56 protein-coding genes (2 of these 56 only partly in view) are annotated in these 55,111 nt (G+C 68.8%); 27 read left to right on the forward strand and 29 right to left on the reverse strand.

The window, feature by feature from the left end; genetic code table 11:
• The 3 genes in view from AC07UK_RS29205 to AC07UK_RS29215 are tightly spaced (at most 58 nt apart) and all read right to left on the reverse strand, a layout consistent with a single transcriptional unit that may run on beyond the window.
• Positions 1-773: the 5' portion of an alpha/beta fold hydrolase gene (locus AC07UK_RS29205; protein WP_436220590.1), read on the reverse strand. It extends 70 nt beyond the left edge of the window; only the first 773 of its 843 coding nucleotides appear in the window; it begins with the start codon at positions 771-773; its stop codon lies beyond the left edge, outside the window.
• A gap of 51 nt (positions 774-824) precedes the next feature.
• Positions 825-1,820, reverse strand: a complete 996-nt coding sequence (locus tag AC07UK_RS29210) for a DUF3108 domain-containing protein (RefSeq protein WP_436220589.1) — start codon at positions 1,818-1,820, stop codon at positions 825-827.
• A 58-nt stretch (positions 1,821-1,878) separates the two neighbouring features.
• Positions 1,879-2,712 carry an IclR family transcriptional regulator gene (locus AC07UK_RS29215; RefSeq protein ID WP_153956614.1) on the reverse strand — a complete coding sequence of 278 codons (834 nt, stop codon included), beginning with the start codon at positions 2,710-2,712 and terminating at the stop codon, positions 1,879-1,881.
• A gap of 179 nt (positions 2,713-2,891) precedes the next feature.
• Between AC07UK_RS29215 and AC07UK_RS29220 the strand changes: the two genes are divergently transcribed.
• The 7 genes from AC07UK_RS29220 (at position 2,892) to rfaE2 (ending at position 10,219) form a co-directional block, all read left to right on the forward strand.
• Positions 2,892-3,890, forward strand: coding sequence for a Bug family tripartite tricarboxylate transporter substrate binding protein (locus AC07UK_RS29220; protein ID WP_494686949.1), 999 nt, complete (start codon positions 2,892-2,894; stop codon positions 3,888-3,890).
• Positions 3,891-3,972: 82 nt separating this feature from the next.
• On the forward strand, positions 3,973-4,953 hold the full coding sequence (locus AC07UK_RS29225) for a fumarylacetoacetate hydrolase family protein (RefSeq protein WP_494686948.1): 981 nt from the start codon (positions 3,973-3,975) through the stop codon (positions 4,951-4,953).
• A 121-nt stretch (positions 4,954-5,074) separates the two neighbouring features.
• Positions 5,075-5,908, forward strand: a complete 834-nt coding sequence (locus AC07UK_RS29230; protein WP_013955229.1) for an enoyl-CoA hydratase/isomerase family protein — start codon at positions 5,075-5,077, stop codon at positions 5,906-5,908.
• Between the two features lie 74 nt (positions 5,909-5,982).
• Entirely contained in the window at positions 5,983-6,780 is a 798-nt protein-coding gene (gene phaM, locus AC07UK_RS29235) for a polyhydroxybutyrate granule multifunctional regulator PhaM (RefSeq protein WP_436220586.1), read from the forward strand.
• Between the two features lie 37 nt (positions 6,781-6,817).
• Positions 6,818-8,083 (forward strand): patatin-like phospholipase family protein, encoded by a 1,266-nt coding sequence (locus tag AC07UK_RS29240; protein WP_436220585.1) that lies wholly within the window; start codon positions 6,818-6,820, stop codon positions 8,081-8,083.
• A gap of 200 nt (positions 8,084-8,283) precedes the next feature.
• Positions 8,284-9,147, forward strand: a complete 864-nt coding sequence (locus tag AC07UK_RS29245; RefSeq protein WP_013955226.1) for a ferritin family protein — start codon at positions 8,284-8,286, stop codon at positions 9,145-9,147.
• 577 nt (positions 9,148-9,724) lie between these two features.
• Positions 9,725-10,219 (forward strand): D-glycero-beta-D-manno-heptose 1-phosphate adenylyltransferase, encoded by a 495-nt coding sequence (gene rfaE2 / locus AC07UK_RS29250; protein ID WP_436220584.1) that lies wholly within the window; start codon positions 9,725-9,727, stop codon positions 10,217-10,219.
• A 15-nt stretch (positions 10,220-10,234) separates the two neighbouring features.
• On the opposite strand, the gene AC07UK_RS29255 is transcribed toward rfaE2, so the two are convergent.
• The 3 genes from AC07UK_RS29255 to AC07UK_RS29265 are packed head-to-tail and all read right to left on the reverse strand — an operon-like array spanning position 10,235 to position 12,711.
• Positions 10,235-10,948, reverse strand: a complete 714-nt coding sequence (locus AC07UK_RS29255; RefSeq protein WP_436220583.1) for an SPOR domain-containing protein — start codon at positions 10,946-10,948, stop codon at positions 10,235-10,237.
• Positions 10,949-10,990: 42 nt separating this feature from the next.
• Complete coding sequence (locus tag AC07UK_RS29260) at positions 10,991-11,833, reverse strand: type III pantothenate kinase (RefSeq protein ID WP_436220582.1); 843 nt, start codon at positions 11,831-11,833, stop codon at positions 10,991-10,993.
• Positions 11,830-12,711 carry a biotin--[acetyl-CoA-carboxylase] ligase gene (locus tag AC07UK_RS29265; protein ID WP_153955000.1) on the reverse strand — a complete coding sequence of 294 codons (882 nt, stop codon included), beginning with the start codon at positions 12,709-12,711 and terminating at the stop codon, positions 11,830-11,832. Before AC07UK_RS29265 ends, AC07UK_RS29260 begins: the two co-directional genes overlap by 4 nt.
• A 172-nt stretch (positions 12,712-12,883) precedes the next feature.
• On the opposite strand from AC07UK_RS29265, the gene AC07UK_RS29270 reads away from it, so the two are divergent.
• The 5 genes from AC07UK_RS29270 (at position 12,884) to AC07UK_RS29290 (ending at position 17,797) form a co-directional block, all read left to right on the forward strand.
• Positions 12,884-14,020, forward strand: coding sequence for an MlaE family ABC transporter permease (locus tag AC07UK_RS29270; RefSeq protein WP_436220581.1), 1,137 nt, complete (start codon positions 12,884-12,886; stop codon positions 14,018-14,020).
• Positions 14,017-14,889: an ABC transporter ATP-binding protein gene (locus AC07UK_RS29275; protein WP_436220580.1), complete on the forward strand. Its 873-nt coding sequence runs from the start codon at positions 14,017-14,019 to the stop codon at positions 14,887-14,889. Before AC07UK_RS29270 ends, AC07UK_RS29275 begins: the two co-directional genes overlap by 4 nt.
• Complete coding sequence (locus AC07UK_RS29280; RefSeq protein ID WP_436220579.1) at positions 14,886-15,827, forward strand: MlaD family protein; 942 nt, start codon at positions 14,886-14,888, stop codon at positions 15,825-15,827. The genes AC07UK_RS29275 and AC07UK_RS29280 overlap by 4 nt, the downstream gene beginning before the upstream one ends.
• A gap of 70 nt (positions 15,828-15,897) precedes the next feature.
• Positions 15,898-16,527, forward strand: a complete 630-nt coding sequence (locus AC07UK_RS29285; protein WP_436220578.1) for an ABC-type transport auxiliary lipoprotein family protein — start codon at positions 15,898-15,900, stop codon at positions 16,525-16,527.
• 19 nt (positions 16,528-16,546) lie between these two features.
• Entirely contained in the window at positions 16,547-17,797 is a 1,251-nt protein-coding gene (locus AC07UK_RS29290; protein WP_436220577.1) for a VanZ family protein, read from the forward strand.
• Between the two features lie 12 nt (positions 17,798-17,809).
• Here AC07UK_RS29290 and pcp read toward each other — a convergent pair whose 3' ends face one another.
• The 6 genes from pcp to pxpB all read right to left on the reverse strand — a co-directional run bounded on the left by pcp (position 17,810) and on the right by pxpB (position 22,725).
• A complete protein-coding gene (pcp, locus tag AC07UK_RS29295; protein WP_436220576.1) occupies positions 17,810-18,460 on the reverse strand; it encodes a pyroglutamyl-peptidase I in 651 nt (216 codons plus the stop codon).
• A 15-nt stretch (positions 18,461-18,475) separates the two neighbouring features.
• Positions 18,476-19,426 (reverse strand): DUF979 domain-containing protein, encoded by a 951-nt coding sequence (locus AC07UK_RS29300; protein ID WP_013955215.1) that lies wholly within the window; start codon positions 19,424-19,426, stop codon positions 18,476-18,478.
• 10 nt (positions 19,427-19,436) lie between these two features.
• Positions 19,437-20,165, reverse strand: a complete 729-nt coding sequence (locus AC07UK_RS29305) for a DUF969 domain-containing protein (protein WP_436220575.1) — start codon at positions 20,163-20,165, stop codon at positions 19,437-19,439.
• A 100-nt stretch (positions 20,166-20,265) separates the two neighbouring features.
• Positions 20,266-21,006 carry a 5-oxoprolinase subunit PxpA gene (pxpA, locus tag AC07UK_RS29310; protein ID WP_436220574.1) on the reverse strand — a complete coding sequence of 247 codons (741 nt, stop codon included), beginning with the start codon at positions 21,004-21,006 and terminating at the stop codon, positions 20,266-20,268.
• Between the two features lie 55 nt (positions 21,007-21,061).
• Positions 21,062-22,081 (reverse strand): 5-oxoprolinase subunit C family protein, encoded by a 1,020-nt coding sequence (locus AC07UK_RS29315; RefSeq protein WP_494686947.1) that lies wholly within the window; start codon positions 22,079-22,081, stop codon positions 21,062-21,064.
• Complete coding sequence (gene pxpB / locus AC07UK_RS29320; RefSeq protein ID WP_114133774.1) at positions 22,078-22,725, reverse strand: 5-oxoprolinase subunit PxpB; 648 nt, start codon at positions 22,723-22,725, stop codon at positions 22,078-22,080. The genes AC07UK_RS29315 and pxpB overlap by 4 nt, the downstream gene beginning before the upstream one ends.
• 215 nt (positions 22,726-22,940) lie before the next feature.
• Between pxpB and AC07UK_RS29325 the strand changes: the two genes are divergently transcribed.
• A complete protein-coding gene (locus tag AC07UK_RS29325; protein WP_436220572.1) occupies positions 22,941-23,216 on the forward strand; it encodes a ribbon-helix-helix domain-containing protein in 276 nt (91 codons plus the stop codon).
• A 92-nt stretch (positions 23,217-23,308) separates the two neighbouring features.
• Here AC07UK_RS29325 and lipA read toward each other — a convergent pair whose 3' ends face one another.
• The 3 genes from lipA to AC07UK_RS29340 form a co-directional block, all read right to left on the reverse strand.
• Entirely contained in the window at positions 23,309-24,304 is a 996-nt protein-coding gene (lipA, locus tag AC07UK_RS29330; protein WP_316152273.1) for a lipoyl synthase, read from the reverse strand.
• Between the two features lie 40 nt (positions 24,305-24,344).
• Complete coding sequence (gene lipB, locus AC07UK_RS29335; protein WP_436220571.1) at positions 24,345-25,100, reverse strand: lipoyl(octanoyl) transferase LipB; 756 nt, start codon at positions 25,098-25,100, stop codon at positions 24,345-24,347.
• Between the two features lie 171 nt (positions 25,101-25,271).
• On the reverse strand, positions 25,272-25,640 hold the full coding sequence (locus AC07UK_RS29340; protein WP_013955208.1) for a DUF2917 domain-containing protein: 369 nt from the start codon (positions 25,638-25,640) through the stop codon (positions 25,272-25,274).
• A 248-nt stretch (positions 25,641-25,888) separates the two neighbouring features.
• On the opposite strand from AC07UK_RS29340, the gene AC07UK_RS29345 reads away from it, so the two are divergent.
• On the forward strand, positions 25,889-26,845 hold the full coding sequence (locus AC07UK_RS29345; protein WP_013955207.1) for a transcriptional regulator GcvA: 957 nt from the start codon (positions 25,889-25,891) through the stop codon (positions 26,843-26,845).
• A 1-nt stretch (position 26,846) separates the two neighbouring features.
• On the opposite strand, the gene AC07UK_RS29350 is transcribed toward AC07UK_RS29345, so the two are convergent.
• From AC07UK_RS29350 to AC07UK_RS29380, 7 genes are all read right to left on the reverse strand, one after another.
• Positions 26,847-27,926, reverse strand: coding sequence for a tyrosine recombinase XerC (locus AC07UK_RS29350; protein ID WP_494686946.1), 1,080 nt, complete (start codon positions 27,924-27,926; stop codon positions 26,847-26,849).
• A 25-nt stretch (positions 27,927-27,951) separates the two neighbouring features.
• Positions 27,952-28,638, reverse strand: coding sequence for a DUF484 family protein (locus tag AC07UK_RS29355; protein ID WP_436220569.1), 687 nt, complete (start codon positions 28,636-28,638; stop codon positions 27,952-27,954).
• Positions 28,639-28,726: 88 nt separating this feature from the next.
• On the reverse strand, positions 28,727-29,869 hold the full coding sequence (rodA, locus tag AC07UK_RS29360; protein ID WP_013955205.1) for a rod shape-determining protein RodA: 1,143 nt from the start codon (positions 29,867-29,869) through the stop codon (positions 28,727-28,729).
• A gap of 11 nt (positions 29,870-29,880) precedes the next feature.
• Positions 29,881-32,184, reverse strand: coding sequence for a penicillin-binding protein 2 (mrdA, locus tag AC07UK_RS29365; RefSeq protein WP_436220568.1), 2,304 nt, complete (start codon positions 32,182-32,184; stop codon positions 29,881-29,883).
• 53 nt (positions 32,185-32,237) lie between these two features.
• Positions 32,238-32,750, reverse strand: coding sequence for a rod shape-determining protein MreD (gene mreD, locus AC07UK_RS29370; protein WP_114136035.1), 513 nt, complete (start codon positions 32,748-32,750; stop codon positions 32,238-32,240).
• Entirely contained in the window at positions 32,747-33,712 is a 966-nt protein-coding gene (mreC, locus tag AC07UK_RS29375) for a rod shape-determining protein MreC (protein ID WP_494686945.1), read from the reverse strand. Before mreC ends, mreD begins: the two co-directional genes overlap by 4 nt.
• 196 nt (positions 33,713-33,908) lie before the next feature.
• The gene (locus tag AC07UK_RS29380; RefSeq protein ID WP_008648066.1) at positions 33,909-34,952 is read right to left on the reverse strand and encodes a rod shape-determining protein; all 1,044 of its coding nucleotides are present in this window, start codon (positions 34,950-34,952) and stop codon (positions 33,909-33,911) included.
• Between the two features lie 602 nt (positions 34,953-35,554).
• Between AC07UK_RS29380 and gatC the strand changes: the two genes are divergently transcribed.
• The 6 genes from gatC to tam all read left to right on the forward strand — a co-directional run bounded on the left by gatC (position 35,555) and on the right by tam (position 41,436).
• Entirely contained in the window at positions 35,555-35,854 is a 300-nt protein-coding gene (gatC, locus tag AC07UK_RS29385; RefSeq protein ID WP_035819367.1) for an Asp-tRNA(Asn)/Glu-tRNA(Gln) amidotransferase subunit GatC, read from the forward strand.
• 91 nt (positions 35,855-35,945) lie between these two features.
• Entirely contained in the window at positions 35,946-37,451 is a 1,506-nt protein-coding gene (gene gatA / locus AC07UK_RS29390) for an Asp-tRNA(Asn)/Glu-tRNA(Gln) amidotransferase subunit GatA (protein ID WP_436220567.1), read from the forward strand.
• Positions 37,448-37,933, forward strand: coding sequence for a hypothetical protein (locus AC07UK_RS29395; RefSeq protein WP_494686944.1), 486 nt, complete (start codon positions 37,448-37,450; stop codon positions 37,931-37,933). The genes gatA and AC07UK_RS29395 overlap by 4 nt, the downstream gene beginning before the upstream one ends.
• 17 nt (positions 37,934-37,950) lie before the next feature.
• Positions 37,951-39,033, forward strand: coding sequence for a dienelactone hydrolase family protein (locus tag AC07UK_RS29400; RefSeq protein WP_436220565.1), 1,083 nt, complete (start codon positions 37,951-37,953; stop codon positions 39,031-39,033).
• 90 nt (positions 39,034-39,123) lie between these two features.
• On the forward strand, positions 39,124-40,581 hold the full coding sequence (gene gatB / locus AC07UK_RS29405; protein ID WP_494686943.1) for an Asp-tRNA(Asn)/Glu-tRNA(Gln) amidotransferase subunit GatB: 1,458 nt from the start codon (positions 39,124-39,126) through the stop codon (positions 40,579-40,581).
• An 84-nt stretch (positions 40,582-40,665) separates the two neighbouring features.
• The gene (tam, locus tag AC07UK_RS29410) at positions 40,666-41,436 is read left to right on the forward strand and encodes a trans-aconitate 2-methyltransferase (protein WP_494686942.1); all 771 of its coding nucleotides are present in this window, start codon (positions 40,666-40,668) and stop codon (positions 41,434-41,436) included.
• 4 nt (positions 41,437-41,440) lie between these two features.
• On the opposite strand, the gene AC07UK_RS29415 is transcribed toward tam, so the two are convergent.
• Together AC07UK_RS29415 and AC07UK_RS29420 are read right to left on the reverse strand one after the other, a co-directional pair.
• Positions 41,441-41,827 (reverse strand): VOC family protein, encoded by a 387-nt coding sequence (locus AC07UK_RS29415; RefSeq protein WP_494686941.1) that lies wholly within the window; start codon positions 41,825-41,827, stop codon positions 41,441-41,443.
• Between the two features lie 31 nt (positions 41,828-41,858).
• Positions 41,859-42,296, reverse strand: coding sequence for a PaaI family thioesterase (locus AC07UK_RS29420; protein WP_114136042.1), 438 nt, complete (start codon positions 42,294-42,296; stop codon positions 41,859-41,861).
• A 174-nt stretch (positions 42,297-42,470) separates the two neighbouring features.
• Here AC07UK_RS29420 and AC07UK_RS29425 point away from each other — a divergent pair, with 174 nt between their 5' ends.
• Together AC07UK_RS29425 and mnmE are read left to right on the forward strand one after the other, a co-directional pair.
• Positions 42,471-43,292, forward strand: a complete 822-nt coding sequence (locus tag AC07UK_RS29425) for a CHAD domain-containing protein (RefSeq protein ID WP_494686940.1) — start codon at positions 42,471-42,473, stop codon at positions 43,290-43,292.
• 72 nt (positions 43,293-43,364) lie between these two features.
• Positions 43,365-44,792, forward strand: a complete 1,428-nt coding sequence (mnmE, locus tag AC07UK_RS29430; protein ID WP_436220561.1) for a tRNA uridine-5-carboxymethylaminomethyl(34) synthesis GTPase MnmE — start codon at positions 43,365-43,367, stop codon at positions 44,790-44,792.
• A 42-nt stretch (positions 44,793-44,834) separates the two neighbouring features.
• On the opposite strand, the gene AC07UK_RS29435 is transcribed toward mnmE, so the two are convergent.
• The 5 genes from AC07UK_RS29435 to AC07UK_RS29455 all read right to left on the reverse strand — a co-directional run bounded on the left by AC07UK_RS29435 (position 44,835) and on the right by AC07UK_RS29455 (position 51,338).
• Complete coding sequence (locus AC07UK_RS29435) at positions 44,835-45,830, reverse strand: Bug family tripartite tricarboxylate transporter substrate binding protein (protein ID WP_436220560.1); 996 nt, start codon at positions 45,828-45,830, stop codon at positions 44,835-44,837.
• Between the two features lie 33 nt (positions 45,831-45,863).
• The gene (locus tag AC07UK_RS29440; RefSeq protein WP_494686939.1) at positions 45,864-48,218 is read right to left on the reverse strand and encodes an acyl-CoA dehydrogenase family protein; all 2,355 of its coding nucleotides are present in this window, start codon (positions 48,216-48,218) and stop codon (positions 45,864-45,866) included.
• 55 nt (positions 48,219-48,273) lie between these two features.
• Entirely contained in the window at positions 48,274-49,047 is a 774-nt protein-coding gene (locus AC07UK_RS29445) for an enoyl-CoA hydratase/isomerase family protein (protein ID WP_436223027.1), read from the reverse strand.
• Positions 49,048-49,115: 68 nt separating this feature from the next.
• Complete coding sequence (locus AC07UK_RS29450) at positions 49,116-50,318, reverse strand: CaiB/BaiF CoA transferase family protein (RefSeq protein WP_436220558.1); 1,203 nt, start codon at positions 50,316-50,318, stop codon at positions 49,116-49,118.
• 45 nt (positions 50,319-50,363) lie between these two features.
• Complete coding sequence (locus AC07UK_RS29455; protein WP_436220557.1) at positions 50,364-51,338, reverse strand: Bug family tripartite tricarboxylate transporter substrate binding protein; 975 nt, start codon at positions 51,336-51,338, stop codon at positions 50,364-50,366.
• Positions 51,339-51,518: 180 nt separating this feature from the next.
• Between AC07UK_RS29455 and AC07UK_RS29460 the strand changes: the two genes are divergently transcribed.
• The 5 genes from AC07UK_RS29460 to AC07UK_RS29480 all read left to right on the forward strand — a co-directional run.
• Positions 51,519-52,478: a LysR family transcriptional regulator gene (locus tag AC07UK_RS29460; RefSeq protein ID WP_436220556.1), complete on the forward strand. Its 960-nt coding sequence runs from the start codon at positions 51,519-51,521 to the stop codon at positions 52,476-52,478.
• Positions 52,479-52,577: 99 nt separating this feature from the next.
• A complete protein-coding gene (locus AC07UK_RS29465) occupies positions 52,578-53,822 on the forward strand; it encodes a glycosyltransferase (RefSeq protein ID WP_494686938.1) in 1,245 nt (414 codons plus the stop codon).
• 41 nt (positions 53,823-53,863) lie between these two features.
• Positions 53,864-54,433 (forward strand): OB-fold putative lipoprotein, encoded by a 570-nt coding sequence (locus AC07UK_RS29470; RefSeq protein ID WP_436220554.1) that lies wholly within the window; start codon positions 53,864-53,866, stop codon positions 54,431-54,433.
• 31 nt (positions 54,434-54,464) lie between these two features.
• Complete coding sequence (locus AC07UK_RS29475) at positions 54,465-54,668, forward strand: hypothetical protein (protein WP_010811461.1); 204 nt, start codon at positions 54,465-54,467, stop codon at positions 54,666-54,668.
• 151 nt (positions 54,669-54,819) lie between these two features.
• Positions 54,820-55,111: the 5' portion of an Sbal_3080 family lipoprotein gene (locus tag AC07UK_RS29480; protein ID WP_013955188.1), read on the forward strand. Its footprint extends 251 nt past the window's final position; the window shows 292 of its 543 coding nt (coding positions 1-292); its start codon is at positions 54,820-54,822; the stop codon falls past the right edge of the window.

Here is a 55,111-nt window from a genome sequence, read left to right on the forward strand (position 1 = left end):
TCGGGCTGCTCCACGTGCACCAGGTGCGCCGCTTGCGGCACTACCTCGAGCCTGGCTCCGGGGATGGCCGCGGCGATGCTCTGTGCCATCGCCACGGTTGCGCCCTGGTCCTGCTCGCCCGCTACTACCAGCGTAGGACAATGAATGCGGGAAAGCGCGCCGGCGAGGTCAAAAGCCATGATCGCCTCGGCCACACCCACATATCCACGTACCGGCGTGCCCACCAGCCTGTCGCGAATGCGCGACACCTGGTCGCGATGCGCCTCATGGAAGGCCGGCGTCAGCCAGCGCCCGAGGGTGGCATCGGCCATGCCGGCCATGCCATGGGCCTCGGCCTGGCCGATACGGTTGTGCCACATCGGGTGCGCCTCCATCGGGGTCTGGCTGTTGGTGGCCACCAGCGCCAGCGACAACAGCCGTTCGGGATGGCGCAGCCCCATGGTCTGCCCGATCATGCCGCCCACGGAAATCCCGCAGAAATGCGCCTGGGGGATCTGCAGCGCGTCCATCACCGCGACCACGTCGTCGGCCAGCCGCGTCATGGTGTAGGGCCCGAGCGGGGCGTCGCTGGCGCCGTGGCCGCGCATGTCAGGGCGCACCACGCGATAGCGGCCCGCCAGGTGCTGCGCGGTGGCGTCCCACAGCGTGTGGTCGGCAGCCAGGGCGTGGGCCAGGATCACCCAGGGCCCGTCCGCCCCGTCCACGCGCACGTGCAGGTCTGCGCCTTCGGCGTGGATGCGGTGGGTTTCGACTGGTGGCGTGGCAACGGTCATGGCTGGGCTCCTTTCGGTTGGATGATGCGTCGGGAGGCGCGCGCCGCGGCCCTACTGCCCTTCCTTGCCGCGGTACACCAGGTCGATCTGGGTGCCGTCGGGCTCGGTCTGGCGCAGACGCACCGGCATCCAGCCCAGCGACTGCGCCAGCCACAGCTCGACGCGGCGCCGGTCATTGGCACGGCGCTGCAGCCGCACAAAGTGCTTTGCGCGTATCACGCCGCGGCCGGTGTCGATCTCGTCCTCTCCAACATACTGCACTTGCATGGGTTCCACATCCCGCGTGTCGGCCACAAGGAACGTTTCCGTCACTCCCGGGGTGACATATCGCTGGGGATTGCCGCGCACCAGCCCCACCAGCTGCAGGAATACGCTGAAGCGGTCCTGCGCGCCGGGCGGGAACTGGGCCTGCGTGCCCGAGGCCAGCACTGCGGTGCCGGCCGCGGCATCGAAACGCGAGGACTCGGTCTTGTTACGGCGGCGTTCTTCGTAGCGTTCCGGCAACAGCCCCTGCACGGCCATCGTGCCGCCGCTCTGGAAGGCAAAGCGGAACCACAACACGCGGGTTTCGACCGCCAGCCGGTAGCGGCTGCCGTCCTGCTCCCAGCGGATCAGGCCGTCGGGGTTCTGCACGCCGTTGACGAAGCTGGCGTAGTGCATCGTCGCCGACGGCGGCGGGTCGTAGCGCACGCCATCGACGCCGCCCTGCGGGCCGCCGGATGGCGCGGCGGCAGGGGTGGCAGGCTTGGCCGCGCTGCCTTCGCCGCCGCTGCCCGAAGCCATTTCGGTCGCGCCCTGCGGGCTGGTGGCGAGCGCGGGAGCGGGGGCTTCCTGCGGCTCGGCTTCCGGGGCCGGCTCGGCCGGCCTGGGCTGCGGGCGCGGGCGCGGCACCGGCCGCGGCGCGGGCGGGGCTGGCGGCCTGGGCGGCGGCAGCAGCACCGCTTCCAGCGTGGGCGTGCTGCTGACATCCATCGGGATCAGCGGCCCCGGCATGCGCACAAAGCCCACCACGGCCAGCACGTGGACCAGCAGCACCAGGGCGATCACGATGATCCAGCGCCGCCGGCGCCAGACGCGGGGATCCGCGCCGGGCCGGGCGTGGAGACTAGGATTGGCCGGTTTCTCCGGCCGGGGTGGCTGCACCAAGGTAGCCAAGTTCCGATGAGAGCTGTTGGGCGATGTCACGGATGCGACGATCCATCGTACCGCCCCATTCTGCATCGAATATGCTTTGCGCGCCCAGTACGATCAGCCCCATGGCCAGGTGGCCGTTGGCGTTGAACACCGGCATCGAGAACGCATTGATGCCCGGCAGCACGCCGCCGAGCGTGCGCGCGGCGCCATGCGCGCGCACCTCGGCGCAGATCGCGTCGTAGTCGGCCAGTGAGCGCGGCATGTCGGGCACGCCGTCATTGCCGCGCGCGCCCAGCTCGCGCTCGATCAGCGGCAGGGTCTGCTTGCGCGGCAGGTAGGCGCCGTAGAGCCGCCCGGTGGCGGAGTTCAGCATCGGCATCACGTCGCCCAGGCGCAGGCTGACGGTGACGGGATGGCTGGATTCCTCCCAGTGCACCACGGTGGGACCGTGGTTGCCCCACACGGCAATGCCGGCGGTCAGGTCCAGTTCATCGCGCAGCTGCGACAGGATCGGGCGCGCCTTCTTGACCGGATCGAGACGGTTCAGCCCGGCCAGGCCCAGCTGCAGCGCGAACGGGCCCAGGTCATAGCGCCCGCTGACGGGGTCCTGCGCCACGGCGCCCAGCCGCATGAAGCTGACCAGGTAGCGATGGGCCTTGGCCGGGTTCATGCCAGCGGCGGCGGCCAGGTCGCGCAGCATCATCGCGCGCGGCGACACCGCCAGCGCCTGCAGCAGCCTGAAGCCCACCTCGATGGACTGGATGCCGGAACGCAGCTTGGTGTCTTCTTCTTCGATCTCTGACATGCGGCGGATGGTTGGCTATCCCCGGGGGCGGGGGAAATTCGTAGGTAAATTTACTATAGCGAAATCGATTTACCAATTTTTAAGCCATCGGTAGACTTTCCTCGCAACAGACTTGGCCGGCGGCGTGCCCCTCGTGCAAGCCCGCCCGAACCGGGCCCTTTTTAACACGGAGACAACCGATGCGCCCCCTTGGCTACTTTCGCCCCGCCCTCGCCGCATTGACGGCCGCTACCCTGTTTGCCGCCCTGTTTACCGCCAGCGCCCCCGCGCGCGCCGACGACTGGCCGTCGCAGCCGATCCGCTGGGTCGTGCCCTATCCCGCCGGCGGCGGCACCGACGTGGTGGCGCGCACCGTGGCCCAGGCCATCACCCCGGGGCTGGGCAAGCAGATCGTGATCGACAACCGCCCCGGTGCGGCCACCATCGTCGGCGCCGATGCGGTGGCGCATGCCAAGCCCGACGGCTACACCGTGCTGACCGCCGACACCGCCACGCTGGCCGCCAATCCGTCGCTGTACAAGAAGCTGCCGTACAACCCGGACAAGGACTTTGTCTACATCGGCCAGCTTGCGCGCTTCCCGCTGGTGCTGGTGGCCAATCCCAACTTCCCGGCGCGCACGCTCAAGGAAGTGGTCGAGTACGCGCAGAAGAACCCCGGCAAGGTCAATTTCGCCTCGCCGGGCGCGGGCAGCCCGCACCACCTGGCGATGGAACTGTTCATGGACCAGACCCGGGTCAAGATGACGCACGTGCCCTACAAGGGCGCGGCGCCGGCGGTGCAGGACCTGCTCGCGGGCCAGGTCGACCTGATGTTCCTGGACCTGGCCTCGGGCCAGCAGAATGTGCAGGCCGGCAAGCTGCGCGCGCTCGGCGTGGCCACGCCCAAGCGCCTTGCCGTGCTGCCCAGCGTGCCGACCGTGGCCGAGGGCGGCGTGGCCGGCTTCGAGGCTTACGCCTGGCAAGGCATGGTGGCGCCGGCCGGTACGCCCAAGGCCGTGGTCACGCGCCTGAACGCCGAGCTGGTCAAGGCGCTGAAGACGCCCGAGGTGCAGAAGAAGCTGGAAGGCGTGGGCGTGGAGGCGGTCTACAGCACGCCCGAGGAATTCGCCAGCTACGCGCGCGCCGAGGGCGAGCGCTGGGGCAAGCTGATCAAGGCCAAGGGCATCACCGTCGACTGACTGGCGCGCGGGCGGGCCACGGTAGACTAGTGGCCATTGCGCCTGCCCCGCGGGCGTCTCCGATCCCTACCGTACTGCATCCATGAAACTCGCAACCCTGAAGGACGGTTCGCGCGACGGCCAGCTGGTGGTCGTGTCGCGCGACCTGAAGACTGCCCACTACGCCACCGACATCGCCGGCAAGCTGCAGACCGTGCTGGACGACTGGCCGTTCTACGCGCCGCAGCTGCAGGACCTGTACGACGCGCTCAACGCCGGCCGCGCGCGCCACCCCTTCCCGTTCGCCCCCAAGGACTGCATGGCGCCGCTGCCGCGCGCCTACCAGTGGGCTGACGGCTCGGCCTATGTCAACCACGTCGAGCTGGTGCGCAAGGCGCGCGGTGCCGAGATGCCGCCCGAGTTCTGGACCGACCCGCTGATGTACCAGGGCGGCTCGGACGATTTCGTCGGTCCGCAGGACGATATCGTCTGCGCCAGTGAGGCGTTTGGCATCGACTTCGAGGCCGAGGTGGCCGTGATCACCGGCGACGTGAGGATGGGCGCCACGCCCGAGCAGGCCGGCGACGCCATCCGCCTGGTGATGCTGGCCAACGATCTCTCGCTGCGCAACCTGATCCCGGCCGAGCTGGGCAAGGGCTTCGGCTTCTTCCAGAGCAAGCCGGCCACGGCGTTCTCGCCGGTGGCGGTGACGCCCGACGAACTCGGCGAGGCCTGGCGCGAGCGCAAGGTGCACCTGCCGATGACCGTGCACTGGAACAGCAAGAAGGTGGGCCAGCCCGACTGCGGCACCGACATGGTGTTCGACTTCGGCCAGCTGATCGCCCATATCTGCAAGACCCGCAACGTGCGCGCCGGCAGCATCGTGGGCTCGGGCACGATCTCCAATGTCGACCGCAAGAAGGGCTACTGCTGCATCGCCGAGAAGCGCATGCTGGAAACCATCGATGAGGGCAAGCCCGTGACCGAGTTCATGAAGTTCGGCGACGCGGTCAAGATCGAGATGTTCGACGCGCAGGGCCATTCGGTCTTCGGCGCGATCGACCAGCTGGTGGCAGCGGCCTGACGTACGTTGGGGCCGCGGGGTGCGGCGGCGAGCCGGATATGCATATAATTAACCGACCGATCGGTTGGCAAATCAACGATGCATGCGGCGCGCCGCTAACCCCGTACCTCCCAGGCCCCCAATGACTACCCCCACCGCTGACTCCACCCCCCTCTCCCCCCGTTACGAGCGCTATCGCGCACTGACGCTGCGCCGCCACGGCCCCATCCTCGAAATCATCATGGGCGCGGCCCAGTCGGCCAACCAGAAGCTGGCCACGGCCGACGCCAACATGCACCGCGAGCTGGCCGAGATCTGGCGCGACGTCTCAGCCGACCCCGAGGTGCGCGTGGCGCTGATCCGCGGCGAGGGCAAGGGCTTCTCGGCCGGCGGCGACCTGGCCCTGGTCGAGGACATGGCCAACGATTTCGAGACCCGCACCCGCGTCTGGCATGAGGCGCGCGACCTGGTCTACAACGTCATCAACTGCGACAAGCCGGTGGTCTCCGCCATGCACGGCCCCGCCGTCGGCGCCGGGCTGGTGGCCGGCCTGCTGGCCGATATCTCGATCGCGGCCAGGACCGCGCGCATCGTCGACGGCCATACCCGGCTGGGCGTGGCCGCGGGCGACCATGCCGCCATCGTGTGGCCGCTGCTGTGCGGAATGGCCAAGGCCAAGTACTATCTGATGCTGTGCGAGTCGGTCAGCGGCGAGGAAGCCGAGCGGATCGGCCTGGTCTCGCTGGCGGTGGAAGAGGACGAACTGGTGGCGCGCGCGTTCGAGGTGGCCAACCGGCTGGCGGCCGGGTCGCAGACCGCGATCCGCTGGACCAAGTATGCCCTCAACAACTGGCTGCGCATGGCCGGCCCCGCCTTCGATACCTCGCTGGCGCTTGAATTCATGGGCTTTGCCGGCCCCGACGTGCACGAAGGCGTGGCGAGCCTGCGCCAAAAGCGGCCGCCACAGTTCAGGTAAAGACGACGCAGCCGCCGGCCCGACGGGCCCTCCTGGCCAATCCCGGGGCTGCGCCGCACACGGAGCGCTCGACCATGTTCGGACAGATTCCCGATTTCACCAACAGCTTTGACTTCATGCGCCGGCTGTGGGGCAGCGGCAGCGGCATGCCCGCCGGCCTGATGCCCGGCCTGCAGGCGATGACGCCGCCGATGGACCTCGACGACCTCGACAAGCGCATTGCCGACCTGAAGGCCGTGGAGAGCTGGCTGCAGTTGAACACCAACCTGCTGCGCACCACCATCCAGGGCCTGGAAGTGCAGCGCGCCACGCTGGTGGCGCTGCAGACCTTCGGCAACGCGCTATCGCCCGACGCCATGCAGTCCGCGATGGAAAACGTCGCACGCGCGGCCAACACGCCCAGCGCCACGGCGCCGGAGCGCGCCGCCGGCGCGGATGCCGGCAGCGGTGCGCAACCGGAGCCGCCTGCCGCCGAGCAGCCGCAGGCTGCGGCAAGCGACACCGATTCCGCCTTGCCCCCCAACGCCGCGCTGTGGTGGGACCTGCTGCAACAGCAGTTCAACCAGATCGCCAGCAGCGCCGCCGCGGCCAGCATCGCCCCGTTCGGCATGGGCGGCTTCGGTGCCGCGGCCGGCCCCGAAGCCGCAGCGCAAGCGGCTGGTGCAAAGCCGAAGACGGCCGCGCCCGGCAAGGGCGCCTCCGCCGGCACGGGCAAGCCTGCCGCCAGGAAGGCACCGGCAAAGAAGGCACCGGCCAAGAAGGCAGCCAAGGCAAAGCCGGCCAAGGACGCGGGCAACGGCGATGACAATGGCAAGAACGGAGGCAACAACGGCGGCGGCGGCCACGGCCCCAACGGCAGCAGCGCAGCCTGACAGCCAAAAACTCCCGACAATTCGCCACGCCAACGCAATGCACCGCGAGTCCTTCCCGGCCCCCCACCCCGCGCTGCAATCCGGACCCAACCCCGCCGCCACCGCGCTGATCATGATGGGCGGCGGCGCGCGCGCCGCCTACCAGGCGGGCGTGCTGAGCGGGCTGGCACGCATTGCCGCGCGGCACGGCAAGGGCCATGGCGCGATGCCCTTCGGCATCATCGCCGGAACCTCGGCAGGCGCGGTCAACGGCGCCGGGCTGGCGATCCAGGCGGGGGACTTCCAGGCCGCCACACAGAGCCTGGCGGCGCTGTGGCACAGCATCCATGCCGACGACGTCTACCGCACCGACGTGCTGCGCGTGGGAATTTCGGGCGCGCGCTGGCTGTCGACGCTGGCGCTGGGCTGGGCCACGCAGCGGCGCGCGCCCCGCGCCCTGTTCGACAACACCCCGCTGGGCAGCATGCTGGGCGAGCTGTTCGAGCCCGAGCGCGTGCAGGCCAGCCTGGACAGCGGTGCGCTGCAGGCCTTCGCGGTCACCGCGCTGTCCTACAGCACCGGGCGCCACGTGACCTTCTACCAGTCGCACCACCGCATCCATCCGTGGCACCGCAGCCAGCGTATTGCGATCCCGGCGCAGATCACGGTGGACCACCTGCTGGCATCCGCGTCGATCCCGTTCCTGTTCCCGGCGATGCCGCTGGAGCTGGACGGCCACCATGAGTGGTTCGGCGACGGCACCATGCGGCAGATGTCGCCGCTGTCGCCGGCGATCCACCTGGGCGCGTCGCGCGTGCTGGCGATCGGCGCGGCCTCGCGCCAGCGCTCGGGCTGGTACGACACCGTGCCGGCCGGCGGCTACCCGTCGCTGGCGCAGGTGGGCGGGCAGGCGCTGGCCAGCATCTTCCTGGACGGGCTCAACGCCGACCTGGAGCGGCTGCTGCATATCAACCGCTTGCTGGCGCGCATGCCGGAGCTGGCCGGCGACCGCGAGGGCTGGCGCCCGGTGCAGGTGATGACGATCGCCCCCAGCGAGCCGATCGAAGCCATTGCCGCCGAGCACCAGAAGCAGCTGCCGCGCACGGTGCGCGCCCTGCTGGCGCCACTGGGCGGCACCGAGGCGCGCGGCGCCGCCTTTGCCAGCTACCTGCTGTTCGAACCCGCCTTCACCCAGGCCCTGATGGCGCTGGGCGAGCGCGACGCCGAGGCCCAGGCGGACGAGCTCGCGGCGTTCCTGTTCGGCATCGTCCCGGGCACGCCACCGGCCGCGCTGCCGGCGGGCGAGCGCGCGCTTTCGCCCTGAGCACCCGCCAGCACATGGCGTGCGGCCAGGCGCCGCGGCTGGCACATTGACGTGTCAGTGTTGCGCTGATCGCCCGCAATATGCAGCCGGCTGCGCCAAACCACGTCAAAAAGCGTTGCATTTGCCCCGATCCCGACTAAAAAAGGAGAAGAGAATAATTCGCATCTGGTAGAATCTGCCCGTAATTTCAAAGGCTTACCATGCTCTACCCCGAACTGTTCAAATCGTTGGAAGCCGTCCGCTGGCACATGGACAAGGACATCCCCTGGGATACCTTTGACGCCAGCATGCTGACGGACGACCAGGCCAAGACCATTCGCATGAACGCGATCACGGAATGGTCCGCCCTGCCCGCGACCGAGATGTTCCTGCGTGACAACCGCCACGATTCTGATTTTTCGGCGTTCATGAGCATCTGGTTCTTTGAGGAACAGAAGCACTCGCTGGTGCTGATGGAGTACCTGCGCCGCTTCCGCCCGGACCTGGTGCCGACCGAGGAAGAACTGCACGCGGTGCGCTTCGAGTTCGACCCGGCCCCGCCGCTGGAAACCCTGATGCTGCATTTCTGCGGCGAGATCCGCCTGAACCACTGGTACCGCCGCGCCGCCGAATGGCACACGGAACCGGTGATCAAGCATATCTACCGCACCCTGTCGCAGGATGAAGCCCGCCATGGCGGCGCCTACCTGCGCTACATGAAGAAGTACCTGGCGCAGTTCGGCGACAGCGCGCGCGCCGCCTTTGCCAAGATCGGCGTGCTGATGGCCTCGGCCCGCCGCACCGAGAAGCCGCTGCACCCGACCAACCTGCACGTCAACAAGGCGCTGTTCCCCAACGACACGGTGCAGTCGCGCCTGCCGGACCCGGACTGGCTCGAGCACTGGCTGGACGAGCAGATCCGCTTTGACGAAGGCTGGGAGAAGAAGGTCATCGAACGGATCCTGCACAACATGTCGCTGCTGTTCGAACGCACCTTCGAAACGGTGCAGGACCTGAACCGTTACCGCAAGGAACTGAACGCCAGCCTGCAAGGCACGGGCGGGGCCCAGCCGGCGCAAGCCTGAGCGGCCAGTCCGACAGCACGAAAAAAAGCCCCGCCGAAGCGGGGCTTTTTTTGCCCTTCTATTGCCTGGACGCATTCCCGACAAATGCGACCCGCCGCGGCGCACCGGGCCTGATCCGGTTGTGGCGGGTATTCTGCATGGCTGTCTTCCTTATCCTGGAAAATCAAGCGCCTGGATGATAAACGAGCCGGCTGCGATGCAGGTAGTAGCCGGTTACTACATCATTTCATTCCCGTCCCATGTACTGCAACGCTGTCACGCAGCGGCGGCAAACCCATGCCTGGCGCCCGTTCGTCGAATAAACTTATATCCGAAAATAAAATATTCAAAGCACGCGACGATTATCCTGACACTCAATGCGCTGTAAATCCAGCATTACGAATTCATTTAATTCGTGGTGTCATGCCTCGCAATTCCCGGCGTGGCAGCAGGCCAGGCCGGTTGCCGATCCGGCAGGCTGTGCGTGACGGGGTAACCAGGGCCCACCGCCGGCGGAGATCACAAGAAGAGGTACCATCTCGGGCAAGCACGCCGGCTCCGACCAGGGGCTGGCCTCCACTTTCCGATGCCGACCCCCATGTCCGTACCCGCTTTCGAATCCAAGCTGACCCTGCCTGACACCCCCGCCGCGCTGGCCGCGCGCATCGCCACCTTGCCGCGCCCGCTGGTGTTCACCAATGGCGTCTTCGACATCCTGCACCGCGGCCATGCCACCTACCTGGCACAGGCGCGCGCACTGGGCGCGAGCCTGGTGGTCGGCGTCAACAGCGATGCTTCCGTGAAGATGCTGGGCAAGGGCGACGACCGCCCGCTGAACCATGAATTGGACCGCATGGCGCTGCTGGCCGCGCTGGAGTCGGTCGACCTGGTCGCGATGTTCCGCGAACAGACCCCGGTGGAGCTGATCCGCCTGGTACGCCCCGACATCTACGTCAAGGGCGGCGACTACGACATCGACACGCTGGAAGAAACCCGGCTGGTGCGCAGCTGGGGCGGCCAGGCCTACGCCATCCCCTTCCTGCACGACCGCTCGACCACCAAGCTGCTGACCAGGGTACGCCAGGGCAGCTAAGGCTGATCAGGTTGCTCAGGAGCAGGCCAGCACGTCCTCGGCGCCGTAGCGCTGGCGCATGGCCTCGAGCCGGGCGCGCGCCGCGTCGTCGGCATCGCGCACGCGCAGCCACTGCCGCGTGAGTGGCCGCGCGGCCTCGGTCAACATGGCGGTGCGCACGCCGTGGCCGCGCAGGGAATCGAGATATTGCTCGGCATGCTCGCGCTCGCGGAAGAGGCCCAGCGACACCGTATAGGTCGTGGCCTCGGGCGTGCCGGCGGTCACCAGCGAGTACTCCGTCACGTTGCGCCGGCGCAGTTCGGCCAGCTTGCGCTCGGCATGCTCGCGCGTGGGCTGCGCGGGCAGATGGACCCACCAGCGCACCTGTTCCTGCCGCGCGAACGCTTCCACGCGCAGCGCGGCGGCGGCCAGGTCTTCAGTGGCGCGGCGCGCCGCCTGGGCGCTGAAGCCACCGATCTCGATGCAGGCAGCCAGCGTGGCCGACGGCAGCGCGCTGCGCGGTGCGGCATCCGCCGCTGGTGCCGACGCTGGTGCCTGCACCCGCATCCGTTCCCCACGTACCTGCTGCCGCAGCCGCTGCGGCTCACGCGGGGTTTCAAACCAGCCGGCCAGCGGATTCGCGCCGAACACCCCGAGCACCGCCCCCAGCAGCATGGCATTGGCGAGCAGCAGCAACAGCGGGACGATGCGCGGCGAGCGTGGCCGGGCGGGCTGGCCTGGGGCGGTCATGGGTCGGGGTGGATTGAGGCGTGTGAGAAGTTGCGCTGCGCGCTAGGCGCCGGCCGATGCCATCGCGTGCAGGCCAAGCAGCACCAGATTATCGTGCATCTCGAACGGCACCGCGAGCGCGCCAGCCAGCGCGCCGCGGGCACCGCCGGACAGCAGGCAGCGCACGCGGCGACGCGCCGGCCCGCGCTCGCCCAGCGCGCGCCAGGTGCGTTCGATGGCGCCGGCCTGCGCCGCCAGGCAGCCTGCGGCAATGGCGTCGTGCGTGTTGTCGGCCCAGCGCAGGTGCGCGCCGGCCACGGTGCCGGCATCGTCCACGTCCAGTGCCGGCAGCTGCGCGGTGTTGCGCGCCAGCGTGCCCAGCATCAGTGCCAGGCCGGGCAGGATCAGGCCGCCTTCGAAGCGCGCGCTGCCATCTGCCGCGGCCGTGACGATATCCAGCGTGGTGGCGGTGCCCGCGGTCACCACCAGCAGCGTGTCGTGCGGCAGCCAGCGGTGCGCGCCGATGGCGCCGACCCAGCGGTCCACGCCCAGTTGCGTGGGCTCGCGGTAGCCGTTGGCTAGGTTGCCTTGCGCGGCGGCGCTGCGCACCCATTGCACCGGCGCACAGCCCCCGAAGGCCTCGGCCAGCGCTGCATCCACGGCGGCCGCAATCACCGGTCCGGCGACATTGCTGATCCACACCGACGGCATCGGCCCGCTGCCGCGCAGCGCGCGCAGGTCAGCGGCCAGCGCCTGCAGCGCGCCGGCGTCGGCATGGGCGACCGCGCCGCCGTGCTGCCATGGCGTGGGCAGCGCGCCGGTGGCGGGCAGCGCCGCACCGGCTTCGCACCAGGCCCACTTGAGGCGGGTATTGCCGATATCGATCAGCAGATGCGGCGCGCTCATGCGGTGCCTCCCTGCCCCGGCGCGGGCCGCAGCGACAGCTCGCCGCTGGCGATGCGCTCAAGCCCCGCCGGCGTTTCCAGCAGCAGGTGGCCGGCCTCGTCGACGCCGCGCGCCATGCCTTCGGCGATCACCTTGCCCTCGTGCAGCAGCCGCACCGGCTGGTCGCGGTAGGCATCGGCCGCGGACCAGCGCCGCGCCATCGGCCCGAAACCGTGCGCCAGGAACGCGGTGCGCATGGCCGCCAGCCGTTCCAGCAGCGCGGCCAGCAGGCGCGGGGCATCGCGCTGCGCGTCGAAGCCGGGCATGGCCTCGGCCACGCCCGCCAGCTCGCGGCCCAGTGCCGCTTCCATCTGCGCGTCGCGCACCAGGTTCAGGCCGATGCCGATCACGGCCCAGACCCGCTGCGGCCCGGCGGGCACCGCCTCGATCAGGATGCCGGCCAGCTTGCGCTCATCGATCTGGAGGTCATTGGGCCATTTCAGCCCGATCCGTGCGCCGAGGCCCGCCTCGACATCGCCCAGGGCCTCGGCCAGCGCCAGGCCCACGGCCAGGCTCAGGCCGCTCAGCTGCGCCGGCGCCAGCGCCAGCGGCAGTGCCACCGAGAAGGTCATGCCTGCCTGCCCCTGCCACGGCCGGCCCTGGCGCCCGCGCCCGGCGGTCTGGCGGTAGGCCAGGCGCAGCCTGCCGGCGTCGGACCACGGCGCCTGGCGGCAGGCCGCGGTCAGGTCGGCATTGGTGGAGCCAGTTTCCTCCACCAGCTCCAGGGTCCAGTCGCTCAACGCGGGCGACAGCATGCCGCGCAGCGCGCCGGCATCGATGCGCCAGTTGGCGCCGGATGGGGCGGAAGGGTCGGATGGCGTCGGAGGAACAGCGGACATGCGCGGCAAAGGGCTGGGATCGATGGCGATCGTGGAAAACACAGGAGGGGGCAGGGGTGCGCCCCGGGTGCCTGCGGCAGATGCCGCATTGTAGCCGCGCCACCGCCTCGGCACAGCGCGGTCGCGCCAGCGGGGCGGGTGGCTTAGAATCGAGACTCGGTCATCACATCGCATGCCCTTGGAACGCCAGACGACGCCAGACTTCCATATCACGCGCGGGGACGGAACCGTCAGCGTAGCGCTGCGTGGCGACTGGACCGCGCTCGCCCTGGCCGGCTGCCACCAGGCGCGGCAGCTGCGCGCGCAACTGCATCAGCTCGCGCAGGCGCCAGACAGCGCACAGTGGTCGCTGGCCGACGTCGAGCGGCTGGACCATATCGGCGGGCAACTGCTGTGGCAGGCCTGGAACGGCGCGCTGCCGCAGCGGCTCGATGCCAGCGAGGGCCAGCGCCGTGTGTTCGAGCGCATCGCGGCGGTGCAGAACGAGGGCTGGAAGAAGCACATGGTGGACCGCTTCAACCCGGTTACGCTGTTCGGCGCCAGCGTGCTGTCGTTCGGCGCGCAGCTGGGCCGCGGCGTCAGCATGCTGGGCCAGCTGACCTTCGACCTGCTGCGCCTTGCACGCATGCCCCAGCGCGGCCCCTGGCGCGAGATCTCGGCCAATATCTACAACGTGGGTTACAAGGCGCTCGGCATCACCGCGCTGGTCGGCTTCCTGATCGGCATCGTGCTGTCGTACCTGTCGGCCAACCAGTTGCGCACGTTTGGCGCCAGCACGTTTATCGTCAACATCCTGGGCATGGCGGTGATCCGCGAGCTGGGGCCGGTGCTGGCCGCGATCCTGATCGCCGGCCGCTCGGGTTCGGCCATCACCGCGCAGATCGGCGTGATGCGCGTGACCGAAGAGCTCGATGCGATGCTCGTGATGGGCATCTCGCACGGCTTCCGGCTGATCATGCCGCGCGTGATCGCCCTGGCCATCGCCATGCCGCTGCTGGTAGCCTGGACCGACGTGATGGCGCTGGCAGGCGGCATCCTGGCCGCGCGCTGGCAGCTGGGCATCAGCGCCACCTTCTTCCTGCGCGAGCTGCCCGACGCGGTGCCGGTGGCCAACCTGTGGCTCGGACTGGGCAAGGGGGTGGTGTTCGGCATGCTGATCGCGCTGACCGCATGCCACTTCGGGCTGCGCATCAAGCCCAATACGCAAAGCCTGGGCGAAGGCACCACCGCCTCGGTGGTGACCGCGATCACCATGGTGATCCTGGCCGACGCGGTCTTCGCCATCCTGTTCAAGGACGTGGGCCTGTGAGCTCGACGCAAGCGAACGCCACGCCGGACGGCAAACCCGGACCCAAGCCGGACCGCAAGGCGGACCGCACCCCGGTCATCGAGGTACGCGACCTGGTCAAGCGCTTCGGCAAGGCGGTGGTGCATGACCATGTGAACCTGGACGTCTACCGCGACGAGGTGCTGTCCATCGTTGGCGGCTCGGGCAGCGGCAAGACCGTACTGCTGCGCCAGATCGTGGGGCTGGAGCGTCCCACCTCGGGCTGCATCAAGGTGTTCGGCGAAGACCCGACCCGGCTGCGCCCGGCGCAGCTGCAGGCGCTGCGCAACCGCTGGGGGCTGCAGTTCCAGCGCGGCGCGCTGTTTTCGGCGCTGTCGGTGATCGACAATATCGCGCTGCCGCTGCGCGAGCTGCGCGCGCTGCCCGACAACCTGATCTGCCAGGCGGCGCTGCTCAAGCTGCAGCTGGTGGGACTGTCGGCGCGCGATGCCGACAAGATGCCGGCGGACCTGTCCGGCGGCATGATCAAGCGCGTGGCGCTGGCGCGCGCGCTGGCGCTGGAGCCCGAGTTGCTGTTCCTGGACGAGCCCACCGCCGGGCTGGACCCGATGGCCTCGGACGACTACGTGGCGCTGATCCGCGAACTGCGCCGCGAACTGAGCCTGACCGTGGTGATGATCACGCACGACCTGGACACGCTGGTGGCATTGTCCGACCGCGTCGCGGTGCTGGCCGACCACAAGGTGATCGCCGCGGCGCCGATCCCTGAAGTGGTGAAGGTGGACCACCCCTTCATCCGCGAGTATTTCCTGGGCGAGCGCGCCCAGCGCGCCATGCAGGCGCTGCCACCGCACGGGCAGCCGGATGCGGCGCCCCCTGGAGAAGCATGATGGAAAACAAGTCACACGCATTCCTTGCCGGCGTGTTCACCATCGGCCTGGCCGTGCTGGTGCTGTTCGCAATCTTCTGGTTCAGCAGCGACCACGCCGTGCGCGTGCCATACGACCTGATCACGCGCTCCACCGTCAACGGCCTGCAGCCGCAGGGCGACGTGAAATACCGCGGGCTGGCAGTGGGCAAGGTCGAGTCGATCAAGTTCGACCCGCAGGTGCCGGGCCAGATCATTGTGCGCGTCAACGTCAACAAGGACACGCCGATCACGCGCACCACCTATGGCACGCTGGGCTTCCAGGGCGTGACCGGAATCGCCTACGTGCAACTGGACGACAGCGTCACGCACGACGGCGCCACGGCCTCGCCGCCGCTGCCGACCTCGCCCAAGGCGGTGGCACGCATCGCCATGCGCCCCGGCTTCTTCGAAGAACTGGAAAAGCGCGGCGATTCGCTGCTGACGCAGGTCGAGACCATGATGGCCTCGCTCAACGACATGTTCCAGAGCGCCAACCGCACTGAGCTGATGGCCGCGATCCACGCGGTGCGCAAGACCGCGGAAGACTACTCGCGGCTGTCCGATTCGCTGGGCCCGGCCGCCAACCGGCTGCCGAAGGTGACCGAGAACCTGAACGCCACGCTGGAATCGACCCGGCGTCTGACGCAGGAGCTGGCCAACCCCAACGGCACGGTGATGCGCACCGTCGACAGCGTCGGGCGCGACATGCAGGGCGCGGCCTCGTCGGTGCAGTCCGCGGCGGGCACCTTCAGTGAAGAGACCCTGCCGCAGCTCAATGGCCTGGCCCGCGACGCGCGCCAGACCGCGCGCACTTTCGAGCGCGCCGCCGGCCAGTTCAACGAGAGCCCGAGCAGCGTGCTGTTCGGCGCGCCCGCGCCTGCCCCGGGCCCGGGCGAGCCGGGCTTCAGCGCACCGTAGCGCAGCCCGCATGCCGCCCCTCACCCGATACCGCCAACCGCGAGATACCGCCGTGAACCCTGCGACCGAGATGCCACGCCTTCTCCGATCCGCGCGCTCCCGCCTCCAGGCCGCCCTGCTGCTGGCCGCCGCGGGGCTGGCGCTGTCGGGCTGCGCGCTGACGCGCGGCAACAACCCCACCGTCACCTACGACCTCGGCCCGCCGGCCGCCGCCACCCCCGGCAACGGGAACCCTGCGCCGGCGCGGCTGCCCAAACTGCGCGTGGCGCAGACCGACGGGCCCAACTGGCTGGACGGCAACGCCCTCTTCTACCGGTTGCAGTATGCGCAGGCGCAGCGCCTGCAGGCCTACGCCACGCAGCGCTGGGTGATGTCGCCCACGCGCCTGTTCGACGAGCGGCTGCGCGAGGCCGTGGCCGCGCGCGGCACGCTGAGCTGGTTCGGCGACAGCAGCGTGCCGGCGCTGAAGGTAGACCTGATCGAGTTCGACCAGGTGTTCGACAGCGCCACCACCAGCGCAGGCGTGGTGCGGATGCGCGCCACGGTGTTCCAGCAAGGCATGCTCGGCCAGCAGACCTTCGAGGCGCGCCGGCCCGCGGCCAGCGCCGATGGTGCCGGCGGCGTCAAGGCGCTGGCCGAGGCCAGCGACGCGGTGATCGCGGCGCTGCTCGACTGGATCGGCACGCTGCAGCTAAAGTAGACACGCAAGGAGACATGCCATGGAGCCGGCTCCCCCGCCGCCCTCCGCGCCGCCCCCGGCGGCTCAGCCAACGCCCGAAGCCACCGGCCCGCAGCACTCGCCGCTGGCCCGCGTGGGGCTGATTTGCTTCACGCTGCTGGTCGTGTACGCCAGCCTGTACCCGTTCTCGGGCTGGGTCGACAACGGCGTTTCGCCGTTTGCCTTCCTGAGCGCGCCCAAGCCGCGCTACATCACCGACTTCGACCTGCTGACCAATGTGCTGGGATACTTCCCGTTCGGCGCGCTGGTGGTGCTGTCGCTACATCCGCGCATGTCGGGCGGGCGCGCCACGCTGGTGGCACTGGTGGCCGGGGCGCTGCTGTCGGCCTGCATGGAGGCCTTCCAGACCTGGCTGCCAAGCCGCATCTCTTCCAATATCGACCTGATCACCAATGCGCTGGGCGCGCTGCTGGGCGGCGCGGTGGTGGCGCCGTTCACCCGGGCCCTGATCGACGACGGGCGCCTGACGCGCCTGCGCCATGCGTGGTTCGAGCCCCACGCCAGCTTTGCCATCATCCTGCTGCTGCTGTGGCCGTTTGCGCAGGTGTTTCCGCAAGAGCACCTGTTCGGCATGGGCGGCATCGTGCGCGAATGGCTGACCGACCCGGAGTCCTGGCCGATGCAGGTGCTGCAGATGGTGTTCCCGCAGCTGGAGGCCTGGCAGGACCACATCGGCCTGCGGCCCGAGGACATGCAGAGCCAGCAGTTGCTGGAATCGCTGGTGACCGCCAGCAGCTGGGTCGGCACCGGCCTGTTCGCCTCGATCGCGATGCGCCGCAGCGCGCCGATGCTGCGCATCCTGGCCGGCCTGCTGGCCGCGGCGCTGCTGCTCAAGGCTACCGCGGCCGAACTGCAGTTTCCGTCCGAGAGCGCCTTTGTCTGGCTGTCCGAAGGCGGGCGCTTTGCCTTGCTGACCAGCTCGCTGGTGCTGGCGCTGCTGCTGTACCTGCCGCGCTGGCTGCGCGCGGTGCTGGCGATGGTGGCGCTGATCGTGCTGGTGGTGCTGACCAATGTGCTGCCATCCAACCCCTATGCGTGGATCTCGGAGCAAGGCTGGCGCATGGGCCGCTTCATCCACTTCAACAGCCTGGCGCAATGGCTGGGCTGGCTGTGGCCGTTCCTGGCGTTCTGCTATGTGATCTGGCGCTTCGAACAGGTCAGCCTGCGCCGCCATGCCAGGAAAAAAGCCGCGGCGCGCCGTGAGGCGGCCGCGGCCGGTACGCAGGAATAGCGCTGGCGGGGCCTAGTGCAACTGCCCGCCCTGCTCGCGCACATCGGCGCGGTTCGACAGCGCCGTCGCCACCGCCATGCGCAACCCCTTCACCAGCGTTTCCTGCGCCAGGCTGGGCTGGCCCGGATGGCGCGCCGCCTGCTCGGGCAGGTAGGGGATGTGGATAAAGCCGCCGCGCACGTCGCCATCCGGCTGCTGCGCCAGCCGGTGCATCAGCCCGTAGAAGACATGGTTGCAGACGAAGGTGCCGGCGGTCTGTGACACCGAGGCCGGCACCCCCGCCGCGCGCATGTCGCGCACCATCGCCTTGATCGGCAGCGTGGCAAAGTAGGCGGCCGGGCCACCCGCGACGATGGCGGTATCGATCGGCTGGGCGCCGGCGTTGTCGGCAATGCGCGCATCGTCGACATTGATCGCCACGCGCTCCACCGACATCTCGGCGCGCCCGCCGGCCTGGCCCACGGCAATCACCAGCGCGGGCCGCAGCACGTCGACCAGCTCGCCGATGGTGTCGATCGCCGCGCCGAACACGCACGGCAGCTGCCGCGCCACGATCACCGCGTCGCCCACGCGCTCGCCGTCGAGCGCGCGCACGGCCTCCCATGAGGGATTGATCGGTTCATTCTCGAACGGCTCGAAGCCGGTCAGCAGCACAGTACGCATGGCGGGGCTCCGCGGTTACATCAGGAAGTACAGCAGCGCGATATTGGCCACGAGGATCGCCAGCGCGGTCGGCACCTGCGCGCGGATCACGGCATTCTTGTCGTCGAGTTCCAGCAGCGCCGCCGGCACGATATTGAAGTTGGCCGCCATCGGCGTCATCAGCGTACCGCAATAGCCCGAGAACATGCCGATCGCCGCCATCACCGCCGGGTTGCCGCCGAACATGCCGACCAGGATCGGCACGCCCACGCCGCCGGTCATCACCGGGAAGGCCGCGAAGCCATTGCCCATGATCACCGTGAACAGCGCCATGCCGACGCAGTAGACCGCCACCGCCACCAGCTTGTAGTCCATGTTGATATAGGCGGTGGACAGGTGCGCCACGGCCTTGCCCACACCCGCGTCGGCGAACACCAGGCCCAGCATCGCCAGCATCTGCGGCAACACCAGCGCCCAGCCCAGCGACTCGGTCAGGCGGCGCGACTCGCGCAGGCCCTGCGCCACGGTGTCGCGCGTGAGCCAGCACACCACCGCCAGCGAGATCAGGCAGCCGATCCCCAGCGAGACAAAGGTCACGTTCTTGGGATCGAGCAGCGGCAGGCCGGCGATCTTGACGTTCTTGAACAGCATGGTGCCGATCACGGTCACCAGCGGGATCAGCAGCGCCGGGATGAACAGCTTGTTGCCCAGGCGGCGCGCGCTGGCGCGGCGTTCTTCCTCGGGCAGGCTGTGGTGCTTGCCGTGGCCGACGCCGCCAAAGCCCGCAATCAGCGCCATCACCACCGCGCCGATGCCGACCGCGGCCGGCGGCAGCCGGTCGCCAATCAGGAATACGATCGCGTACAGCAGCCAGAACAGGCCGGTGCTGAGGCGGCGCGGATGCTCGCGGTCGGCGAAGGTCATCAGCGCGGTGATTGCCAGCACCAGACCGGCGAGCCAGTAGAGATATTCGATGGAAATGATCATGGCGCGCTCCTTACTCGGCGCTCTTGGCAGGCGCGGCGGCCGTGGCGGCCTTGCCGCCCAGCTCGCGCTCGAGCCAGCGGTCCAGGCGCTTCAGGCGCACGGCGTGAATCAGGAAGGCGCAGATCGCGGTGGGGATGCCCCACACGGCAATATGCAGCGGCTCCACGTCGATGTTCGACGACAGCAGGAAGGTGTGCATCAGCGCGATCGCGCCGAAGGCCACGAAGATGTCTTCGCCAAAGAACAAGCCGACATTGTCGGTGGCGGCGCAGAACGCCAGGATGCGCTGGCGCACCGGCTCGGGCAGGTGGCCGAAGCGGTTCTCGGCCGCGCCCTCGGCCATCGGCGCCAGCAGCGGGCGCACCATCTGCGGATGCCCGCCCAGGCTAGTCAGGCCGATCGCGGCGGTCAGCTCGCGCACGCCCAGGTAGACGATCAGCAGGCGGCCAACCGTGGCCGATGCGATGCGCGCAATCCATGCCTGTGCATGCTCGCGCAGCCCGTGCCGCTCCAGCAGGCCGATCACGGCCAGCGGCAGCAGGATGATCAGCGGCAGGTTGCGCGCCTTGACGAAGGCGGTACCGATCGCCGAGAAGATCTGCATCAGCGGCATCGGCGCGGCCAGCCCCGTGGCCAGCGCGGCGAGCACCACCACCAGCATGGGATTGAAGCGCAGCACGAAGCCGATGATGATGACGCCGACCCCGACAAGGGGCCAGAGATTGACTGCCTGTTCCATAAGAGACACCAAACGAGTGTGATGGAGGCGAGCGGACGGCAGCCGTCTTACCGCACGACGGGGCCGGCCGCAGTGGATGCTGGCGGTTGAGACGGAGTGCTCAGTCGCCGGCGCGGACCGCGATGCCTTCCGCGCCCAGCCGTTCCCGGATGCGGCGCGCAAAGGCCAGCGCGTGGGCGCCGTCGCCGTGCAGACACACGGTTTCGGCTTGAATCGGTACCCAGGTGCCGTCGATGGCGCGCACGCGTTTCTCGCGCACCATGGTCAGGGTCTGGTTCAGGGCGACTTCCTCGTCCTCATGCAGCGCACCCGGCGTGCCGCGCTTGACCAGCGTGCCGTCGGGGTTGTAGCCGCGGTCGGCAAAGACCTCCTGCTTGACGCGCAGGCCAGCCTCCTTGGCGATATCGATCATCTGGCTGCCGGCCAGGCCGAAGAACACCAGGTCGGCATCGAAGTCGCGCACCGCGCGCACGATGGCGCGGGCCAGCGCCGGATCGCGCACGGCCTGGTTGTACAGCGCGCCATGCGGCTTGACGTGATGCAGCTCGCCGCCCTGTGCGCGCACGATCGCGTCGAGCGCGCCGATCTGATACAGCACGTCGGCGTAGACGTGTTCCGGGTCGCGCTGCATCTCGGTGCGGCCGAAGTTCTCGCGGTCGGGGTAGCTCGGGTGCGCCCCGATCGCCACGCCGCGCTCCAGCGCCCACTTCACCGTCCGCACCATGGTGGCCGCGTCGCCCGCGTGCCAGCCGCATGCGATATTGGCCGAACTGATCAGCGCCAACAGCGCCTCGTCGTTATCACAGCCTTCGCCAAGGTCGGCGTTCAAATCGATATGCATTGCCATTCTCCTGTGCGGCGCATTGCGTCGCCCGATTGCTGTTGCGCGTGCGCGCCTATGCGGCCACGCGCGTGTGTGCGCGCCGCCGCGCGCCGATGGGCATGCCATCGCCCTGCCACCGCAGCGCCTGGTCGATCTGGCGCAGGTAGCGCTCCAGCTCGGCCTGCGCCACCTCTGCCTGCGCCAGCGTCACCTGCACGAAACGCACCGGCGCACCCAGCGGCACCTGCGCCAGCCGCCACAGGTCCGCGCCGATCACCACGCCGATCTTGGGGTAGCCGCCAGTGGTTTGCGCATCGGCCATCAGCGCGATCGGCTGGCCGCCCGGCGGCACCTGCATCACGCCCGGCACCACGCCATGCGACAGCAGGTCGGCGCTGCGCTCGGCGCGCCGCGCCAGCGCGGGCCCGTTCAGGCGCAGCCCCATGCGGTCGCTGTTGGGCGTGACGGTCCAGTCGGCCTGCCACAGCGCGGCCTGCGATGCCGCGTCGAAGTCCTCATATTCAGGCCCCGGCAGCATGCGGACCGGCGTGGCCTTGCCCTCGATGCTGGCGGGCAGCGCCCACGCCGGCGCCTGCACGCCGATCCAGTCGGTCTCGGCCACCAGCCCGGGGCGCCCCGCCGCCAGGCGGTCGCCTTCCTGCAGCGCGCGCCCGCCCAGCCCGCCAAAGCCTGACTTCAGGTCGGTGCTGCGCGAGCCCATCACCGGCTCTACGTCGATGCCGCCCGCCACGCACAGGTACACGCGCGTGCCGCCGCGCGTCGACGGCAGCGTCAGCGTCTCGCCCTTGTGCACGTCAAAGGCATGCCACGACCACACCGGCACGCCGTCGAGGTTGGCGCCGCATTCGGCACCGGCCAGCGCTACGCGCATATCGGCATGGAAGCGCAGCGCGGCGCGGCCCAGCGTGAATTCAATGGCGGCACAGCCCGGCGCATTGCCGAGCAGGCGGTTGCCGACTTCCACCGCCAGCATGTCCATCGCCCCGCAACGGCCGACGCCAAAACGGCGAAAGCCGGTACGGCCCAGGTCCTGCACCGAGGCGAGCGCGCCGGGACGAATGATTTCGATCACGCGATGACTTCCTCGGCAACAAAGCGCACGGTATCGCCGGGCGCAAACAGGGACGGCGGATCCCGGTCCGCCACGAAGAGCTCGGCGTCGGTGCGCCCGATCAGCTGCCAGCCGCCCGGCAGCACCGCCGGATAGATCCCGGTCTGCTCGCCGCCAATGCCGACCGATCCGGCCGGCACCGCCACCCGCGGCTCACGCCGGCGCGGCGTGGCCAGCTCCGGTGCCAGGCCGCCCATATAGGCAAATCCCGGCTGGAAGCCCAGGAAGTAGACGACGTACTCGCCGGCAGCGTGGCGGCGCACCACTTCCTGCGGCGTCAGCCCGGTATGGGCCGCCACATCGCCCAGGTCCGGGCCATGCTCGCCGCCGTAGCGCACCGGGATCTCCACCAGCTTGCCGGTGGCATTGCGCGCCTCGCCGGAGGCCCACGCGAGCTTCAGGTTGCGCTCCAGCGCGTCCACGTCGGCGCTGCCGTCGAAGATCACGGTCAGGTTGTTCATGCCCGGCACCACGTCAACTACCCCGCGCCAGTCCGCGGCCCGGGCGGCCATCGCCCAGATGCGGCGCTGGACTTCGAGCGAGGCGGGGGGAGCCACGCTGTACAGCAGCGCCTGCTCGGCGAGTCGGTGGACGGTGCAGTTCATGGGATTCCCGGTAGCTCATTTGCTACCAGTTTAGGCAGGCAAGCCGGAATGTGACGTGTTTGTATTTCATCGATAATTTATCGATGAATTCATCATATCGAAATGAACCATAGGGGGACAGTCGGGGTTGACCCTAGGATCGGGGCCGGGACGGCTTCGGGTGTGCGGCGCCAGGCCGGCGGAGTAGGATTTAATCCTACTGATTGGAGACCGCCATGCGAACCACCCAACAACTGAGCGTGACGCTTCCTACCGAGATGGCTCAGGCCGTTAAGGAAAAGGTGCGGTCCGGCGAGTACGCCAGCGAGAGCGAGGTCATTCGCGACGGCCTGCGAGCGCTCTTGGCACGTGACCGGGCCGTGGACAACTGGCTGCTCCAGCAGGTTGGCCCTGCTTATGACGCGCTAAGGGCAGACCCGTCTCGTGCTTTAACGGCTGACGGGATCCGCGCCCGCCTGGCTGCCAAACATGCCGGGAAGACCAAAGCCTGATGAGGATCTATCCCGTCGTCTTTGCACCAGAACCAAAGAAAAACGGCCGGGAATCCCGGCCGCATTTCATTCCATCCACTGACAAACCCCGCTCAGGCAAACCCCGCCTGATGCGCCTGCTGGTCTGCGTGGTACGAACTCCGCACCATCGCGCCCACCGCAGCGTGGGTGAAGCCCATCTTGTAAGCCTCTTCCTCGAACATCTTGAAGGTGTCGGGATGCACGTAGCGCAGCACCGGCAGGTGGTGATTCGACGGCGCCAGGTACTGGCCGATGGTCAGCATGTCGATGTCGTGGGCACGCATGTCGCGCATGACCTCGAGGATTTCCTCGTCGGTCTCGCCCAGGCCCACCATCAGGCCGGACTTGGTCGGCACGTTCGGGTTGCGGCGCTTGAATTCCTGCAGCAGCTTGAGCGAGTGCGCATAGTCCGCGCCCGGGCGGGCCTGCTTGTACAGGCGCGGCACGGTTTCCATGTTGTGGTTCATCACGTCCGGCGGGCAGGCCTGCAGGATGTCCAGCGCCTTGTCCAGGCGGCCACGGAAGTCGGGCACCAGCACTTCGATGCGGGTAACGGGCGACAGCTCGCGCGTCTGCGAGATGCAGTCGACATAGTGCTGGGCGCCGCCGTCACGCAGGTCGTCGCGGTCGACGCTGGTGATCACCACGTAGTTCAGCTTGAGCTGGGCGATGGTGCGGGCCAGGTTGCCCGGCTCGTTCACATCCAGCGGATCGGGGCGGCCGTGGCCCACGTCGCAGAACGGGCAGCGGCGCGTGCACTTGTCGCCCATGATCATGAAGGTGGCGGTGCCCTTGCCGAAGCACTCGCCGATATTGGGGCAGCTGGCTTCCTCGCACACCGTCACCAGGTTGTTGGCGCGCAGGATGTCCTTGATCTCGTAGAAGCGTGAGCTGCCGGTGGCGGCCTTGACGCGGATCCAGTCCGGCTTCTTGAGCTTTTCGGCCGGCACGATCTTGATGGGGATGCGTGCGGTCTTGTCGGCCGACTTCTGCTTGCGGGTCGGGTCATACTGCTCCGCGGGGGACTGCGGGGCTTCGCTGGAAGTGGCGATCAGGGCGTCGCTCATACATTTCTCCGCACGCGCTCAGCGTGCATTTCGCTTTTGACTAGGAGGCCAGGGCCGTCTCACCCGGCTGCTTCGCTTCAGCCGGGGCGGCAGTTCCTTCGGCAGCCAGCGCGCGGGCTTCATGCGCTGCCAGCACCTCGCACAATGCTGCCGCCAGGCGCTGTGCGATTTCCGGTTGTTGTGCCGCGGTCACGGGCAAGGGCGCGCCGTTGGCATCCGCCGCCGCGAAGGTGGCGCCCGCGCTGGCCATGTCGACTGTTTCCAGCCCGGCATAGCCGCAGGGATTGATGCGCAGGAACGGCGACAGGTCCATCTGCACGTTGAGGCTGACGCCGTGGTAGCTGCAGCCGTTGCGGATCTTGAGGCCGAGCGCGGCAATCTTGGCGCCCTGGTGCGGCCCGTCGGACAGGTAGATGCCGGGGGCGCCGGGCTTGCGTTCGGCTGCGAGATTATACGCTGCGAGCGTGTCCAGCACCGCCTGCTCGATGCCGTGCACCAGCTCACGTACCATCAGGCGGCGGCGGCGCAGATCGAGCAGCAGGTAGGCCACGACCTGGCCGGGACCGTGATATGTGATCTGCCCGCCACGATCGATCTGCACGACCGGGATGTTGTCATCCGGCGACAGCAGGTGTGCGGGATCACCCGCCTGGCCCAGGGTGTAGACCGGCGGATGCTCGACCAGCCAGACCTGGTCGGGCGTCTCGGGCGTGCGTGCGGCGGTGAAGGCGCGCATCGCGTCGAAACACGGCTGATAGTCCTCGCGGCCGCGTTCGATGACTTGAATCGGATGCATGGCGAGAGTGTAACGAAAAGGGCCGGCTTGCGCCGGCCCTGCCTCGGTCACTTCTGCTGCCCGCTCAGGGCGTCAGTCCGGCGGGAATCGCCCGATGCGTCACGCGACCAGACCAGGCGCAGATGCCCGCGGTCGCGATGTGATGTGGACAATGCCCCGTCAGCCTTGGCCTCAGGATGCGGTGACCTGGTCCTGGTTCGGCGTCCACTCCGTGCCTCGAACTAGGCGGCGCAGGCTGCGGTACACCAGGTGCGGCACGTCAGCCAGCGCCAGCGCCGGGCGGCGCGCTTCCGCGATCAGGGCGAGGCGCACCGGGTGCAGCGCACGCGGGTCTACACTCAGCACCACCTCGTCACCCGAACGCAGCAGCAGGCTGCCGCCACAACGCAGCCAGTAGTCCTCTGAATCTTTCTCGCGGGTCAGCCATACATCGGTGCCGCGGGCCTCTTCGACATGCAGGCGCTGGGCAGCATGCACCGACAGCGTGGTGACTTCGCCAGGATTCAGTGTGAACACGGTCGTTGTGAGCACGGTTTTCATGGTGGTTCTCCGTTCAGCCGGCCTCGGCGGGAATACGCCAGACGCAGTACGAATTCGCGGCGGGGCACCGGAACTGGCCCGGCAAGGGGACCAGGCCAGTTAAATCCTACGAATATCGCCGTGAAGTAAATGACTACTGCGGGGGCCGGTGATGGAATATTAGTGATTGCCCGGCCACTATCAAAACGATATATTTTCCTTGTTCTTGTTAGACAAACTCACATACACACGACCGCCTGGAGACCACCATGGCATGGAAGAGCGCCTGGGAAAAGGACCTGCCGCGCGGCTGGCACCGCGAGCTGCCGCGCCTGCCGGCGCTGACCGCGCTGCGCGCCTTCGAGGCCGCGGCGCGGCACGAGAGCTTTTCGCGCGCGGCCACGGAGCTGTTTGTCACGCACGGCGCGGTCAGCCACCAGATCCGTGCGCTGGAAGAAGAACTGGGCATGCCGCTGTTCGAGCGCCACGGAAAGCGCGTCGCGCTGACGCCGTCGGGGCGCCTCTATGCCGAGCGCGTGCGTGACGCGCTGCTGCAGATCGCCGATGCCACGCGCGCGCTGCAGGCCGGCAACCGCGACAAGCGCCTGACCATCAGCACCATGCCGTCGTTTGCCGCGCGCTGGCTGACGCCGCGCATCGGCAGCTTTATCGAGCGCCACCCGGAGCTGGATGTCGAGCTGCTGTCGTCGAACACGCTGGTCAACTTTGCGCATGAGGAAGTCGATATCGCGCTGCGCATGGGCAGCGGCGACTATCCCGGCCTGTATGTGGAGCGGCTGCTGGACGACGTCTTCTTCCCGGTCTGCAGCCCCGGCTTCAATGGCGGACGGCTGCCCGAGCGGCCGCAGGACATGGCCGGCTTGCCGCTGCTGCGCGGCGAGGGCGATCCGTGGAAGCCGTGGTTCGAGGCCGCCGGGCTGGATTGGCCGGAACCGCGCAAGGGCCTGCTGCTGGAAGATTCCTCGCTGCTGCTGCAGGCCGCATCCGAAGGCCAGGGCATTGCGCTGATCCGCTCCTCGCTGGCCTACAACGACCTGCTGGCCGGGCGCGTGGTGCGGCTGTTCGATGTCAGCATCGCCTGCCCCTGGCTGCTGTACTTCGTATGCGCGCCGGGTTCGCTGAACCTGCCCAAGGTGCAGGCGTTCCGCGGCTGGCTGCTGCCCGAGATCGAGCGCTTCCGCGAGGTGCTGGCGCAGTGGGAGTGAACTAGTCTTCCGACGCTTCGCCGGCGTCAGCAGGATCGGCGGCCGCGTCAGCTGCCGGCCTGGCGCGCGCCCGGCCGGCCCGCGGATGGGCCTTGTCGTAGACCTTCGCCAGGTGCTGGAAATCCAGCGCGGTATAGACCTGCGTGGTCGAGATGCTGGCATGGCCCAGCATCTCCTGCACCGCGCGCAGGTCGCCCGACGACTGCAGCACGTGGGTGGCAAACGAATGCCGCAGCATATGCGGATGCACATCGGCCGGCACGCCGGCGCGCAGCGCCTGTTGCTTGAGCCGCAACTGCACCGTGCGCATCGACAGGCGCCGCCCGCGCGGGCCGAGGAACAGGGCGTGCGCATCTTCCGGCAAGGCGCCGGGGCGCAGCAGCGTGTCGCGCACCGCCAGCCAGGCGCGCAGCGCCTCGACCGCCTTGCTGCCGACCGGCACCGAGCGCTGGCGCGAACCCTTGCCGGTCACGGTGACTTCCGCGCCGGCCAGGTCGAGCCAGCCGCTGGAGCGGTAGCCGTCGGCATCGGCATAGCGCAGGTCCAGCTGCACCAGCTCGGACAACCGCAGCCCGCTTGAATAGAACAGCTCATAGACCGCATGGTCGCGCAGTGCCTGGGCATCCGTGCCGGCAGGATGCGCGACCAGCGCCACCGCGTGCTCGACCGACAGCGCCTTGGGCAGCGCGTGGCCCGAGCGCGGCGCGCGCACGCCGTCGACCGGGTTCACCGTGACGCCATGGCCGTGGCGCGCCGCCCACTGGAAAAAACCGCGCCATGCCGACAATGTGCGCGCGATGCTGGTGCCGACCAGCCCGGCGCCATGCAGCCGCGCGGCAAAGTTGCGGATATGGTGGGTCTGCAGTGCCAGCAGGGCCACGCCAGGCGCATAGCGCGCCGCGTGCCCCTGCAGCACGCGCAGGTCGCGGCTGTAGCTGGTCAGCGTGTGCTCAGCCAGCTTGCGGCTGCCGCGCAGCCAGTCGAGGTAGCGCGTGACCAGCGGCTCGGGTGCCGGCGGCGGGCTGTCGCTGGCAGGCGCGATATCCGCAACCACGCTGCGGGGCGGCCGGCGTGCAGTCATGGCGTCAGGCGTGGGCCGCCGCGCCTCAGTCGCGCAGCCGGTGCAGCGCGGCGCCGGCGACTTCGCCGATCTGCGACAGGTAGGCGGTGCCCATGCCTTCGTGGAAACGGCGCGGATCGGGCGAGCCCAGCACCAGCAGGCCAAAGGCTGCGCCGCGCACGTCGGCACCGGGCTCGGCATCCCCCGCGCGCACCGGCACGCGCAGCGTCACCATCGCCAGCGAGGTGATATCGTCGCGCTCCAGCAGCCCCGCCGCCTCGAAGCCGCCGTTGCTGCCGCAGTATGGCGCACGCAGGCCTTCGGCAAAGATGCGCAGGTCTTCGCTGGCGCCCTGCGCCACTTCCATATGGACGTATTGCTCGGCCACGTCCCACAGCCTGAGCGCCACCGCCGGCACGTCGAACACCTGCTGCAGGCCGTCCTGCACCGCATAGGGCAGCGCGTGCGAATCGGCTTCGGCCAGCAGGCGCAGCTGCCAGGCATGCATGCGCTGCTGGGTGCGGTCGTTGTCATGGCCGTGGCGGACCAGGTCCGCCAGGCGCAGCTCAAGGCCCTTGTTCTTCTCGCGCAGGATTTCCATCTGGCGTTCCTGCAGCGACACGGCGCGGTGGCTGTGCGGGCTGGTCAGCTGCACCGCGGCCAGCAGTTCGGCGTGTTCTTCGAAGAATTCGGGGTGGCTCTGCAGGTAGGCGGCAACGTCTTGGGCGTTCATGGGGCGTGGACCGGTAGAGGTAAAGTGGGTGGCAGTTTAGCAAAGGGGCCGTCGGCACAGCCGCGGCCCCTTTTTTACGCCGGCTGCGCTACGTCTGGATCAGCCGCTTCTGCCGCGAAATACTCATCAGGATGCCGATGCCCGCGCCCAGCGTCACCAGCGCGGTGCCGCCATAGCTCATCAGCGGCAGCGGCACGCCCACCACCGGCAGGATGCCGCTGACCATGCCCATGTTGACGAAGGCATAGGTGAAGAAGATCAGCGTGATCGATCCCGCCAGCAGCCGCGAGAACAGCGTCGGCGCATTGGCCGCGATAAACAGGCCGCGGAAGATCAACAGCAGATACAGCACCAGCAGCACCGCATTGCCGATCAGGCCGAACTCTTCCGAGTACACGGCGAAGATAAAGTCGGTGTGCTTTTCCGGGATGAACTCCAGGTGCGTCTGCGTGCCCTTGAGCCAGCCCTTGCCCTCGACCCCGCCGGAGCCGATGGCGATGATCGACTGGATCGTGTGGAAGCCCTTGCCCAGCGGATCGCTGGTCGGGTCCAGCAGCGTGCAGATGCGGTGCTGCTGGTAGTCGTGCAGCACCGGCCAGTTCACGCCCGGCGCGCACATATCGTTCTGGAACGTGATCAGCAGCGTGACTGCCACCACCAGCAGCCCCAGCAGCGGCAGGATCAGCTTCCACGACAGGCCCGCGAAGTAGATCACGTACACGCCCGCGGCCATCACCAGCAGCGCCGTGCCCAGGTCGGGCTGCTTGGCGATCAGGCCGACCGGGATCAGCAGCAGCACCAGCGCCACCACGAAGTCGAACCACTTGACCACGCCCTCGCGCTTCTGGAAGTACCACGCCAGCATCAGCGGCATCGAGATCTTCATGATCTCGGACGGCTGGATCACCATGCCGACATAAAGCCAGCGGCGCGCGCCCTTGCGGATCAGCCCGAACATGGCGACCGCGATCAGCAGCGCCACCCCGACCGTGTAGATCGGCACCGCCACCCGCATCAGCGTCTGCGTGGGCAGGTAGGCGATCACCATCATCACCACATAAGACAGCAGGATATTGCGCAGCTGGTCCTCGACCCGGCCCGGCATGTCGATGGCGGCCGAGTACAGCGCCACGATGCCGGTGGCGAACAGCAGGAAGACGATCAGCGAGAGTGGTTTGTCAAAACCGGTCAGCGCGGTCTTGATCAGGGACAGGACGCGGCGTCGATCCATGCGCGCCTCCTTCAGCGAGTGGCGTCGGCACCGCTGGCTGCCTTGGCAGCCACGGGCTTGACGCGTGGTTTGGGCGCGGGCGCCTTGGCCGGCACGACCGGCACGGAAGCCGGCGGCACCTTCGGCTTGCTGTGGCCCAGCGCCTGCAGCATGCGTTCATCCAGCGTCTGCACGGCCGAGGCCGGTGCGATCGCGGCCGGGTCCAGCGCCGCCGCGATCGCGTCAGACGCCGCGGCATGCGCGCCCGAGGCCGCGGCCACCGCGCTGGCGGCCGCGCCGCTGGCCGGTGCGCTGGCGCCCGACATCACGGTAGCGCTGGCGATGCTGGCGGTCTGGCCGGTGGTGAACACGCTCGGCGTGGCCACCGGCGGGCGGCCCGCCATGCGCTCGGCTTCCGGCGGTGCGATGGCTTCCAGCTCTGCCGGCCATTTGCCGGTCAGGTAGTAATCCATCAGCTTGCGCGCGATCGGCGCGGCCACCGCGGCGCCGAAGCCGGCGTTCTCCACGATCAGCGCGATCGCGATCCTCGGGTTGTCCGCCGGCGCGAAGGCGGTGTACAGCGAGTGGTCGCGCTTGCGCTCATCGAGCGCATGGTGGTTGTACTTCTCGCCCTTGCCCAGGCTGTAGGTCTGCGCCGTGCCGGTCTTACCCGCCGATTCATACGGCGCGCCCGCGAACACGCGCGCGGCGGTGCCGGAATGCGTCACCGCCACCATGGCACGCTTGATCACGTCGATATCGGCCTGCTTGAGTGGGATCCGGTAGCTTTCCTTGGGCACGGTCAGGGTGCGCTTGCGCGTGACCGCGTCTTCCACCGCCTTGACTAGGTGGGGCTTCATCACGCTGCCGTTATTGACGATCACCGAAGTGGCCTGCGCCAGCTGCAGGATGGTGAAGCTGTTGTAGCCCTGGCCAATGCCCAGCGAGATGGTCTCGCCGTCATACCACTTCTGCTGCTCGGGCTTGCGGTAGGCCTTGCGCTTCCATTCGGTGGACGGCAGGATGCCGCGGCTCTCGCCCTCGATGTCGATGCCGGTGATCTGCCCGAAACCGAGCGGCTTCATGAAGTCGTGGATGCCGTTGACGCCCATGTCGCGCGCCAGCGCGTAGTAGTAGGTGTCACACGACTGCACGATCGAGCTTTGCATGTCGACCCAGCCGTGCCCGCCCGGCTTGTCGTCGCGGAAGGTGTGGTTGCCCAGCGTGAAGAAGCCCGGGTCGTGCATGCCCCAGGCCGCGGTACGCTTGCCGGTGGTCAGCGCCGCCAGCGCCATGAACGGCTTGTAGGTCGAGCCCGGCGGGTAGGTGCCCCGGAGGGGCCGGTTCAGCAGCGGCTTGTCGGGCGAGTTGTTGAGCTCGCTCCAGGTGTTGGAGTCGATGCCCTCAACGAACAGATTGGGGTCGAAGGTCGGCATCGAGACAAAGGCCAGGATGTCGCCGGTGGAGGGCTCGATCGCCACCAGCGCGCCGCGGCGGTCGCCGTAGAGCGCCTCGGCCAGCTGCTGCAGGCGGATGTCGAGCGACAGGATCAGGTTGTTGCCGGGCGTGGCGGGCGAGGTCGAAAGCGTGCGGATCGGGCGCCCGCCGGCGCTGACCTCGACCTCTTCAAAGCCGGTCAGGCCGTGCAGCTCGGTCTCGTAGCTCTGCTCCAGGCCGATCTTGCCGATGTAGTTGCTGCCCTTGTAGTTGTCGGCGTCCTTGCGCGGATCGTACTTGGCGCTGTCGGCGTCGTTGGCCTCGTCCATGGCCTCGATGCGTTCCTGGTCGCGCTGCGAGATGCGGCCCAGGTAGCCGATCACGTGCGAGGCCGACTCGCCCAGCGGGTACTGGCGGAACAGCCGCGCGCGCACGTCCACGCCCGGGAAGCGGAAGCGCTGCGCGGAAAAGCGCGCCACTTCCTCGTCGCTCAGCTGGCTGCGGATCGGCAGGCTCTCAAAGCTGCGCGACTCTTCCATCAGCCGCTTGAAGCGGCGACGGTCGCGCGGCTGGATATCCACCAGCCCCGACAGGCCCTCGATGGTGTTGTCCAGCGTATCGGTCAGCTTGGACGGCGTGATCTCCAGCGTGTACGCCGAATAATTGCGCGCCAGCACGAGCCCGTTGCGGTCCATGATGATGCCGCGGTTGGGCTCGATCGGCGCCACCGAGATGCGGTTGTCCTCGGCCTTGGCCGAGTACTGGTCATGCTTGTACCACTGCAGCCACAGGAAGCGCGTGAACAGCAGGCCAAAGCAGATCACCGTGAACAGGGCAGCGGCCGCCACGCGGATGCGGAAGCGGCCGATTTCCAGTTCGACGTTGCGGATTTCGGTCATGGTACTGCGTTGGCCAGGGATGAGCGTTTAGGTGCGGTCAGGTGCGTGCGGCGTCAGATCGGACGCGTCTCGTCGACATCGCTCGAACGGCGCTGCGGCGCCAGCAGCAGGCTGGTGGCCAGCGGCCACAGCAGCGCCTCGATCGCCGGCGCCAGCAACAGTTGCCAGCCCGGCAGCGGCGCGCCCATGGCCAGCCGGATCAGCACCGGCACCGCATGCACGATGAACAGCAGCGGCAGCACGTGCAGCGCCTGGGTATAGACGGTGAACCACAGCACGCGGCGGTGGATGGTGATGGCAAAGTAGGCCAGCAGGGTATAGGCCAGCGCGTGCTCGCCCAGCAGCCGGGCATCGTGCACGTCCATCAGCAGGCCCAGCAGGAAGGCCACGCCCATGCCCACCTTGCGCGGCTGGTGGATGTTCCAGAACACCAGCACCAGCGCCACCATGTCGGGGACCCACAGCGTGGTGCCCCAGGGCATCAGGTTGAACAGGAACGCCAGCACGAAGCTGAAGGCGATAAAGGCGGGATTGACCGGCCGCAGCAGGTATTGGGGATTGGTCACCGTGGTGCCTCCTTGGCGGGCGCGGCCTTGGCAGCCGCCGCGCTGTCGGCGGCTGCGCGCGCCGCGGCGGACTTGGCGCCCCTGACCGGGGCCTCCGGCTTGGCCTCGACCGTTTCGCGCGCGGGGATGGCCGCGTCGTAGCGCACCACCAGCAGCTGGCGGTGCGCGCGCACGCCGGCCACCGGCTCGCAGTACACGCGCGAGAACGCGGTATCGGCCTTGCGCTCGATATGGATGATCTTTGCTACCGGCAGGCCCGGCGGGTAGGTGCCGTCCAGGCCCGAGGTCACCAGCAGGTCGCCCTGCTGCAGGTCGGCGGCGGCGGCCATGAAGCGCAGGTCCAGCTGGCCCGCGCGCGCGCCGCCGAAGGCCACGCTGCGCAGGCCGTTGCGCACCACCTGCACGGGGATGGCCTGGTCCTTGTCAGTCAGCAGCGTCACCTCGGACTGGAACGGCGACACGCGCGTGACCTGGCCCACCACGCCGCGCTCGTCGATCACCGGGTAGCCGGCACGCAGGCCGTGCTGGCTGCCCTTGTCGATCACGATGCGCTGGCTGTAGGGATCGCGCGCGTCATACAGGATCTCGGCGGCCGTCACCGGCGTGGCCGACTGCTGCGCCAGTCCGAGCAGCTTGCGCAGCTGGCTGTTCTCGGACTCCAGCTGCGCCTGGCGCACCGAGGCCTGGGCCTGCTGCACGGCGTTCTGGCGCAGTTCGCGGTTTTCAGTGGCGAGCATCGCCGACGACTGCGCGTAGTCGAACATCGTGCGCAGCGCGTCGCGCGGCGTCAGCACCAGGCGTTCGACCGGAAACAGCACGGTGGCGGCAACCTGCCGGCCCACGCTGAGCGCGTCGAAACGGGCATCGACCACCAGCAGCGCCAGCGCGATGGCCACGTACAGGACCAGCCTGGCGACTGCCGAGGTGCCTTGCTTGAAGAGCGGCGGAGGGGAGTAATCCATTTACCCGAACAAAGGCCGGAGCCCACGCGGAAACGCCCCGCCGCCCGCCGTGCCGCGCCCGGGTCCCTTGCTGGGACGGGAGCGGCACGGTCGGGCGGCGGGAGCTGCCGGGGCCTGGCCCCGGCGGGTGAGGCGCCGCGACGCCGCCCTGATCGCTGGATCCGGCAGGCCGCGCATCGCCACGTGAGCGTCCTTCTTACTCGTAGGAGAAGATGCTGCCGAGCTTGTCCATGCGTTCCAGCGCCATGCCGGAGCCGCGCACCACGCAGGTCAGCGGGTCTTCGGCGACCAGCACCGGCAGGCCGGTTTCTTCGGCCAGCAGGCGGTCCAGGTCGCGCAGCAGCGCGCCGCCGCCGGTCAGCATCATGCCGCGCTCGGCGATGTCGGCGCCCAGTTCGGGCGGGGTCTGTTCCAGCGCGATCTTCACCGCCGACACGATCTGGTTGAGCGGATCGGTCAGGGCTTCCAGGATTTCGTTGGACGACACCGTGAAGGCGCGCGGGATGCCTTCGGACAGGTTGCGGCCCTTGACTTCCATCTCGCGGACTTCGGAGCCCGGGAAGGCCGAGCCGATTTCCTTCTTGATGGCTTCGGCGGTCTGTTCGCCGATCAGCATGCCGTAGTTGCGGCGGATGTAGTTGACGATGGCCTCGTCGAACTTGTCGCCGCCCACACGCACCGAACCCTTGTAGACCATGCCGCCCAGCGAGATGATGCCCACCTCGGTGGTGCCGCCGCCGATATCCACCACCATCGAGCCCGACGGTTCCGACACCGGCAGGCCGGCGCCGATCGCGGCCGACATCGGCTCCTCGATCAGGTAGACCTGGCTGGCGCCGGCGCCCAGCGCCGATTCGCGGATGGCGCGGCGCTCGACCTGGGTCGAGCCGCACGGCACGCAGATGATGATGCGCGGGCTCGGCCGCAGCAGCTTGCTGTCGTGCACCATCTTGATGAATTGCTTGAGCATCTGCTCGGTGACGGTGAAGTCGGCAATCACGCCGTCCTTCATCGGGCGGATCGCCTCGATGTTGCCCGGCACCTTGCCCAGCATCTGCTTGGCTTCCTTGCCCACCGCCGTGATGGTTTTCTTGGCGTTGGGGCCGCCTTCCTGGCGGATCGCGACGACCGAGGGCTCGTCCAGCACGATGCCCTTGTCGCGCATGTAGATCAGCGTATTGGCGGTGCCGAGGTCGATCGCCAGGTCGTTGGAGAAGTAGCTGCGGAGAAATCCGAACATCAGGAATCCTGTCTGTGGTGGTGTTCGCGGGTAGGCGAAGCGGCCGGCACCGCGGGCGGTCCGGCCACGAAATACGTTGTGTTGAATACGGAATGGTTCCCGGCTTCCCGGTCCGCCCGCCGTCCGGCACGGGGCCTGCCCGGGCCGGAATGGGATTGGGAACGGCACCGCCGGCGCACTGTGCGCGCCGGCACTACGGGAACCTTTGATTAGACCCCGCGGAAAAGTTCGCGGAAATGTGCAGACACCGGCGCACAATGTCGTTGACATGCGACATGCGCTGGCCGGCTGCAGAGGCCTAATCAGAGGACCCAGGTTCGCCCTTCGGGCGCCTGTGGATGCCAGGCGCAGGCGTGCCGGCCAGCGGCCGGTTTGCGGCCATGTGACGTAGGCGTTGCCAAGGGTCGGTAACTCGCAATGATACCTTATAATTCCTGCTGCTTCGGGCGTTTACGGCCTGAAAATACCTGTAATTCCGACGACTCCGGGGCGCCACTCCGGCGCCCCCGGTCAGGCCACGGGCCGTGCGACGCAGCCGCCCCATGAGCCAGCCGCCGGCGCAGCCCGCGCCCCCCGCATCCGAGCATCCGAACCACCACGCCATGGCCCTCGCTCTATCCGACGTCAAGCGCATCGCCCACCTGGCCCGCATCGAAACCAGCGATGACGAGGCCGCCCAGACGCTTGCGCAGCTGAACAACTTTTTCTCGCTGGTCGAGCAGATGCAGGCGGTCGACACCACCGGCATCGAGCCGCTGGCCCACCCGCTGTCTGCCGTGCGCGACATGGTCCAGCGCCTGCGCGAGGACGTGGTCACCGAATCCGACCGCCGCGCCGACTACCAGCGCCCCGCGCCGGCCACCGAAGACGGCCTGTACCTGGTGCCCAAGGTCATCGAATGACCGCCGCCCGGCCCGGACCCGACGCACCCGTGCAAGCCTGTCCGCCGCCGGCCACCCGCCAGTACGCTACCCCTGATGCCAACCGACTGTCATGCCCTTTTCCGCTGATTCCGTGACCTCCCTGCGCCAGCTTGCCGATGCGCTGGCCGCGCGCTCCGTCTCCGCCGAGGAACTCGCGCGCGAGTACCTGGCCCGCATCGAGCAGGCCGCCGCGCTCAACGCCTTTATCCACGTCGATGCCGAGCGCACCCTGGCGCAGGCGCGCGCCGCCGATGAACGCCGCGCCCGCGGCGAGGCCGCGCCGCTGACCGGCGTGCCGGTCGCGCACAAGGACGTGTTCGTCACGCGCGGCTGGCGTGCCACCGCCGGCTCGAAGATGCTGGGCAACTATGAAAGCCCGTTCGACGCCACCGTGGTCGAGCGCATGGCCGCGGCCGGCATGGTCACGCTGGGCAAGACCAATATGGACGAGTTCGCGATGGGCTCGTCCAACGAGAACTCGCATTTCGGCCCGGTGCGCAACCCGTGGGACACCAGCCGCGTGCCCGGCGGCTCGTCGGGCGGCTCGGCCGCGGCAGTCGCTGCGGGCCTGGCGCCCGCCGCCACCGGCACCGACACCGGCGGCTCGATCCGCCAGCCGGCGTCGTTCTCGGGCATCACCGGCATCAAGCCGACCTACGGCCGCGTGTCGCGCTACGGCATGATCGCCTTCGCCTCGTCGCTGGACCAGGCCGGCCCGATGGCCCATAGCGCCGAAGACTGCGCGCTGCTGCTCAACGCCATGGCCGGCTTCGACCCCAGGGACTCCACCAGCATCACGCCCGCGCAAGGCGGCGTGGACGAGGACTACACCCGCCTGCTGGGCCAGCCGCGCGCCGGCGCCACCGCCGAGCGCCCGCTGGCCGGGCTGCGCATCGGCCTGCCGAAGGAATACTTCGGCAAGGGCCTGTCGGCCGACGTCGAGCAGGCCGTGCGCGCCGCGCTGGCCGAGTATGAAAAGCTGGGCGCCACGCTGGTCGAGGTGACGCTGCCCAAGACCGAGCTGTCGATCCCGGTGTACTACGTGATCGCCCCGGCCGAGGCCTCGTCCAACCTGTCGCGCTTTGACGGCGTGCGCTACGGCCACCGCGCGGCCGAGTACCGCGACCTGCTCGACATGTACAAGAAGAGCCGCGCCGAAGGCTTCGGCGCCGAGGTCAAGCGCCGCATCATGGTCGGCACCTATGTGCTGTCGCACGGCTACTACGACGCCTACTACCTGCAGGCGCAGAAGATCCGCCGCATCATCGCCGACGACTTCCAGCGCGCCTTCGCCCAGTGCGACGTGATCATGGGCCCGGTGGCGCCGACGGTGGCGTGGAAGCTGGGCGAGAAGACCTCGGACCCGGTGCAGATGTACCTGGCCGACATCTTCACGCTGTCCACCAGCCTGGCCGGCCTGCCCGGCATGAGCGTGCCGTGCGGCTTCGGCGAAGCCGGCATGCCGGTGGGCCTGCAGCTGATCGGCAACTACTTCGACGAAGCGCGCCTGCTGCAGACCGCGCACGCGTTCCAGCAGGCGACCGACTGGCACCTGCGCCGTCCGGGCAAGGCATGAACATGACCGCGCGCTCCTCGCTGACCCTGCGCCTGATGGCCGCGGCCGCGCTCGCCGCGGCGGTGGCCGGCTGCATCCCGCTGCCGGGCGGGCTGGGACGGCCTGCGCCCCCGGCTCCGATCGCCAGCCGCGACATCGACCTGGCCGGCGACTGCCGCCGCACCGAGGAAGACGGCTTCCGCGAAGACGCCCAGCTGCGCGTGTCGAACAACAGCGTGCAGCAGCTGTCGTGGAAGCTGTGGGTAGGCAAGCGCGGCTCGTGCAGCTTCAACCTGGCGGACTTCCGCCAGGTCCAGAAGAAGCCGCATATCGAGCTGCGCGCCAGTGACGGCAGCGGCTGCAAGCTGATGGTCTGGCAGGACCCGCGCCGCGTCACGCTGGCGCACGCCAATTGCCAGCAGCGCTGCACCCCCGGCATCTACGAAGAAGCCTGGCCCGTGATGTTCGAGCCGGGCAGCGGCGCCTGCGCCCGCACGCGCTGAAGCCACCGAAGCCGGCCATGACCCACGCACCCGCCACCCCGCAACGCTCGCCGCGCACCGCCCGCCCGGCGGTGGCGGTGCTGCGCGCCGTGGTGGCACTGGGGCTGGGCGCATGGCTGGCCGGCGCATCCGCGCATACACAGGACCTGCCCGCCCCGGCGCTGGGGCAGCCGGCGCCGCTGACGCCTGCCGGCGTGCTGGCGCCGAATGCGGTGAGCCGGGCCGCGCCAGGATCTGCGGCAACGGCATCCGTGCCCGCGCAGCGCGTCGAGCTGCGCGGCGATGCGGCCACGCCCGCGCTGACCGCCTACTGGTTCCTGCCGCGCGAAGGCACCACCGCGCGCGCGCTGCCCGTGGTGGTGGCCTTGCACGGCTGCGGCGGCCTGCTGTCCGCGCGCCCCTCGCGCGCGAGCGCAGCGGGGACCGACAAGGCGGACGTTTCCGGAATGCTGCAGCAACGCTACCGCGAATACGCACACTGGCTGACCGAGCGCGGCTATGCCGTGCTGATGCCCGACAGCTTCAGCGCGCGCGGCAGGCCCCACGGCATTTGCTCCGACCCCATCGACACGCGCGGCATCGACGACCGCACGCGCCGCGCCGATGCGCTGGCCGCGCTGCGCTGGGTGGCGCAGCAGCCGGCGGTCGACACCGCGCGCATCGTGCTGCTGGGCTGGTCCAATGGCGCGCAGGCGGTGCTGGCCACCGTCGATGCCAGCCGCCCGTGGCCGGCCGGCACGCCCCAGGTGGAGCGCGCCGTGGCGTTCTACCCGGGCTGCAAGCGCGCCGTGCAGCAGCACAACTACCGCCTGCGCGCGCCGATGCTGCTGATGATCGGCGGCGCCGACGACTGGACCCCCGCCACCCGCTGCGCCATGCTGCAGAGCGCGGTGCTGGCGCGCCAGCCGGGCGCGCGCTTCCGGCTTGAGATCTACCCGGGCGCCTATCACGGCTTTGACGGCACCAGCGAGCTGCATATGCGCCGCGACGTACCGGCAGGCATGCGCAAGACCCAGGGCGTCACCGTCGGCGGCGATGCGGTGGCCCGCGTGGCCGCGCTGGCCCAGCTCGACTCATGGCTTGCCAGCCCCGACCCCTGAGGGCCGGGGCAAGACCAGACTGAACCCCGGGGCGGCGCCGCCGCTCCACCGCAACAGACAGAACCGAAAGAACCGAACAGGAATACCGCCATGCAATGGGAAGTGGTGATCGGCCTCGAAACGCACGCTCAGCTTTCGACGGCCTCCAAGATTTTTTCCGGCACCTCCACCGCCTTCGGGGCCGAGGCCAACACGCAGGCCTCGCCGGTGGACCTGGCGCTGCCGGGCGTGCTGCCGGTGCTCAACAAGGGCGCGGTCGAGCGCGCCATCCAGTTCGGCCTGGCGATCGGCGCCACCATCGCGCCGCGCAGCATCTTTGCGCGCAAGAACTACTTCTACCCCGACCTGCCCAAGGGCTACCAGATCAGCCAGTATGAGATCCCGGTGGTACAGGGCGGCACCATCACCATCCAGGTCGAAGGCAAGAAGGGCGAGTTCTACGAGAAGACCGTCAACCTGACCCGCGCCCACCTGGAAGAAGACGCGGGCAAGTCCCTGCACGAGGACTTTGCCGGCATGACCGGCATCGACCTGAACCGCGCCGGCACCCCGCTGCTGGAAATCGTCACCGAGCCCGACATGCGCAGCGCCGCCGAAGCCGTGGCCTATGCCAAGACGCTGCACTCGCTGGTGGTGTGGCTGGGCATCTGCGACGGCAACATGCAGGAAGGCAGCTTCCGCTGCGACGCCAACGTGTCGGTGCGCCCGCTCGGCCAGAAGGAATTCGGCACCCGCCGCGAGATCAAGAACCTGAACTCGTTCCGCTTCCTGCAGCAGGCCATCGAGTACGAAGTGCAGTGGCAGATCGCCGAGATCGAGGACGGCCGCAAGATCCAGCAGGCCACCGTGCTGTTCGACCCGGATACCGGCGAGACCCGCGCGATGCGCACCAAGGAAGACGCGCACGACTACCGCTACTTCCCCGATCCGGACCTGATGCCGCTGGAAATCGATGCCGGCTGGGTGGACCGCGTGCGCGGCGAACTGCCCGAATTGCCGGCCGCGATGCAGGCGCGCTTTGTCTCGCAGTACGGTCTGTCGGCGTATGACGCCACCACGCTGACCGCCACCAAGGCCTTCGCCGCCTACTACGAGGCCGTGGTGGCCGACGCCGGCGCGACCAATGCCAAGCCTGCGGCCAACTGGCTGATGGGCGACGTGGCCTCGCAGCTCAACCGCGAAGGCATCGCCATCGATGCCGCGCCGGTCACGCCGGCGCAACTGGCGAAGCTGCTGACGCGCATTGCGGACGGCACGGTGTCGAACAACACCGCCAAGAAGGATGTGTTCCCGGCGATGTGGGCCGGCGAGCATGGCGGCGATGCCGATGCCATCATCGCGGCCAAGGGGCTGAAGCAGATGTCGGACAGCGGCGAGCTGGAGAAGATCATCGACGACGTGCTGGCGGCCAACGGCAAGTCGGTCGAGGAATTCCGCGCGGGCAAGGAGAAGGCGTTCAATGCGCTGGTCGGGCAGGCGATGAAGGCCACCAAGGGCAAGGCCAATCCGGCGCAGGTGAATGAGCTGCTGAAGAAGAAACTGGGGTAATGGGGAAAGGGCGGGCTGACAGCCCAGCGAACCGCCAGCGGCAGGCGTATCCTACTGGCCTGCCCTAAGCGTCAGGAGATCCCCATGAGCTGGTCCGCCCACCAATACGTCGCCTTCGAAGACGAACGCACCCGCCCGGTCCGCGACCTGGTGGCTGCCATCCCCAATCAGACCGCGCGCAGCGCGGTGGATATCGGCTGCGGGCCGGGCAATTCCACCGAGGTGTTGCTGGCGCGCTATGCGGGGGCGTCGGTGACCGGGCTGGACAGCTCGCAGGACATGGTCGACGCGGCGCGCAAGCGCCTGCCCGACGTGCAGTTCCGCGTCGCCGACATCGGCGCCTGGGACGAGGCCGGGCCCTATGACGTGATCCTGGCCAATGCCGTGCTGCAGTGGCTGCCTGACCACGCCAGCCTGTTCCCGGCACTGGTATCCAGGCTCGCTCCCGGCGGCACGCTGGCCGTGCAGATGCCGGACAACCTGGAAGAACCCGCGCACCGGCTGATGCGCCAGGTGGCGGCGGAAGGCCCGTGGGCCGAAAAGCTCGCCGGCGCCAGCAAGGCCCGCGCCGAGCGCGCCCCGGCGCAGTGGTACTACGAGCTGCTGCGCCCGCTGTGCCAGCGCGTGGATGTATGGCTGACCACGTACCACCACCCGCTGGCCGGCGGCCCGGCCGCGGTGGTGGAGTGGTTCAAGGGCAGCGGCCTGCGCCCCTTCCTGCAGCCGCTGGACGAGGCCGAGCGCGCCGCCTACCTGGCGCGCTACGAAGCCGAGATTGCCAAGGCGTACCCGGCGCTGCCGGACGGGTCGGTGCTGCTGCCGTTCCCGCGCCTGTTCATCGTCGCGACGCGCTGAGGCCCTACGCGGGCTTGTGGCAGACCGCTTCGATGTTGTGCCCGTCCGGGTCCAGCACGAAGGCGCCGTAGTAGTCGGGATGGTAATGCGCGCGGATGCCCGGCGCGCCGTTGTCGCGCCCGCCCGCGGCCAGCGCCGCGCGATGGAAGGCATCGACGGTCTCGCGGCTGTCCACGCGGAAGGCCACGTGCAGCGGCGGCTGGTTGGGCGTGCCGCGGTGGATCCACAAGTCGGGTCGGCCCGGCGGGCCGAAGCCGGCCACGTCGGTGCTGCCGGTGACGCTGGCCGGGAATTCCTTGTCCAGCACATAGCCGATGGCGCCCAGCGCCGCCTGGTAGAAGGCGCGGCTCTTGCCGTAGTCGCTGACGCTTACGCCGGTGTGGTCGATCATGGGTCGCTTCCTTTCAAGGGTGGGAGGACGCTCAGGCCAGGTCCAGCACGCTCATGGTGGCGTTCAGGCGGCTGACCAGCACGGATTCACCGTGGACGTCGGCAAAGACATCCGCCTCCACCACGATGATGGCGCGGCCGGACTTGAGCACATCGGCACGGCAGCGCAGCCGTTCGCTGCGCACGGCCCTGAGCAGGTTGATCTTGAATTCCGCGGTGACCACGTGCTGGCCTGCCTCCAGGATGGTGGATGCCGCCGCGCCCGCGGTGTGGTCCGCGATGGTGGCCTGCACGCCCGCATGGACGATGCCGCCATGCTGCAGGTGGCGCGGCGTAATCGCCAGCGTGGATTCGCACCAGCCGGGCCCGCAGTCCGCCAGCGTGATGCCGACGTCGTTGACGAAAGCGGCCTGGCGAAAGCCCGCCTCGATGGTGTCGCGCAGCAGAAGCCGTTCCTGTTCGGTGGTCATGGCTGTTCCTTGTCGGGTCACTGCATCACCGGGATGTGCGCATTGCAGCGTGAAGGCGCCGGGCTGTCAACCATCCATGCGCCTTTTACGCCGCGCCGAAGCGGGCCGGCGTGCTGTCGCCTACACTGGAAGCATCCGCGACCCGCATGCGCGGCTGAGCGCATGCAGCCCGCCATGATCGCCGACGCCCATCCCCCCACACTACGCAGCAAGACGCGGCCCGCCGCCGCCTTTGCCGCACTGACGCAGGCAAGCCTGGCGCGCATGGAAGCAAGCCTGGCCCAGTTGTTGCACCGCGATGAGGCCGAAGACCTGCACGCGCTGCGCGTGGCGGTGCGCCATGCGCGCGCGGTGCTCTGGGCCCTGGGGCCGTCGTTGCCGCGGCAGGAGCGTGATCGCTGGAAGCAAGACCTGCGCATGCTGGCGCGCGCCACCAGCGACGTGCGCGACTGGGACGTGTTCCTGGCCGAGACCATTGCCCCGGCACGCAAACTGGAACCGGACGATACCGTGCTGTCGGCCATCGCCGACACCGCCCGTGAGCGCCGCGACACCGCACGGCAAACCATGCTGTCGGCCCTGGCCGGTTACCGTGACTGGCCACTGCCCGCGCTGCACCGCGACCTGGCGCACCTGGCCCATCTGGCCGCCCACACCCGCAGTGACGGCGGCCGCCTCGGGCCCCTCGCGCGCAAGCGCGTGCGTCGCGGCCGCAAGCGCCTGCGCGCGCTGGCAAAGGCTGCACGCCGCGGCAATCCTCGCGCGGTGCATGAACTGCGCATCGCCGGCAAGCGACTGCGCTATGTGATCGAGGCGTTCGCGCCAGTGCTGCCATCCCGCTACAGCAAGGACTTGCATCGCAAGCTGGTCAAACGGCAGGCAAAGCTCGGCAGCTTTGTCGACGGCATCGTCGCGCGCCGGCTGCTGGCCGACTGCCTGCAGGCGCAGGCAATGCCGGACGAGGCGCCGCCGCAGCCGCTGCCCGGCGCCAGCTGACCACCCCGCCCGCCATGGCGGCCTGCCCACCGCGTGCCACGCCAACTGCACCCGATCTGCGACAATACCGCCATGACTGCTCCCCAGGTTCCCATTGCCGCCATCGCCACCGCGCCCGGACGCGGCGGCATCGGCGTGGTGCGCGTGTCGGGCCCCGATGTCGGCCCCGTGATGCGCGCCGTCTGCGGCCAGGCGCTGAAGCCGCGCCACGCCACCTACCTGCCGTTCCTCGATGGCCATGGCAAGGTCATCGACCACGGCCTGGCGCTGTATTTCCCGGCGCCCAATTCCTATACCGGCGAGGAAGTGCTCGAGCTGCAGGGCCACGGCGGCCCGGTGGTGATGCAGATGCTGCTGACGCGCTGCCTGCAGGCGGGCGACGGCATCGGCCTGCGCCTAGCAGAGCCCGGCGAGTTCACGCGGCGCGCCTTCCTCAACGACAAGCTCGACTTGGCCCAGGCCGAGGCTGTCGCCGACCTGATCGAGGCCAGCACCGAGGCCGCGGCGCGCTCAGCGGCGCGTTCGATGGAGGGCGAGTTCTCCAACGCTATCCGCCAGCTTGTGGATAGGGTCATCCACCTGCGCATGCTGGTGGAAGCCACGCTGGACTTCCCCGAAGAAGAGATCGATTTCCTGGAGCAGTCCGACGCCCGCGGCCAGCTTGCCACCATCCGCACTGAACTTGGCGGCGTGCTGGCGCAGGCGCGCCAGGGCGCGCTGCTGCGCGAGGGCCTGTCGGTGGTGCTGGCGGGCCAGCCCAACGTGGGCAAGTCGTCGCTGCTGAACGCGCTGGCCGGCGCGGAGCTGGCCATCGTCACGCCCATCGCCGGCACCACGCGCGACCGCGTGCGCGAGACCATCCAGATCGACGGCATCCCGCTGCATATCATCGACACCGCCGGCCTGCGCGAGCACGCCGCCGACGAAGTCGAGCGCATCGGCATCGAACGCACCTGGGACGCCATCCGCCGCGCCGATATCGTGCTGCACCTGGTCGACGCCACCGACTACCTGCGCCACGGCCTGTCCGAGTCCGACGACGCCATCGACGACCAGCTCAGCGGCCAGCTGCCGCCGGGCTCGCCGATCGTGCGCATCGTCAACAAGATCGACAAGGCGCCCGCGGTCGGCGATGTCGTCTTCGGCGGCAACCGCCCGCACGTGGTCGCCGCCAATGGCCCCAACCCGACCGAGATCTGGATCTCGGCACGCACCGGGGCCGGCATTGAACTGCTGCGCCGTGAACTGCTGCGCATGGTGGGCTGGCAGTCAGGCAATGAAGGCAACTTCCTGGCGCGCGAACGGCACCTGACGGCGCTGCGGAATGCGCAATCGCACCTGGATATCGCCGCGGAGCAGGCCGAGCACCAGGCGCAGGCGCTGGACTTGTTTGCCGAAGAGCTGCGGCTGGCGCAGGATTGCCTGAACAGCATTACGGGTGAATTCACCAGCGATGACCTGCTGGGGACGATCTTCACGCGCTTCTGCATCGGAAAATAAGCCGCAGCGCCGGACGATCAAGCCAGGCGCCGACGCCTGCCCTCAATCCAGGCTCAGGTGCGACGTCTTGATGGTTTCGCTCCAGCGCAGGCGTTCCGCCGTGACAAAAGCGGCGAATTTCTCCTGCGTCTGCCCGCCTGGAATGCCGCCCATCCGGCTGATTTCGGCAGCCATGTCCGGGGCGCGCAAGACCGCGACCAGGTGCTCATGAAGCCTGGCTGCAATCTCCGGCGGTGTGCCGGCTTTCACAAAGATGCCGATCCACGCCGTCGACAAGAGGTTGCCCACCCCAGCCTCCTCCATGGTCGGCACCTCGGGCAGGCTGGGGATTCGCCGTGCGGACGTCACGGCGAGCGGGCGCAGCTTGCCGGCCCGGATATGCGGCAAGGCCTGTGTCAGGTTGTCAAACTGGAAAGTCGTTTCACCGGCCAGCAGCGCGGTGGTCGCCGGCGTGGAGCCGCGATAGGGAACGTGAATGGCATCCGTTCCCGTGCGCTGCTTGAGCAGTTCGCCGGTCAGGTGGCTGGTCTGGCCGATGCCGGAGGAGCCGAAGGACAGCTTTCCGGCCTGCGCCCGCATTTGCGCGACCAGGTCGGCGGCGCTCCGGATCGTCGACTGTGCGTTGACGACCAGGACACTGGGAAAGGAGATGACATCGGTAATCCCCACCAGGTCGTCCGGCTTGTACGGCAGGCTCTTGTAGGCGCTGTAGTTGATCGCCTGCGGCCCGACATTCCCGGCCAGCAGCGTGTAGCCGTCGGCGGGCGCGCGTAGCGCCGCCTGCGTGCCGATGATGCCCCCGCTGCCGGGCCGGTTGTCAACGATGACAGGCTGGCCAAGGCGAAGGCTCAGTTTCTGCGCGAGCAGGCGGATGGGAATATCGATCGTGCCCCCTGCCGCGCCCGGCACGATGATGGTGACCGGCCGCGCAGGCCACGCCGCGCCCGTTTGCGCGGACACGGCCGGGGCCACCATCATTGCGCCCAGGGCAGCGGCAAGTGCGAGCGCCAGGCGCCTGGTACTGCGGAGTGCTTGCATGGCATTGCCTCCTTCTTCTCAGTGTTGTCCTGTTCACGCCTGCGAGCGATGGCCGGCATCGGCAAACCGCCCGAGATGCGCCGAGGCATTGCCGAGCAGTGCATCGTTGGCCATCAGGCGCTTGCTGTAGTGACTGATCGGGGTTTCATCCTGCATGCCGATCGCCCCATGCAGTTGCAGGGCGTCGAGCGCAAGCGCTCGGCTGGCCTGGCCAACCATGTACTTGGCGGCGCTGACGCGGCGCGAGCGCTCGGCCGGCGGCACCAGGCTCCAGCCAGCAACGGCTTCGCGCACCAGCTGGCGCGCGGCATGCCAGCCGCGATAGTGGTCGACGACCCGGTGCTGAAGCACTTGCTGCTCTGACAGGGTGCGGCCGAACTGCTTGCGCGTGCGCATGTACTCAACCGTGAGGGCAAGCGATCGCCGCATGGCTCCGATGCTTTCCGCGCAGAGGGCGAGGGTGGCAAGTTCCAGCGCGTCGTCCAGCAACACCGTGGCGTGGTCTGCGCCGCAGAGCAGCGCGGACGCAGGCAGTTCGACGTCGTCGAAGCGGACATCCGCCGCGCTGCGCCCGTCGTGGAGCTGATAGGCGCGCATGCCGACACCGGCCGCGTGGCTCGGCACATCGAACAGCGCCAGCCCGCCTTCAGGCAGGCAAGCCGTCACGAACAGATGCTGCGCCTGGGCGGCGCCCATCACCAGCCGGTTGACGCCTTGCAGGCGCCAGCGCGTGCCGTCCCTGCGCGCAACGGTTTCGGGATGGTGGGCGTCGCGATGGGACTGACCCTCACGATAAGCCAGCGCGCAGCGGACCCGGCCGCCGGCCAGCGCTGCGAGCAGCGGTCCGCTTCCTGCTGCGTTCTCCGCGCCAAGCAGGACCTGCGTGCCGAGGACCGCGCTCCAGAGCATGGGCTCCACCACCAGGGCCTCGCCGAGCGCCTCCAGCAATGGCAAAAGGTCGGACAGGGTGCCCCCCGGGCCGCCGTCGCACTCGGGGATCAGCAGCCCGGTCAGGCCCAGGTCGGCAAGGGCAGCCCATGCGGCGGGGTCGAAGCCGTCCCTGGCAGCCACGGTCTCGCGCCTGCGCTCGAAGGCGTAGTGCTTGTCCAGCCAGCGGCGCAGGGTGCCGTCCATGATTGCCTGCTGCTCGTCCAGCTCATCCTGGCGGGGACGGTCGATCTCGGTCAGTCCGCCGAACACAGCCTTGGCAACAATCTGGCGTTGTATCTCCGACGAGCCCCCCGCCAGCGTGATGCCACGATAGCGCCAGTAGTGCAGCGGAAAATTCTCGGCATGCCCAGGGGAAAGTGACTCCGGACTGGGCTCGCCATCGAGCGCGCGGGGATCGAAGGGCAATGTCCGGGCGCCCAGCGCATCCAGCTTGAACGTATGCAGGTCCTGCAGCAGCAGGTTGCCATCGAGCTTGAGCAGCGAGGCTTCCAGCTCCGGGCTGCCGCCCTGCTCGGCCAGCCGCACCGCCGGCCACCATGCGGCTTCGAGCGCGCGCATGCGAATATCCAGCTCGGCATGCCGGCGCGCCAGCAAAGCGTCCTCGATCTGTGCGCCGGGGCCCGGGCGCCATGTGCCGGCCAGTTTCGCGACGCTGGCCAGCTCCGCCTTGCAGTCCCCCACCCGCGCGACGAACAGGCGCTCGATCACCAGCAGTCCCTTGGCGATCGACCAGCCGGCGTGTTCCACGCCCACCAGGTTGGCCGCGGGCACCCGCACGTCGTCGAAGAACATCTGCACGTGGAAGTGCGCGCCGTTGATAAAGCGGATCGGCCGCACCGTCACGCCCGGTGCGCGCAGGTCCATCAGCAGCACCGAGATGCCCTCTTGCTTGCGTCGGGCGGCCGGATCGGTGCGGACCAGCACCAGCGCCCAGTTGGCCCACTGGCCCAGGGTCTGCCAGATCTTGCTGCCATTGACGACCCATTCGTCGCCATCGCGCCGCGCAACGGTGCGCAATGACGCCAGGTCGGACCCGGCGTCGGGCTCGGAATAGCCTTGCGCCCAGAAGTCATCGAAGGACAGCATGCCGGGCAGGAAGCGCCGGCATTGCTCGGGCGTGCCGTAGCGGATCAGCGTGGGCCCGATGGTATCGATGCCGAGATTGTCATAGCGCGGCGCGTCGCTGGCCGCCAGCTCTTCCCGGAAGATTGCCTGCTCCACCAGCGACCACCCCGGGCCGCCATGCTCGCGCGGCCAGCCGGGCGCCGCCCATCCGCGCGCATGCAGGATCCGCTGCCAGCGCACGGCCTGCTCGCGCGTCACCAGGCAATGGGCGCGCGAAGCGGCCCGGATATCGGGCGGGACCGCCTCGCGCAGGAAACTGCGAACCTCCTGGCGGAATGCATCGAGGCGATCGGCGCGGGAATGATCTGACATCGTTGGCCCTTTGATGAATGCGTTGCTGGGTTGCGTTCTCCTGTCGGGATGACAGTCACGCTGGCGACCATGCCGGCTTGCGCTTCTCCACGAACGCCGCCACGCCCTCCTTTGCGTCGTCGGTTGCCGCGATATTCCCGAAGCTCTCCACCGCACCGGCTACGCCGCGGCGGTAGTCTGAGTCGTTGGCGCGCAGGAAGGCCGCGCGGCCCATCCGCATGATGGTGGGCGACTTCTCGCAGAAGGATTGCGCCAGCGCCCGGGCTTCACGCATGACGTCCGGCTGCGGCACGACGCGGCTGACCAGGCCAAGCCGCCAGGCTTCGTCGGCATCGAATGCGCGCCCGGTGAACAGCAGGTCAAAGGCACGGTGGCGTCCGACGATGCGCGGCAGGTGCGTGTAGTGGATGGCAGGGATCATGCCGACGTCGATCTCGGGATAGCCAAACGTTGCGTCCTCGGCCGCGACGATCATGTCGCAGGAGATGGCCAGGGTCATGCCACCGCCGCGCGCCGCGCCCTCGACCGCCGCGATCGATGGCTTCTTCAGCTGGAACTGCGCCTCGCACAGCCCCACATAGAGCTTCTCCACCAGCGCATAGAGCTGGCTCGGCGAAGACTGCTGCACGGCATCGAGCCGCAGGCCGGCACAGAAGCGGCGCGGGATGGCGCTGCCAAGAATGACGGCGCGCACCGAGTCATCTTCGGCGGCGCGCCGCATGGCGCCGATCAGGTCGTCGATCATGGCCTCGTTCAGCGCATTGACTGGCAGGCTGTCCAGCTGGATTTCAGCGACCTGGTCGCGCACGGCATAGCGGATGGAGGACATGGATTCCATTGGGTGGTTATCGGATGGTCTTCAGTTGGCTGGGGTTGGGCGGGCTTGCCTCGCGCTCACTACGTGACGGATCCCGCGACTGCCACGATGCCGTCGGCCTGGTAGCGCCGGATCATGTCGGCGCCATAGCCTGCCTCGCGCAAGATTTCCTCGGTGTGCTGCCCCAGCAAGGGCGGCGCGCGGTGCGCCTGCCGCTCGCCGTCGCGAAACCGCACCGGCAATCCCATGTTCCGGACCGTGCCCAGCACCGGGTGTTCCGATTCGACCACCAGCTGCCGCGCCTCCAGTTGCGGGTGGGCAAGGGCCTGGTCGAGTGTGTGGATGGGCGAGCAGGCCACGCCTGCCGCGCGCAATGCCTGCAACCAGAACGCGACCGGCTGCGTGGCGATGCGGCGCTGCACGAGATCCACGGTCCGCGCGAAGTTGGCCACGCGCGCCGCATTGGTGGCGAACGCGGGATCATCGACATGGTCGTCCAGCCCGGCGACCGTGCAGAAGCGGCGCCACTGGGCGTCGTTGCCGACGCCGATCATGAGGGGGCCATCTGCCGCATCGAAGGCCTGGTACGGGGCCATGGCGGGGTGCGCGGTCCCCATGCGCGCCGGCGCCCGGCCGGTGCGCCAGTAGTTCTGCGCCATGTAGCCCATGAAGCCGAGCGCGGTATCGAGCAGCGAGACCTCCAGGTAGACGCCTTGCCCGGTCTTTTCGCGCTCGATCAACGCGGCCAGGATGCCACTGAAGGCATGCATGCCCGTGCCCAGGTCGACCGGAGAGAAACTGGCGCGCGCCAGCTTGCCGGCCGGATCGCCCATGGTGCTGATCATGCCGCTGAATGCCTGCAGCATGACGTCATAGCCGGGCTCGTTGCCGAGCGGGCCGGTGCGGCCGTAGCCGGAGATCTCGCAGTAGATCAGGCGGGGATTGCGCGCGCTCAGGCTGTCATGGTCCACGCCCAGCCGGGCCGCGGTGCCCCCGCCGAAGCCCTGCAGCACGATGTCCGCGCCGGCGGCCAGGGTCTGCACGATCTGCTGTCCCTCGGCGGTCTTGAGGTCGACCGCGATGCTGCGCTTGTTGTGGTTGACCGACAGGAAGGTGGCCGACTGGCCCTGCTCCTGCGGCAGCCAGGCGCGGGTGTCGTCCCCCACGCCGATCGGTTCGACCTTGACGACATCGGCGCCGAGTTCCCCGAGATACTGGCCGCACAGCGGGCCGGCCAGCACCTTGCTCAGGTCCAGCACGCGAATTCCTTGTAGCGCAAGCATGGGCAATGGAATGGATGTGAATCGGATGAGAGGACCAGGTGGCGGCTATTCCGCCCGGATGCCAATGCTGCGGGCCGCGGCGGTCCAGCGTTCAGCATCGCGGTCGACAAAAGCCTGCACTTGCGCCGGGGCGATCAGGAGGGGCTCTGCGCCACGCGCGGCCAGCGCGCGCTGATAGGCGGGATCGGCCAGCGCCCTGGCCAGCGCCTGGCGCAGCGCGGACACGATCTCCGGCGGGGTCCTGGCCGAAGCCTGGAGCGACAGCCAGTACTTCAGGTCCAGGCCGCCGTAGCCCGCCTCCTTCATGGTGGGGACAGCCGGCAACAGCGGCGACCGCTCAGCCGAGGTGATCGCCAGCCCCTTCAGCTTGCCGCCCTGTATCTGGCCCACGCAGGTGGTCATGCTGTCGAACAGGAAGTCCACTTGGCCCGCCATCACATCGCTGCTGGCCGGCGCGCTGCCCTTGTACGGCACTTCAATGGCGGAGAAGCCGGCCAGCCGCTGGAGCAGCGCACCGTAGATATGCGGAGAACTCCCCGGCCCGTAGGTAGCAAAGGTGAGGTTGCCGGGCCGCAGCTTGCCAAGGCTGACCAGGTCGCTCATGGTCGCGACACCGAGCTTGGCCGGATGGACCACCAGCACGTTCGGCACGGTGGCGGCAATGCCGATGGCCACGAAATCGCGCTGCGGCAGGAAGCGCGCGGCCGGGTACATCAGGGGATTGACCGCCTGCATGCCGACCGTGTTCAGCAACAGGGTATGGCCATCGGCCTCCGTGTCCAGCACGAGCTGCGCTCCCAGGTTACCGCTGGCGCCCGGCTTGTTCTCGACCACGACCGGCTGCGTCAGCACCTGCGCGAGATGCTTCGCGGCCAGGCGCGCGACGAAATCGCCCGGACCTCCCGCCGCGAACGGCACCACGATCCTGACTGGCCTGGAAGGCCAGCCCTGCGCAAACCCGTGCCGGGCCAGCAAGGCGGCGGCAGTGCCGAGCAGCAGGGTGCGGCGGCTGAATGTCATGGCAGTCTCCGGTGTGGTTCCCTTGCGCCCTGGCCGGGCACGCTTGCCCGGCGGGATGGGGAATCTGGTTGCCACTATGGCGCCGGCCTTGCTATAAGTAAAAGACCGTTTCACGATGCCAGGCATATATTTTTTATATACTGAGCCCCGACTTGTCGCGCGTTCGCTGGGAATCCCATCATGGCCATTGATATACGGGACTTGCGGTGCTTCCTGGCCGTCGTGTCCGCGGGTTCGATCTCGCGGGCGGCCGAGCACATGCACCTGGCCCAGCCGGCGCTGAGCCTCCAGATCAAGCAACTCGAGCAGGAACTGCGCGTCAGGCTGTTCGACCGTACCCAGAGGGGCGTGCTGCCCACGGCGGCCGGCCTGCGCTTCGTGAGTCACGCCAAGGACATCCTGACGCGCGTCGACCTGGCCTGCGAGGATGTCCGCGACTTCGTGGCCGAGCCGGCGGGCCGGGTCGCGATCGGCCTGCCCCAGTCCATGGCGCAAATCCTGACGCTGGCGCTGGTACGCGAGACGCTGGCGCGCTGGCACAAGATCCAGCTCCAGATCATCGAACTGAGCACGGGCTATATCCCGGAGCGCCTGCTCAGCGGGCACATCGACATCGGCCTGACCTTCCAGGTGGATCCTGGCGCCGGGCTGCTGTTCGAGCATCTGCTGGACGAGGACCTGGTCCTGGTGGGTCCCCCCGGCGCGCTGCATGGGGCGCCGGATGACGGCCCCGGCAGTCCGGGCACGGTCGGCCAGGTCGCCTTTGCCGAACTGGCGGACTACGCCATGCTCCTGCCGGCCGGGCTGCATGGCCTGCGCGCGCTGATTGACCGCTACGCGAAATCCCATCACGTCAGCTTGCGTGTACTGGCGGAAGTCAACGCCATTCCGCAGTTGATCGAGCTGGCCGCGGCGGGGGTCGGCTTCACCATCCTGTCCTATGCATCGGTCCGCCGCGAATTGCGCAGCGGCTTGCTGTCCGCGGCCCGGATCGTCGAGCCCGGCATTTCGCGGCCGGTCTACCTGTGCCGCTCTGCCACCACCCCACTGTCGATGGCCGCGTCGACCGTGCAAGCGCTGATTTCCGACACCGTGCAGGCCCTGGTCGCCGATGGCCGGTGGCCGGCACACGCTTCCTGAGGCGAGTACTGCCTGCCGCGCAAGCCACGCCCGGGTAAACTGTCGTGAACACCACAATCGAAGCTGCGATGCGGATTTTGCGTTGCACCTTTCCCCGCCATGCGCCTGATCCTGATCACCTTCGGTACCCAGGGCGACTGCCGCCCCATGGTCGCGCTGGGCCTCGGCCTGCGCGCCGCCGGCCACGACGTGCTGATGCTGGGCGAACGCGCGGCAGCCACGCTCGCGGCAGAGCACGGCCTGGCCTTTGCGCCGATGGCAGGCGATATCCAGCAGACGCTGGCGCCGGGCGGCGCGCTGCACAAGCTGATGACCGAAGGCGGCAACGTCGCCGAGGCCACGCGGGCATTCGCGCGCATTGCCGAGGACAACACCGAGGCGTGGATGGCGCAGCTGGCGCAGGCCGCGCGCGCTGCCGATGGCATCGTGTTCTCGGGCCTGACGGCGTATGTGGCGCTGTCGGTGGGCGAGCAGTTGGGCAAGCCGGTGATCGGCGCGGGCATGTTCCCGATCTCGCCGACGCGGGCCTTTCCGTCCGCGCTGCTGCCGCCGTTCAGGATGCCGGGGTGGGCCAATCGCGCCAGCCACCACGTGATCAATTTCGTGCTGTGGCGCATGTTCCGCAGCGCGACCAATGCGGCGCGCTCCAGGCTGTTCGGCGCGTCAGCGCGCAAGGCGATGTGGGCGGACTTTCCGACGCTGTACGCGATCTCGCCGCAGTTGGTCCCGCGCCCGCATGACTGGCATGACGACTGGCTGGTGAGCGGCGCGTGGTCCATGCCGCCGCAGCCGGACTGGCAACCGGACGCGCCGCTGCGCGACTTCCTGGCGGCCGGCGAGGCGCCGCTGTATATCGGCTTTGGCAGCATGGCGGGCTTTGACCGGCACAAGGTGGTGACGGCGCTGGTGCAGGCGGTCGATGGCCGGCGCGCGCTGTTCTATCCGGGCTGGAGCTGCATCGACGTGGCGGCGTTGCCATCCAGCTTCCACGTGGTGGGCGCCACCCCGCATGACTGGCTGTTGCCGCGCGTGTCGGCGGCAATCCATCATGGCGGTGCGGGCACCACGCATGCGGCCGCGGCAGCGGGCGTCCCATCGATCGTGCTGCCGTTTGCGGGCGACCAGTTCTTCTGGGCGGGCCGGCTGGCGGCGCTGGGCGTGGCGCCGCGTTATGTCGCCGGGCACAAGATCGACGCGCCGCGGCTGGCGTCGATGATCGCCTTCGCCGAGCAAGCGGCCACGCGCGAACGGGCCGCCACGCTGGGCCGCGCGATGGCCGCCGAGCGCGGCGTCGACCATGCCGTGGCGGCGATTGAGCGCTTTTGCGGCAGGCAGGGCGCATAATCCCGTTCCGCCTTCCGCATTCACTGACGCAGGACCTTCCGATGTTGAACCGTACCCAGCAAATCCTTATTGCCATCGTCGCCGTGGCTGTCCTTGGCATGTTGTGGTTTGCCGGCAATGACCGCCGCGACGATGTCGGCGGTGCCGCGCCCGAGGCGCAGGCCGAAGCCAGCGCGGTGCCGGCCAGCGTGGTGCGCGGGGTGCCGCGCGATGGCACGCTCGACCCCATCAGCATCGATCCGGAGCGCCCCGCGGACCGGCTGCCGCAGCTCCAGGCCGACACGCTGCTGAATGACTACCGCGACAACCCCAAGGAAGCCGACACCCGCTACCTGGGCCAGTACCTGATCGTCGAAGGCGTCGCCAGCGGTATTCGCCGCGAGGGCAACCAGGTCTTTGTCGATATCCGCACCAACGATCCCGGCGTGAATGTGCGCGCACTGCTGCTGCAACGCCAGATCTGCGGCCCGGCAGGGCGGGTGTGCGAGGTGGAAGCCCGAGCCACCATGGTGCGGCGCGGCCAGAAGGTGGCGCTGGAATGCAATGGCGCCGGGCTGGCGGATGGCGCACCGCTGCTGCGCGACTGCCTGCTGCGCGGCGGCGCCAACTGATCGCGCTTGTCATAGATTCCGGAGTCCCGCCATGCAATCCGTTCTGTCCGTCCTTGCCATCCTGATCATGGTGGCCACCATCGTCGGCGTGGTTTCGCCCGCCTGGCTCAGCCAGACGCTGTTTGGCGGCAGGCCCGTCACGCGGCTGCAGGTCGCAGTCATCGGGGTCTGCCTTGCCGGGCTTTGCCTGGTCCTGGTGGGCCGGCTGGCGCAAGGCGGCGGCGCGGGCGGCTGAGGGACCACCCCAACCCGCACCCCGGCGCAGAAGCGGCCGTTTTGCGCTTCTGTTTGGACGATTGGATCGGCGTACCGGCGCCTACAGTGTGAAGGTATGCGGTGGCCACTGTGTCTTGCAGGGCAGCCCGCCCCAGCCACACAGGACATCCATGTACAAAACTCTGCTGGCCGCAGGCCTTGGCCTGCTGATCACCGCTTGCTCGACCTACCAGGCAGTGACCCCGGTCGACCGGCCCGACCGCACCGATCCCCTTGTCGCGTTCCAGGTGCCGGCTGGCGGCGGCCCGCTGGGCAACTACGGCGCCAACGGCACGCTGCTGTGCGTGGTGGTGAACCCGGTCACGGGCAATGACTTTGTCGAGAGCTTTCTCTCATCGCTGCGGCGGCGCAATTTCGAGGTGAAGGTGCTGCAGGCGCAGACCTCGATCGCGGCGTGCCCGG

The sequence above is a fragment of the Cupriavidus sp. GW821-FHT07C08 genome, assembly GCF_059419025.1.

Coding starts and splice junctions, on each gene's coding strand:
- AC07UK_RS29270 (WP_436220581.1), top strand. CDS start 12,884: ATGCCCTTGGAACGCCAGACGACGCCAGACTTCCATATCACGCGCGGG.
- AC07UK_RS29290 (WP_436220577.1), top strand. CDS start 16,547: ATGGAGCCGGCTCCCCCGCCGCCCTCCGCGCCGCCCCCGGCGGCTCAG.
- AC07UK_RS29260 (WP_436220582.1), bottom strand. CDS start 11,833: ATGAGCGCGCCGCATCTGCTGATCGATATCGGCAATACCCGCCTCAAG.
- AC07UK_RS29400 (WP_436220565.1), top strand. CDS start 37,951: ATGACCCACGCACCCGCCACCCCGCAACGCTCGCCGCGCACCGCCCGC.
- AC07UK_RS29325 (WP_436220572.1), top strand. CDS start 22,941: ATGCGAACCACCCAACAACTGAGCGTGACGCTTCCTACCGAGATGGCT.
- AC07UK_RS29240 (WP_436220585.1), top strand. CDS start 6,818: ATGCACCGCGAGTCCTTCCCGGCCCCCCACCCCGCGCTGCAATCCGGA.
- mreC (WP_494686945.1), bottom strand. CDS start 33,712: ATGGATTACTCCCCTCCGCCGCTCTTCAAGCAAGGCACCTCGGCAGTC.
- AC07UK_RS29475 (WP_010811461.1), top strand. CDS start 54,465: ATGCAATCCGTTCTGTCCGTCCTTGCCATCCTGATCATGGTGGCCACC.
- AC07UK_RS29285 (WP_436220578.1), top strand. CDS start 15,898: ATGCCACGCCTTCTCCGATCCGCGCGCTCCCGCCTCCAGGCCGCCCTG.
- AC07UK_RS29395 (WP_494686944.1), top strand. CDS start 37,448: ATGAACATGACCGCGCGCTCCTCGCTGACCCTGCGCCTGATGGCCGCG.
- AC07UK_RS29440 (WP_494686939.1), bottom strand. CDS start 48,218: ATGTCAGATCATTCCCGCGCCGATCGCCTCGATGCATTCCGCCAGGAG.
- AC07UK_RS29455 (WP_436220557.1), bottom strand. CDS start 51,338: ATGACATTCAGCCGCCGCACCCTGCTGCTCGGCACTGCCGCCGCCTTG.
- AC07UK_RS29350 (WP_494686946.1), bottom strand. CDS start 27,926: ATGACTGCACGCCGGCCGCCCCGCAGCGTGGTTGCGGATATCGCGCCT.
- mrdA (WP_436220568.1), bottom strand. CDS start 32,184: ATGACCGAAATCCGCAACGTCGAACTGGAAATCGGCCGCTTCCGCATC.
- AC07UK_RS29255 (WP_436220583.1), bottom strand. CDS start 10,948: ATGACCGCCCCAGGCCAGCCCGCCCGGCCACGCTCGCCGCGCATCGTC.
- AC07UK_RS29245 (WP_013955226.1), top strand. CDS start 8,284: ATGCTCTACCCCGAACTGTTCAAATCGTTGGAAGCCGTCCGCTGGCAC.
- AC07UK_RS29470 (WP_436220554.1), top strand. CDS start 53,864: ATGTTGAACCGTACCCAGCAAATCCTTATTGCCATCGTCGCCGTGGCT.
- AC07UK_RS29460 (WP_436220556.1), top strand. CDS start 51,519: ATGGCCATTGATATACGGGACTTGCGGTGCTTCCTGGCCGTCGTGTCC.
- AC07UK_RS29300 (WP_013955215.1), bottom strand. CDS start 19,426: ATGATCATTTCCATCGAATATCTCTACTGGCTCGCCGGTCTGGTGCTG.
- gatA (WP_436220567.1), top strand. CDS start 35,946: ATGCCCTTTTCCGCTGATTCCGTGACCTCCCTGCGCCAGCTTGCCGAT.
- AC07UK_RS29340 (WP_013955208.1), bottom strand. CDS start 25,640: ATGAAAACCGTGCTCACAACGACCGTGTTCACACTGAATCCTGGCGAA.
- AC07UK_RS29445 (WP_436223027.1), bottom strand. CDS start 49,047: ATGTCCTCCATCCGCTATGCCGTGCGCGACCAGGTCGCTGAAATCCAG.
- tam (WP_494686942.1), top strand. CDS start 40,666: ATGAGCTGGTCCGCCCACCAATACGTCGCCTTCGAAGACGAACGCACC.
- AC07UK_RS29265 (WP_153955000.1), bottom strand. CDS start 12,711: ATGTCCGCTGTTCCTCCGACGCCATCCGACCCTTCCGCCCCATCCGGC.
- AC07UK_RS29220 (WP_494686949.1), top strand. CDS start 2,892: ATGCGCCCCCTTGGCTACTTTCGCCCCGCCCTCGCCGCATTGACGGCC.
- AC07UK_RS29305 (WP_436220575.1), bottom strand. CDS start 20,165: ATGGAACAGGCAGTCAATCTCTGGCCCCTTGTCGGGGTCGGCGTCATC.
- AC07UK_RS29465 (WP_494686938.1), top strand. CDS start 52,578: ATGCGCCTGATCCTGATCACCTTCGGTACCCAGGGCGACTGCCGCCCC.
- pcp (WP_436220576.1), bottom strand. CDS start 18,460: ATGCGTACTGTGCTGCTGACCGGCTTCGAGCCGTTCGAGAATGAACCG.
- phaM (WP_436220586.1), top strand. CDS start 5,983: ATGTTCGGACAGATTCCCGATTTCACCAACAGCTTTGACTTCATGCGC.
- AC07UK_RS29280 (WP_436220579.1), top strand. CDS start 14,886: ATGATGGAAAACAAGTCACACGCATTCCTTGCCGGCGTGTTCACCATC.
- AC07UK_RS29345 (WP_013955207.1), top strand. CDS start 25,889: ATGGCATGGAAGAGCGCCTGGGAAAAGGACCTGCCGCGCGGCTGGCAC.
- AC07UK_RS29355 (WP_436220569.1), bottom strand. CDS start 28,638: ATGAACGCCCAAGACGTTGCCGCCTACCTGCAGAGCCACCCCGAATTC.
- rodA (WP_013955205.1), bottom strand. CDS start 29,869: ATGGATCGACGCCGCGTCCTGTCCCTGATCAAGACCGCGCTGACCGGT.
- AC07UK_RS29435 (WP_436220560.1), bottom strand. CDS start 45,830: ATGCAAGCACTCCGCAGTACCAGGCGCCTGGCGCTCGCACTTGCCGCT.
- mnmE (WP_436220561.1), top strand. CDS start 43,365: ATGACTGCTCCCCAGGTTCCCATTGCCGCCATCGCCACCGCGCCCGGA.
- gatC (WP_035819367.1), top strand. CDS start 35,555: ATGGCCCTCGCTCTATCCGACGTCAAGCGCATCGCCCACCTGGCCCGC.
- rfaE2 (WP_436220584.1), top strand. CDS start 9,725: ATGTCCGTACCCGCTTTCGAATCCAAGCTGACCCTGCCTGACACCCCC.
- pxpB (WP_114133774.1), bottom strand. CDS start 22,725: ATGAACTGCACCGTCCACCGACTCGCCGAGCAGGCGCTGCTGTACAGC.
- AC07UK_RS29380 (WP_008648066.1), bottom strand. CDS start 34,952: ATGTTCGGATTTCTCCGCAGCTACTTCTCCAACGACCTGGCGATCGAC.
- AC07UK_RS29420 (WP_114136042.1), bottom strand. CDS start 42,296: ATGACCACCGAACAGGAACGGCTTCTGCTGCGCGACACCATCGAGGCG.
- AC07UK_RS29425 (WP_494686940.1), top strand. CDS start 42,471: ATGATCGCCGACGCCCATCCCCCCACACTACGCAGCAAGACGCGGCCC.
- AC07UK_RS29225 (WP_494686948.1), top strand. CDS start 3,973: ATGAAACTCGCAACCCTGAAGGACGGTTCGCGCGACGGCCAGCTGGTG.
- AC07UK_RS29415 (WP_494686941.1), bottom strand. CDS start 41,827: ATGATCGACCACACCGGCGTAAGCGTCAGCGACTACGGCAAGAGCCGC.
- gatB (WP_494686943.1), top strand. CDS start 39,124: ATGCAATGGGAAGTGGTGATCGGCCTCGAAACGCACGCTCAGCTTTCG.
- lipA (WP_316152273.1), bottom strand. CDS start 24,304: ATGAGCGACGCCCTGATCGCCACTTCCAGCGAAGCCCCGCAGTCCCCC.
- pxpA (WP_436220574.1), bottom strand. CDS start 21,006: ATGCATATCGATTTGAACGCCGACCTTGGCGAAGGCTGTGATAACGAC.
- AC07UK_RS29215 (WP_153956614.1), bottom strand. CDS start 2,712: ATGTCAGAGATCGAAGAAGAAGACACCAAGCTGCGTTCCGGCATCCAG.
- lipB (WP_436220571.1), bottom strand. CDS start 25,100: ATGCATCCGATTCAAGTCATCGAACGCGGCCGCGAGGACTATCAGCCG.
- AC07UK_RS29450 (WP_436220558.1), bottom strand. CDS start 50,318: ATGCTTGCGCTACAAGGAATTCGCGTGCTGGACCTGAGCAAGGTGCTG.
- AC07UK_RS29230 (WP_013955229.1), top strand. CDS start 5,075: ATGACTACCCCCACCGCTGACTCCACCCCCCTCTCCCCCCGTTACGAG.